This is a genomic window from Candidatus Endoriftia persephonae, assembly GCF_023733635.1.
Classification (GTDB): Bacteria; Pseudomonadota; Gammaproteobacteria; order Chromatiales; family Chromatiaceae; genus Endoriftia; species Endoriftia persephonae.
Genome location: NZ_CP090569.1, coordinates 686,076 through 743,746, shown reverse-complemented (window position 1 = coordinate 743,746; position 57,671 = coordinate 686,076). Strand labels below are relative to the sequence as shown.

51 protein-coding genes and 1 pseudogene (2 of these 52 cut by a window edge) are annotated in these 57,671 nt (G+C 60.2%); 29 read left to right on the top strand and 23 right to left on the bottom strand.

What is annotated here, in order from left to right:
* Positions 1–738: the 3' portion of a class I SAM-dependent methyltransferase gene (locus L0Y14_RS03445; protein WP_005961325.1), read on the top strand. 24 nt of this gene lie to the left of the window's left edge; the window shows 738 of its 762 coding nt (coding positions 25–762); its start codon lies off the left edge, out of view; its stop codon occupies positions 736–738.
* 7 nt (positions 739–745) lie between these two features.
* Here the strand turns inward: L0Y14_RS03445 and L0Y14_RS03440 are convergent, their stop codons facing one another.
* The 6 genes from L0Y14_RS03440 to L0Y14_RS03415 form a co-directional block, all read right to left on the bottom strand.
* Positions 746–1,276 carry a hypothetical protein gene (locus L0Y14_RS03440; RefSeq protein WP_005961324.1) on the bottom strand — a complete coding sequence of 177 codons (531 nt, stop codon included), beginning with the start codon at positions 1,274–1,276 and terminating at the stop codon, positions 746–748.
* Positions 1,273–3,129 (bottom strand): hypothetical protein, encoded by a 1,857-nt coding sequence (locus tag L0Y14_RS03435; RefSeq protein WP_006474282.1) that lies wholly within the window; start codon positions 3,127–3,129, stop codon positions 1,273–1,275. The genes L0Y14_RS03440 and L0Y14_RS03435 overlap by 4 nt, the downstream gene beginning before the upstream one ends.
* 18 nt (positions 3,130–3,147) lie before the next feature.
* A complete protein-coding gene (locus tag L0Y14_RS03430) occupies positions 3,148–4,812 on the bottom strand; it encodes a thiamine pyrophosphate-binding protein (protein WP_005961322.1) in 1,665 nt (554 codons plus the stop codon).
* A gap of 290 nt (positions 4,813–5,102) precedes the next feature.
* Entirely contained in the window at positions 5,103–6,113 is a 1,011-nt protein-coding gene (gene ilvC / locus L0Y14_RS03425) for a ketol-acid reductoisomerase (protein ID WP_040819110.1), read from the bottom strand.
* A gap of 123 nt (positions 6,114–6,236) precedes the next feature.
* Entirely contained in the window at positions 6,237–6,728 is a 492-nt protein-coding gene (gene ilvN, locus L0Y14_RS03420) for an acetolactate synthase small subunit (protein ID WP_005961320.1), read from the bottom strand.
* On the bottom strand, positions 6,728–8,449 hold the full coding sequence (locus L0Y14_RS03415; RefSeq protein ID WP_005961319.1) for an acetolactate synthase 3 large subunit: 1,722 nt from the start codon (positions 8,447–8,449) through the stop codon (positions 6,728–6,730). The genes ilvN and L0Y14_RS03415 overlap by 1 nt, the downstream gene beginning before the upstream one ends.
* 190 nt (positions 8,450–8,639) lie before the next feature.
* On the opposite strand from L0Y14_RS03415, the gene L0Y14_RS03410 reads away from it, so the two are divergent.
* Entirely contained in the window at positions 8,640–9,101 is a 462-nt protein-coding gene (locus L0Y14_RS03410; protein WP_006474284.1) for a DUF4124 domain-containing protein, read from the top strand.
* 18 nt (positions 9,102–9,119) lie between these two features.
* Positions 9,120–9,470: a phenylpyruvate tautomerase MIF-related protein gene (locus L0Y14_RS03405; RefSeq protein ID WP_006474285.1), complete on the top strand. Its 351-nt coding sequence runs from the start codon at positions 9,120–9,122 to the stop codon at positions 9,468–9,470.
* 4 nt (positions 9,471–9,474) lie between these two features.
* On the opposite strand, the gene L0Y14_RS03400 is transcribed toward L0Y14_RS03405, so the two are convergent.
* Positions 9,475–9,879 carry a globin gene (locus L0Y14_RS03400; RefSeq protein WP_006474286.1) on the bottom strand — a complete coding sequence of 135 codons (405 nt, stop codon included), beginning with the start codon at positions 9,877–9,879 and terminating at the stop codon, positions 9,475–9,477.
* Between the two features lie 206 nt (positions 9,880–10,085).
* Between L0Y14_RS03400 and L0Y14_RS03395 the strand changes: the two genes are divergently transcribed.
* Both L0Y14_RS03395 and L0Y14_RS03390 read left to right on the top strand, forming a co-directional pair.
* Positions 10,086–10,799 carry a c-type cytochrome gene (locus tag L0Y14_RS03395; RefSeq protein ID WP_006474287.1) on the top strand — a complete coding sequence of 238 codons (714 nt, stop codon included), beginning with the start codon at positions 10,086–10,088 and terminating at the stop codon, positions 10,797–10,799.
* 101 nt (positions 10,800–10,900) lie between these two features.
* A complete protein-coding gene (locus L0Y14_RS03390; RefSeq protein ID WP_006474288.1) occupies positions 10,901–12,619 on the top strand; it encodes a proline--tRNA ligase in 1,719 nt (572 codons plus the stop codon).
* Between the two features lie 160 nt (positions 12,620–12,779).
* Here the strand turns inward: L0Y14_RS03390 and L0Y14_RS03385 are convergent, their stop codons facing one another.
* On the bottom strand, positions 12,780–13,541 hold the full coding sequence (locus tag L0Y14_RS03385; protein WP_240991607.1) for a transcriptional regulator: 762 nt from the start codon (positions 13,539–13,541) through the stop codon (positions 12,780–12,782).
* Positions 13,542–13,567: 26 nt separating this feature from the next.
* Positions 13,568–16,201: a thrombospondin type 3 repeat-containing protein gene (locus L0Y14_RS03380; RefSeq protein ID WP_083825130.1), complete on the bottom strand. Its 2,634-nt coding sequence runs from the start codon at positions 16,199–16,201 to the stop codon at positions 13,568–13,570.
* Positions 16,202–17,022: 821 nt separating this feature from the next.
* Between L0Y14_RS03380 and fabA the strand changes: the two genes are divergently transcribed.
* The 5 genes from fabA to L0Y14_RS03355 are packed head-to-tail and all read left to right on the top strand — an operon-like array spanning position 17,023 to position 21,796.
* Positions 17,023–17,538, top strand: coding sequence for a 3-hydroxyacyl-[acyl-carrier-protein] dehydratase FabA (fabA, locus tag L0Y14_RS03375; RefSeq protein WP_005961657.1), 516 nt, complete (start codon positions 17,023–17,025; stop codon positions 17,536–17,538).
* 7 nt (positions 17,539–17,545) lie between these two features.
* On the top strand, positions 17,546–18,034 hold the full coding sequence (locus L0Y14_RS03370; RefSeq protein ID WP_050799349.1) for a DsrE family protein: 489 nt from the start codon (positions 17,546–17,548) through the stop codon (positions 18,032–18,034).
* Between the two features lie 3 nt (positions 18,035–18,037).
* Positions 18,038–19,282, top strand: a complete 1,245-nt coding sequence (locus L0Y14_RS03365; RefSeq protein ID WP_005961653.1) for a NupC/NupG family nucleoside CNT transporter — start codon at positions 18,038–18,040, stop codon at positions 19,280–19,282.
* Between the two features lie 29 nt (positions 19,283–19,311).
* A complete protein-coding gene (locus tag L0Y14_RS03360; protein ID WP_005961651.1) occupies positions 19,312–19,776 on the top strand; it encodes a hypothetical protein in 465 nt (154 codons plus the stop codon).
* A 52-nt stretch (positions 19,777–19,828) separates the two neighbouring features.
* Complete coding sequence (locus L0Y14_RS03355; protein WP_006474293.1) at positions 19,829–21,796, top strand: bifunctional aldolase/short-chain dehydrogenase; 1,968 nt, start codon at positions 19,829–19,831, stop codon at positions 21,794–21,796.
* Positions 21,797–21,935: 139 nt separating this feature from the next.
* Here the strand turns inward: L0Y14_RS03355 and L0Y14_RS03350 are convergent, their stop codons facing one another.
* On the bottom strand, positions 21,936–24,593 hold the full coding sequence (locus L0Y14_RS03350; RefSeq protein ID WP_006474294.1) for a response regulator: 2,658 nt from the start codon (positions 24,591–24,593) through the stop codon (positions 21,936–21,938).
* Between the two features lie 559 nt (positions 24,594–25,152).
* Here L0Y14_RS03350 and cpdA point away from each other — a divergent pair.
* The gene (gene cpdA / locus L0Y14_RS03345; protein WP_006474295.1) at positions 25,153–25,992 is read left to right on the top strand and encodes a 3',5'-cyclic-AMP phosphodiesterase; all 840 of its coding nucleotides are present in this window, start codon (positions 25,153–25,155) and stop codon (positions 25,990–25,992) included.
* On the opposite strand, the gene sfsA is transcribed toward cpdA, so the two are convergent.
* Positions 25,989–26,699 carry a DNA/RNA nuclease SfsA gene (sfsA, locus tag L0Y14_RS03340; RefSeq protein WP_006474296.1) on the bottom strand — a complete coding sequence of 237 codons (711 nt, stop codon included), beginning with the start codon at positions 26,697–26,699 and terminating at the stop codon, positions 25,989–25,991. The genes cpdA and sfsA overlap by 4 nt on opposite strands.
* Positions 26,700–27,125: 426 nt before the next feature.
* On the opposite strand from sfsA, the gene L0Y14_RS03335 reads away from it, so the two are divergent.
* Positions 27,126–27,686 carry a hypothetical protein gene (locus tag L0Y14_RS03335; protein ID WP_138921781.1) on the top strand — a complete coding sequence of 187 codons (561 nt, stop codon included), beginning with the start codon at positions 27,126–27,128 and terminating at the stop codon, positions 27,684–27,686.
* Between the two features lie 32 nt (positions 27,687–27,718).
* On the opposite strand, the gene L0Y14_RS03330 is transcribed toward L0Y14_RS03335, so the two are convergent.
* From L0Y14_RS03330 to L0Y14_RS03310, 5 genes are read right to left on the bottom strand one after another with little or no spacing between them, the layout of a single operon-like run.
* Complete coding sequence (locus L0Y14_RS03330; protein ID WP_006474297.1) at positions 27,719–28,015, bottom strand: acylphosphatase; 297 nt, start codon at positions 28,013–28,015, stop codon at positions 27,719–27,721.
* A complete protein-coding gene (locus tag L0Y14_RS03325) occupies positions 28,005–28,781 on the bottom strand; it encodes an efflux RND transporter periplasmic adaptor subunit (protein WP_005961639.1) in 777 nt (258 codons plus the stop codon). Before L0Y14_RS03325 ends, L0Y14_RS03330 begins: the two co-directional genes overlap by 11 nt.
* Positions 28,778–30,094: a TolC family protein gene (locus L0Y14_RS03320; protein WP_005961637.1), complete on the bottom strand. Its 1,317-nt coding sequence runs from the start codon at positions 30,092–30,094 to the stop codon at positions 28,778–28,780. The genes L0Y14_RS03325 and L0Y14_RS03320 overlap by 4 nt, the downstream gene beginning before the upstream one ends.
* Positions 30,091–30,630, bottom strand: a complete 540-nt coding sequence (locus L0Y14_RS03315; protein ID WP_005961635.1) for a thioredoxin family protein — start codon at positions 30,628–30,630, stop codon at positions 30,091–30,093. The genes L0Y14_RS03320 and L0Y14_RS03315 overlap by 4 nt, the downstream gene beginning before the upstream one ends.
* A gap of 9 nt (positions 30,631–30,639) precedes the next feature.
* Positions 30,640–31,107, bottom strand: a complete 468-nt coding sequence (locus tag L0Y14_RS03310; protein WP_006474299.1) for a TlpA disulfide reductase family protein — start codon at positions 31,105–31,107, stop codon at positions 30,640–30,642.
* 225 nt (positions 31,108–31,332) lie between these two features.
* On the opposite strand from L0Y14_RS03310, the gene L0Y14_RS03305 reads away from it, so the two are divergent.
* Positions 31,333–32,907 carry a flavoprotein gene (locus L0Y14_RS03305; RefSeq protein WP_240991608.1) on the top strand — a complete coding sequence of 525 codons (1,575 nt, stop codon included), beginning with the start codon at positions 31,333–31,335 and terminating at the stop codon, positions 32,905–32,907.
* A gap of 13 nt (positions 32,908–32,920) precedes the next feature.
* Here the strand turns inward: L0Y14_RS03305 and L0Y14_RS03300 are convergent, their stop codons facing one another.
* Positions 32,921–34,153, bottom strand: coding sequence for a virulence factor BrkB family protein (locus L0Y14_RS03300; protein WP_006474301.1), 1,233 nt, complete (start codon positions 34,151–34,153; stop codon positions 32,921–32,923).
* Between the two features lie 146 nt (positions 34,154–34,299).
* Between L0Y14_RS03300 and arsC the strand changes: the two genes are divergently transcribed.
* Genes arsC through hda form a run of 3 tightly spaced genes read left to right on the top strand, consistent with a single transcriptional unit; the run spans position 34,300 to position 35,939 of the window.
* The gene (gene arsC / locus L0Y14_RS03295; RefSeq protein WP_006474302.1) at positions 34,300–34,647 is read left to right on the top strand and encodes an arsenate reductase (glutaredoxin); all 348 of its coding nucleotides are present in this window, start codon (positions 34,300–34,302) and stop codon (positions 34,645–34,647) included.
* Position 34,648: 1 nt separating this feature from the next.
* On the top strand, positions 34,649–35,248 hold the full coding sequence (wrbA, locus tag L0Y14_RS03290) for an NAD(P)H:quinone oxidoreductase (RefSeq protein WP_005961625.1): 600 nt from the start codon (positions 34,649–34,651) through the stop codon (positions 35,246–35,248).
* Between the two features lie 7 nt (positions 35,249–35,255).
* On the top strand, positions 35,256–35,939 hold the full coding sequence (gene hda / locus L0Y14_RS03285) for a DnaA regulatory inactivator Hda (protein ID WP_005961623.1): 684 nt from the start codon (positions 35,256–35,258) through the stop codon (positions 35,937–35,939).
* Positions 35,940–35,965: 26 nt separating this feature from the next.
* Here hda and L0Y14_RS03280 read toward each other — a convergent pair whose 3' ends face one another.
* Both L0Y14_RS03280 and L0Y14_RS03275 read right to left on the bottom strand, forming a co-directional pair.
* Positions 35,966–36,520, bottom strand: coding sequence for a CDP-alcohol phosphatidyltransferase family protein (locus tag L0Y14_RS03280; RefSeq protein WP_005961621.1), 555 nt, complete (start codon positions 36,518–36,520; stop codon positions 35,966–35,968).
* Positions 36,521–36,758: 238 nt separating this feature from the next.
* Entirely contained in the window at positions 36,759–37,889 is a 1,131-nt protein-coding gene (locus L0Y14_RS03275) for a DUF2066 domain-containing protein (protein WP_240991609.1), read from the bottom strand.
* Positions 37,890–38,040: 151 nt separating this feature from the next.
* On the opposite strand from L0Y14_RS03275, the gene purM reads away from it, so the two are divergent.
* The 3 genes from purM to L0Y14_RS03260 are packed head-to-tail and all read left to right on the top strand — an operon-like array spanning position 38,041 to position 40,505.
* A complete protein-coding gene (gene purM / locus L0Y14_RS03270; RefSeq protein WP_006474304.1) occupies positions 38,041–39,102 on the top strand; it encodes a phosphoribosylformylglycinamidine cyclo-ligase in 1,062 nt (353 codons plus the stop codon).
* Entirely contained in the window at positions 39,099–39,770 is a 672-nt protein-coding gene (purN, locus tag L0Y14_RS03265; protein ID WP_006474305.1) for a phosphoribosylglycinamide formyltransferase, read from the top strand. The genes purM and purN overlap by 4 nt, the downstream gene beginning before the upstream one ends.
* Positions 39,771–39,773: 3 nt before the next feature.
* A complete protein-coding gene (locus L0Y14_RS03260) occupies positions 39,774–40,505 on the top strand; it encodes a DUF3108 domain-containing protein (RefSeq protein WP_005961613.1) in 732 nt (243 codons plus the stop codon).
* Positions 40,506–40,511: 6 nt separating this feature from the next.
* Here the strand turns inward: L0Y14_RS03260 and dcd are convergent, their stop codons facing one another.
* Positions 40,512–41,078, bottom strand: a complete 567-nt coding sequence (gene dcd, locus L0Y14_RS03255) for a dCTP deaminase (protein ID WP_005961609.1) — start codon at positions 41,076–41,078, stop codon at positions 40,512–40,514.
* A 256-nt stretch (positions 41,079–41,334) separates the two neighbouring features.
* Here dcd and L0Y14_RS03250 point away from each other — a divergent pair, with 256 nt between their 5' ends.
* From L0Y14_RS03250 to L0Y14_RS03245, 3 genes and pseudogenes are all read left to right on the top strand, one after another.
* Entirely contained in the window at positions 41,335–43,608 is a 2,274-nt protein-coding gene (locus tag L0Y14_RS03250; RefSeq protein WP_240991610.1) for a bifunctional diguanylate cyclase/phosphodiesterase, read from the top strand.
* Positions 43,609–43,707: 99 nt separating this feature from the next.
* Positions 43,708–44,004: pseudogene (locus tag L0Y14_RS16580) on the top strand (response regulator); the annotation flags it as partial.
* 90 nt (positions 44,005–44,094) lie between these two features.
* A complete protein-coding gene (locus tag L0Y14_RS03245) occupies positions 44,095–44,862 on the top strand; it encodes an HD-GYP domain-containing protein (protein WP_420855216.1) in 768 nt (255 codons plus the stop codon).
* A 412-nt stretch (positions 44,863–45,274) separates the two neighbouring features.
* Here L0Y14_RS03245 and apbC read toward each other — a convergent pair whose 3' ends face one another.
* Positions 45,275–46,366 (bottom strand): iron-sulfur cluster carrier protein ApbC, encoded by a 1,092-nt coding sequence (gene apbC / locus L0Y14_RS03240; RefSeq protein WP_006474308.1) that lies wholly within the window; start codon positions 46,364–46,366, stop codon positions 45,275–45,277.
* Between the two features lie 260 nt (positions 46,367–46,626).
* On the opposite strand from apbC, the gene L0Y14_RS03235 reads away from it, so the two are divergent.
* Positions 46,627–48,348: an EAL domain-containing response regulator gene (locus L0Y14_RS03235; RefSeq protein WP_006474309.1), complete on the top strand. Its 1,722-nt coding sequence runs from the start codon at positions 46,627–46,629 to the stop codon at positions 48,346–48,348.
* 6 nt (positions 48,349–48,354) lie between these two features.
* On the opposite strand, the gene L0Y14_RS03230 is transcribed toward L0Y14_RS03235, so the two are convergent.
* Positions 48,355–49,554 carry a response regulator gene (locus L0Y14_RS03230; RefSeq protein ID WP_006474310.1) on the bottom strand — a complete coding sequence of 400 codons (1,200 nt, stop codon included), beginning with the start codon at positions 49,552–49,554 and terminating at the stop codon, positions 48,355–48,357.
* Positions 49,555–49,572: 18 nt separating this feature from the next.
* Positions 49,573–51,717 carry an ATP-binding protein gene (locus L0Y14_RS03225; RefSeq protein ID WP_005965693.1) on the bottom strand — a complete coding sequence of 715 codons (2,145 nt, stop codon included), beginning with the start codon at positions 51,715–51,717 and terminating at the stop codon, positions 49,573–49,575.
* A gap of 331 nt (positions 51,718–52,048) precedes the next feature.
* Here L0Y14_RS03225 and L0Y14_RS03220 point away from each other — a divergent pair, with 331 nt between their 5' ends.
* The 6 genes from L0Y14_RS03220 to L0Y14_RS03195 form a co-directional block, all read left to right on the top strand.
* Positions 52,049–53,029, top strand: coding sequence for a GGDEF domain-containing protein (locus L0Y14_RS03220; RefSeq protein WP_006474313.1), 981 nt, complete (start codon positions 52,049–52,051; stop codon positions 53,027–53,029).
* A gap of 96 nt (positions 53,030–53,125) precedes the next feature.
* Positions 53,126–54,253, top strand: a complete 1,128-nt coding sequence (locus L0Y14_RS03215) for a hypothetical protein (protein WP_006474314.1) — start codon at positions 53,126–53,128, stop codon at positions 54,251–54,253.
* Entirely contained in the window at positions 54,253–54,837 is a 585-nt protein-coding gene (locus L0Y14_RS03210; protein ID WP_006474315.1) for a peptidyl-prolyl cis-trans isomerase, read from the top strand. The genes L0Y14_RS03215 and L0Y14_RS03210 overlap by 1 nt, the downstream gene beginning before the upstream one ends.
* Positions 54,838–54,867: 30 nt before the next feature.
* On the top strand, positions 54,868–56,634 hold the full coding sequence (locus L0Y14_RS03205; protein ID WP_006474316.1) for an OmpA family protein: 1,767 nt from the start codon (positions 54,868–54,870) through the stop codon (positions 56,632–56,634).
* A gap of 10 nt (positions 56,635–56,644) precedes the next feature.
* On the top strand, positions 56,645–57,112 hold the full coding sequence (locus tag L0Y14_RS03200) for a hypothetical protein (protein ID WP_006474317.1): 468 nt from the start codon (positions 56,645–56,647) through the stop codon (positions 57,110–57,112).
* Between the two features lie 35 nt (positions 57,113–57,147).
* Positions 57,148–57,671, top strand: the 5' portion of a protein-coding gene (locus L0Y14_RS03195; protein WP_005965676.1) for a hypothetical protein. Its footprint extends 253 nt past the window's final position; the window shows 524 of its 777 coding nt (coding positions 1–524); its start codon is at positions 57,148–57,150; its stop codon lies beyond the right edge, outside the window.

The following is a 57,671-nucleotide window of genomic DNA, read 5'->3' as shown; positions in this document are numbered from 1 at the left end:
TTGAACCTGCTGCTGCTTGCTCTTATTGGTTGGAGACTGCATCTATTCGGACGTGATCTGCGCACGCAGACAGATGCTGTAAAGCTAACGGAGTTGCGCTCTGAGCTTGCCGGGCAGTTCGACCAGCTGGTGATCCAGCAGTCGCTTCTCGATCGACTCGATCTGCACCAGGGCCTGCCCTATTCACCAGGCTGGTCGGCCAGCCCAGATTTTCTGGAACTGATTGTCGAACACTGCCTGGAGCAGCGGCCGAGGCTGGTGTTTGAGTGCAGCAGCGGGGTTACCACACTGATGTTGGCTCGATGCTGTTCGATGAATGGCGCTGGGCGCCTCTACAGCCTGGAGAACGGTGCAACCTACGCGGCCAGGACACGCTCGCATCTGCAACGATATGGATTGGCTGAACAGGGAACGGTGATCGATGCACCGCTGCAGGAGGTCGAACTGGAGGGGAAGCGCTTTGCCTGGTATGCGCCCGACAAGATCCCGGTTGGAGAAGTGGATATGCTGGTAATCGACGGTCCACCGGGGTTCATCCAGCAACATTCTCGTTTTCCGGCCCTGCCCCTGTTGTATGACCGTTTGGCGGATGGTTGTGTGGTGTTCCTCGATGATGCGGCACGGCCTGACGAGCGGGAAATCGTGTCAATGTGGCAGACGCTCTACCCCGACCTGGAGTGTGACTATCTCGATACCGAGCGCGGTTGCGCACGATTGGTGGTGCATAAGGGGCGTTGATCAACACTTAAGAGGCGTTGTACTGCACCTGCCACTCCTCTAGGGCAGCGCTTAGCTCACCGCTAGCACCGATACGGTCCCAGAACTCCGTGAAATCAGCCTTGGCATTCTCGAGGCGAAATACCATCTGCTGTGGCTTGTCGCGCAAAAACAGCGCGATGTTGGCCTCGATGGTGTCGAGGTAGTCCTCGGCCAGCGCTTGGCTGGTCTGATCCGACTGAGCGCCAAGCAGGATGCCTTCACGGTAGGCCTGCATGATGCCGAACTCACTACGTTTGGCGAAGCTGGCTGCGGTGGCGGCAGGATCGCGCTGCAGGTGCACGTAGAAGGCGCCGGTGCCGTAGGCGCGCTCGAGCCGCCCGAGGAACCAGGCCAGGCGGTTGTCGGCCTCGATGTGCTGCTCGGGGTAGGCAAGGCGCTGTGGGCCGAGCAGTTGAATCCGCGATTCGTGCGCGGCGCTGAAATTGTCGATATACCGACAGGCCTGAATGAAGGTGGTCGAGCCACAGCGCCCGCTGTTGAGAACAAAGACGTTCACCTGGCCGTCCGCTCCGCTTGCATGGCGCCAGTCGGGCTGAGACTCTCCAGCACGCGCTGCCAGCTATCCTGGTCAGCGGCCAGATCACACAACGCGCTCAGCATCTGGGCGTGGCGACGCTCACGCTTGGCCGGCTCGGCGATGCTGGAATAGCCGCAGGCGCCGCCCCCAAAATTGTGCTGCATATTGGCGATGAAGCGTGCGAAATCGGCACGCGCATCGACCAGCTCGGGGTGCGCCTGCCACCACTGCGCTGGGTCGGCGAACAGACTCTCCAGCCGTTCCAGTTTGTTCAGAATCTGCACCTGCTTGGCGCTGTAGAGCTCAAACATGCGCCCTTCTGTAGTGATCAGGCTCTGTTCGATCGTGGCGTTCGAGAGCGACCTAGCCGGGTAGCCCTGGGCAGTGAGCTGTTCAACGGTGAACAGCATCACGTCGCCAAAGAACTGGCGTTCAAACTCGCCGCACAGATCGATGCGGTCATTGCCGTGCTCGATGCCGGGGCGGAACTCCGACTGGCCCAGTCCTGCGACGGTACGCTTGTGCAGCATCGGCAGGTTGACCGAGACAAAGCCGGGGCCGATCTCGGCCTTGATTAAGCGTCCCATCACCGGGCCGGCCATGCGCAGCTTGAGGCTGGCAAACGGAATACCGAAGCGCAAAGCGGAGGGGCGAAAGATGTAGTTACCGGTGTAGATGGTGCGCGCCGACTGGATCCCGGCGTGCAGCTCCGCAGGCTCGTAATAGCTATGTCGGGTTGGGTGCTCACCGTCGAAGAAGCGGTTCAGGCGCACCGCGAAGTCGGCGAAGCAGGCCGCATGGTCATGCGCTCCGTCCAGGGTACAGTGGTAGTCGTACCTCGCCACCTCAGACTTGAAGCCGAACAGATCGGCCATGTCATGGTAGGAGGCATCACTAACCTTATCGCCATTGGGTTGGTGGAACTGGCAGGCCTGCGAGACATCCAGCTGTGCCATTCGCAACAGAAAACCCAACACGTCTTCGAGAAAGTTACCGGCCATCACCGCCGGCGATACTGGCGGATCACCAACCACCTTGCCAGTCAGCACCTGTGCGTCCGTTGTGGTGAAGATGCGGTCGAGCTGATGCAGGTAGTTGAGCGCGTAGAGGTTGCGCTCGCCTTGCGCAGTATCGATCCGCACCCGGAACTCCTGGTCGCTGTCGATACAGTAGAAGAGCTGCCTGGGCTGCGCTGGCAAGTGGCTGGCGAGGTGGAGATAGGCGAGGTTGCGGGTGATCGAGGCACCCTTGTGATGCAACGGTTCGCCGCTGCCGAGCATACGCTGCAAGGCGCTGCGACTACTCACCGGCAGGCGAGCGAATAGCTCACGCTGGGCGTCGGCACCAAAGTACTCAGTGGTCAGGCCCCGGGCAGTGAAGTCGGCCGCGATCTCGCGATGGCTACGCTGGTTGGCGTGCTGCTCGCTGTCGTCGGCGAGCAGCACGCTAACGTGGGTAAAACGGCCATCCCGGTAGCTACCGTAACGGTAGAGCTGGCACAGCTTAAGCAGGCTGGCCAGGCAACTGCGCAGGTGTTCGGGGCGGTCGGCAACCGGGATCACCACTACAAAGTGGTGACGGCGGTCGTCCGAGTCGGCATCGCGCTGTTGCTCGAACTCGCGGAACAGCGCCTGGTAGAGCGCCAGCAACTCGGGCTGCACGCCCCCGCTCCAGAGCTTTCTTTCCAGCCACTCCAAGGCATCGCGATAGACCCTGTCCGCAGCGGAGCCGTGCGGCTTGGCCAGCCAGGCGCTACGCAAGGCCTCCGTGGAGGGCTCTATAGCAAAGCGCTCGAACAGTTGGCTGAGCAGGGATGAATCGGCTACAGACATGCGCGGAGCAGCCTTGCCTCAGCGCCGCGAGCGATAGTTGGGAAAGGCATTCTTGTCGATCAGGATCTCGATCAGGTTGATCCCGTTGTGCAGGTCAGCCTGCGCAAACAAGCTCTCCAGATCCGCCTCGCGCGCGACCTTGTAGTATGCGATGCCGAAGGCCTTGGCCAGGTAAGCGTAGTCGGGATTGACGAAGTCACAGCTGATCAGGCGCCCGTCGTACTGTTGGACTTGGTTCTTACGGATCAACCCCATGCTGGAATTGTTGAACACCACAACATTCAGCTGCTTGCGGTAGTTGACCGCGGTCATCAGCTCCATCGCGCACATTTGGAAACCACCGTCACCAAGCACCGCGAAGGTCGGCAGTTCGAGGGCGAAGTGTGCGCCGATCGCCGCCGGCACCGCGTGCCCCAGCGAGGAGATACCCGAGTTGGGGTGGTAGTGGTTGCCCGCAGCGACATGGAAGAGGTTTTGCGCATAGATAATGTTGTCGTCGAAGACCACCGCATCCCGCGGAAAATGGCGCTCCAGCTGCGCGAAGAACGCCTCGACCAGCTCGAAGCCCGTTTGCAGGATGCGCTTCGCGCCGCCACTGGCCTTGAGTTCAGCGATCTCCGCCTGCGGCCCGCTGGCGGAGGAATGCTCGATGCCGTGACGCTCGAGATAGCCGAGGATGCCGTCGAGGGTCTCGCGGATATCGCCGCAGAAGGCGATGTCGGCATCGAACACCTTTTCCAATTGTTCCTGGTCGTTGTCGATCTGCAGCACCCGTCTGCTCTGCAGCAGGCTGGGCTCCCAGACGTAGCTGGTGCGTTCGTTGAAGCCGGCTCCCAGCACCAGGATCAAATCGGCGCGCTCGACAATATACTCGTGGGCTTCACCACTGGAGGTAACGCCGAGGCTGCCCAGCGACAGCGGCGCGCGTTCGTCGATTACCCCCTTGGCCTTCAGGCTGGTGGCGACCGGGATGTTCAGCGTCTCGCTGAGACGCGCCAGGACCTGCTGCGCCCCGGAGCGGATACAGCCAAAGCCGGCCAGGATCACCGGGCGCTGCGCCTGCACGATCATCTCCGCCAGAGCGTCGATCGCATTGCTGTTGCCGCGGATGGCATGGGTATGGCGTTCGGTCTTGATACCGTCGAGGATCGACGCGTCGACCAGTTCCTGCTGCACATTGAAGGGCAGGCTCAGCAACACCGGGCCGGAGTTCGGGGCCAGCAGGATCTTGGTGATCTGGGTCAGCACCTGAGGCAGATAGTCGGTGCGCTCGATGATCTTATTGTAGCGGGTGATGCCCTTGAACAGCATCACCTGGTCAATGCTGCCACCCTCGCCAGAACTTTCCTGGAGACCACCCTTGCCGTAGATATGGGTCGAGGTCTCACCGGTGATGACCAGCATCGGCTGCTTGTCGGCATAGGCGCTGGCGACCCCGGTAATCAGGTTGGTGGCACCTGGCCCGGCAGTGGAGATACAGGCACCGATCCGCCCCGAGGCTCGCGTGTAGCCAGCCGCCATGAAGGCCGCGCCCTGCTCATGCTTGGTCAGTATGGTCTCGATATCGGCAGCGTAGAGGGCATCGTACACCGGCAGGATATGTGCCCCGGGTATACCAAAGATGTGCTTGATGCCCAGACGCTCCAGGTACCTGACGATGAGTTCACTGACTTTTATCTTCATGCCGATGAATGGTTCCGGTATGCGCAGGAAACCCGATTGCTATGCCCCTCCCGGGCCGCAAGGTAGCTAAGTTTAACCGCAACCGCGTCCACTCCAAACCCGGATTTGCGGCGGGGTGGTGCAGAAGGTGCGAGGAGGTTATCGAACGATCGAAGTCCGTGTTGAGGATTGCCTCCCTGCCACCCATGACGCCCTCCGTGGCGTCGCGTGAGGCATGGGTTCAGGGTCGTAGGCACCGGACAGGACAGGGCTGTTCAGCCAGCTGCTTTTGGGCGTTGCGAAGGCGTGGATCAGTTCTTCGACTTGTCCACGATCTTCTTGATCCACGGCATCATAGCCCGCAGCTTCTCACCGGTCTGCTCGATCGGGTGGGCGGCATTGAGACGGCGGTAGGCGGTCATCGAAGGATAGTTGGTCTGGCCTTCAAGGATGAACTGCTTGGCGTACTCACCGGTCTGGATGTTGTGCAGCGCCTCGCGCATCGCCTTCTTGCTCTCCTCGTTGATCACCTTGGGGCCGGTCACATATTCGCCGTACTCCGCATTGTTGGAGATCGAGTAGTTCATGTTGGCGATGCCGCCCTCGTACATCAGATCGACGATCAGCTTCAGCTCGTGGAGGCACTCGAAGTAGGCCATCTCCGGGGCGTAACCCGCCTCGGTAAGGGTCTCGAAGCCGGCCTTGACCAGCTCCACCGCACCGCCACAGAGCACAGCCTGCTCGCCGAACAGGTCGGTCTCGGTCTCGTCCTTGAAGGTGGTCTCGATGATGCCGGTGCGGCCACCGCCGATGGCGGAGGCGTAGGAGAGGGCGGTCGCCTTGGCGCTGCCGGTGGCGTCCTGGAAGACGGCGATCAGATCGGGGATGCCGCCGCCCTTTTCGTACTCGCTACGCACGGTGTGGCCGGGGGCCTTGGGGGCGATCATGACCACGTCAAGATCCTCGCGCGGCACGACCTGATTGTAGTGGATGGCAAAGCCGTGGGCGAAGGCAAGGGCCGCGCCCTGCTTGAGGTTAGGGGCGATCTCGTCGCGGTAGAGGGCAGACTGGAACTCATCCGGGGTGAGGATCATTACCAGATCGGCCGCCGCCACCGCTTCGGCCACCGGCTTGACGGTCAGGCCGGAGTTCTCCGCCTTGATCACCGAGGGGGAACCCTCGCGTAGGCCGACGATGACATTGATGCCGGAGTCTTTCAGATTATTGGCATGGGCGTGGCCCTGGGAGCCGTAACCGATGATCGCGACCGTCTTGCCCTTGATGATGGAGAGATCGCAATCTTTATCGTAATAAACGTTGATAGCCATGTTGTTTTCCTTCGGAAAAATTTTGAATTCTTAATCTTGAATCAGGGGTGAGTGCGCTTCGAGCACCACTCAACTCATCATTCAAAATTCATAATTAATCATTGGCCCAGCAGAGCCTCAGAGACCCAGCCCCTTGTCTCCGCGTGCGATACCGGAGGGGCCGGTACGCACCACCTCGACCACCAGATCTTCATCCACCGCATTGATAAAGGCATCGAGCTTATCCGCCTGGCCAGTCATCTCGACGATGTAGCTGCTCTCGGTGACGTCGATAATCTTGCCGCGAAAGATATCCACCAGACGCTTGATCTCCTCACGCTGGCCCCGTTCGGCGCGCAGCTTGATCATCATCATCTCGCGCTCCAGATGCTCGCCTTCGGAGAGATCCAGCAGCTTGACCACCTCCACCAGCTTGTTCAGCTGTTTGGTGATCTGCTCGATGATCTCATCGCTGCCACGGGTCACCAGAGTCATGCGCGACAGGCTCGGGTCATGGGTCGGCGCCACCGTGAGCGACTCGATGTTGTAGCCACGGGCGCTGAACAGGCCGGCCACCCGGGAGAGGGCGCCGGATTCGTTTTCTATCAGTATCGAGATAATGTGTCGCATCAGACCAGCTCGCTCTCCGGTGACAGGTACATCTCGTGGTGGCCCTTGCCCGCCGCGATCATCGGATAGACGTTCTCCGCCGGGTCGATCACCACGTCCATGAAGACCAACCGATCCTTCATCGCGAAGGCCTCCTTCATTGCGCCCTCCAGGTCACCGGGCTTTTCGATGCGCATGCCGACATGGCCGTAGGACTCCGCCAGCTTGATGAAGTCGGGCAGCGCCTCTACATAGGAGTGGGAGTAGCGGCTGTCGTAGAAGAACTCCTGCCACTGACGCACCATGCCCATATAACCGTTGTTGAGCAGCATGATCTTGAGCGGCAAGGCGTGCTGCGTGCAGGTAGCCAACTCCTGGATACACATCTGGATGCTCGCCTCGCCGGTCACCAGCGCCACCTCTCTGCCAGGGTGGGCCAGCTGTACACCCATCGCCGCCGGCAGGCCGAAGCCCATGGTGCCGAGGCCGCCGGAGTTGATCCAGCGCCGTGGCTTGTCGAAGCTGTAGAACTGGGCGGCAAACATCTGATGCTGGCCCACGTCGGAACAGACGAAGGCATCGCCCCCGGTGATCCTGTGCAGGGTCTCGACGGCGAACTGGGGTTTGATCGGCCCGTCGTCCTTCTGCTCGAACTTGAGGCAGTGCATGCTCCGCCAGCGCTCGATCTGCTCCCACCAACGGGTCAGCGCCTCGCTGTCGGGACGCTTATTGTGCCCTTTGAGCACCTTCAGCATATCCTTCAGCACCTGCTGCACCGGCCCGACGATGGGGACATCGACCCGCACGTTCTTCGAGATCGATGCCGGGTCAATATCGATATGGATGATCGTCGCGTTCGGGCAGAACTGCTGCACATGGCCGGTCACCCGGTCATCGAAGCGGGCCCCCACGGCGATCAGCACATCGGTCTCGTGCATCGCCATATTGGCCTCGTAGGTACCGTGCATGCCGAGCATGCCGAGGAAGTGGCGGTCACTGCCCGGATAGGCGCCGAGGCCCATTAGGGTGTTGGTGATCGGATAGTCGAGTTCATCGACTAGCTCGGTCAGTTCCTTGGAGGCATTCCCCAGCACGACGCCGCCACCCGTGTAGAAGACCGGCCGCTCCGCAGCGAGTATGATGTTGACCGCCTTTTTGATCTGCCCCAGGTGACCCTTGGCCACCGGATTGTAGGAGCGCATCTTGATCTTCTTTGGATAGTTGTAGGGGATCTTGATGCCCGGATCGGTAATATCCTTAGGGATATCGACCACCACCGGGCCGGGTCGGCCAGTGGTGGCAATATAAAATGCCTTCTTTATGGTCTCGGCCAGATCATCGAGGCGCTTCACCAGAAAATTATGTTTGACGCAGGGACGGGTGATGCCGACTGTGTCGACCTCCTGGAAGGCGTCGCTGCCGATCACCGGGGTCGGCACCTGGCCGGTCAGCACCACCATCGGGATCGAATCCATATAGGCGGTGGCAATGCCGGTAACCGCATTGGTCGCCCCCGGACCAGAGGTGACCAGCGCCACCCCGGGCTTGCCAGTCGAGCGGGCATAGCCATCCGCCGCATGGGTGGCGCCCTGCTCATGGCGCACCAGGATGTGTTTCACCGCATCCTGTTGGAAGATGGCATCATAGATATGCAGTACGGCTCCTCCCGGATAACCGAAGACATGCTCGACGCCCTCGTCTTTCAGCGCTTGAACGACGATCTCGGCACCACTCAGTTCCACGTCAGTGACCTCCAGACATACCCCGGCACGCCGGGCAGAACGATATCAAAACGGCACAAACTACTAATACTGCACGAATAGGTCAAGAAGAGCACACGCGACCACCGTCACTACGCTTCCGATCCCTGCTTGAGAATCAGCAGCAGTGACGCATAATAGAGCAAATCATCAGACAGACCCCGCATCGATCATGCAGACACCAACCCCTACCGCAGCCGCCCTACTGCTGCTCATCAGCCCTCTCCTACAGGCGGAGACCAGCTACCGCTGGGTCGATGAAAACGGCGTCACCGTCTACTCGCAGAGCCCGCCCCCCCAAGGCGAGGCCACAATCATCAACCACAGATATCAAGGGGAAACGAGCGCCGGCAAGCCAACCGGGAGAGCGCGCCTCAACGCCCTGCGCCAGCAGCTGGAGGACCGACAAGAGGATCGCCTGCTGCAGAAACAAACCCAGCAGCAGGCGGATCAGCAGAAGACGCTGAAACAACAGAGGTGTCAGAGTGCACGCCACAATCTGGCGACCCTCCAATCACTGGGTGGTCGCAGACTGCGCACCGCCGATGGCCAATACCTGCGCCTCACCGAGGAGGAGCGCCAGGCACGCATCGCAACCGCACAGCAGCAGATCAATGAAAACTGTGGTCGATAGGGTCAAGGGAGGAGAGAGATGCCACTGCTGAAGATCCAGACCAACCAACCGATCGAGCCAGACCAACGTAAGTCGCTGCTACGCAAGGCCTCTGCCGAAGTCGCTGCACTGCTCGGCAAGCCGGAGCGTTTTGTCATGGTCTCCCTGGAGCAGAATCCCGAGATGCTGTTCGCCGGCAGCGACGCCCCCCTCGCCTACCTAGAACTGAAGAGCATCGGCCTGCCCGGCGAGCGCACCCAGGAGCTCTCCGATGCCCTCTGTCACCTGATCGCCGATCGACTGGGGATCAGCGCCGAACGGATCTATATCGAGTTTGCCGACGCCCAGCGCCATCTATGGGGGTGGAACGGCGCCACCTTCGAACGCTGAGCGATCACCCCTGCAGCATGCGCGTGGTTACATCGTCGATGACCTGACGCCACGCTTGGCGGGTCGCCTCATCGAGGTCCGGATCGGTCTCAGCCACCGTTTCCAGCAGCGCATCACGCCAGCCATTGAAATAGGCCCCCTTGATCTCCAGCCGCTGATGGATCTTGCCCAGCATCTCCAGATACATCATCAGACCGGGCTTACCCTCAGCGGTATCCGCCACCATTTCCAGGGTGATTGCCAGCTTCTTCTTCAGCTGTACCATGTCACGATTCTGAAACACCCGTGCGATATTCGGTGAGCTTTCGATAAAACGTTGGTAGAACAGATCGTAGAAAGCCGGATCACCGGTTGCCCGCTGCAGACTCGCCTGAAACAGCGCCAGATCACACTCGGCTTGGTTGCTCATCTCTCTCATCTCACTGCGATGGATCTCGACGGCAGAAGCTGTGCCGCCCACTCCATCCGAGTATAGGCATGCGCGCACCACGCCGGAACGAAGCCGGTCACGTCTGGGCCTGCCGCCCGGCGCCTCGCCCTATTTTGCTTTCAACCAAGGCATGGCGCAGAATCCTGTACGGGAGGATAACCATATTTTTTTCAGGGACGCTGAATATGCGCAGCTTTCTACTCTTGACCGCCCTCGCCCTGTGCGCCAACACATCCAGCCTGTTTGCCGCCGACACCAAGCCCCACCAAACCAGCGCCACAGCGATGCCAGCTTGGCAGCACGCGATGAAAACCCAGGATCTCAAAGTAAGACGTGAACTGGCAGAGCGCATCACCCAGCTCAACACCGACGCCAAGCGACGGGACAAGCTGATGCGAGAGGCACGGCACCGCGCAGTGCTCTGCAAACACTGTCACGGCGAGGATGGCAACGCAGTACGCGAAGGGGTGCCCAGTCTCGCCGGCCAGAACCCGATCTATCTGGTCGACCAGTTCCAGCGCTTCGGCGACGGCCGCCGCTACGACTTTTTCATGGGCGGGCTGGCCAAAAGCTTCTCCCAGGAGGACAAGATCAAACTCGCGCTCTACTATTCTCAGCAACAGATGATTCCAACAGGCGGCGGACGCAGCGAACTGATGGAGCAAGGAAAACAGCTCTACCACCGCTTCTGTGTCGAGTGTCACGGTGCGGATGGCCGCGGTGAGAGCGGCTACGCTCACCTGGCCGGGCAGCGACCGGAATACATCATCAAAATCCTAAAAGAGTTCCAGAACCTGAGTGGACGGCGCAGCAACCCCTGGATGACCGCCCGCGCCAAGCAGCTGCGCACCCCGCAAGAGATCGAAGCGGTCGCTAGCTATCTTGCCAACCTGGAGTGACCTGCCAGCCACGCCCCGCGCATGCAAACAGGTGACCCTCCGCGCCGCTCAGGCTAGAATCCCGCCTTTTCACCATAGGCCCACCACAGGATCATCATCCCATGCGCACCTCCGAGTTCCCGCTACAGACCGTCAAGGAAACCCCCGCTGACGCCGAGACCGCCAGCCATAAGCTGATGCTGCGCGCCGGCATGATCCGCAAACTCGCCGCCGGTCTCTATACCTGGCTGCCGCTAGGGCTGCGGGTGCTGCGTAAGGTTGAGGCCATCGTGCGCGAGGAGATGGACCGCGCCGGTGCACTGGAGCTGCTGATGCCGGCGGTGCAGCCCGCCGAGCTGTGGCAGGAGTCGGGCCGTTGGGAGCAGTACGGCCCGGAGCTGCTGCGCCTCAAGGACCGCCACCAGCGTGAGTTCTGCTTCGGCCCAACCCACGAGGAAATCATCACCGACCTGGCGCGCAACGAGCTACGCTCTTACAAGCAGCTGCCGGTCAACTACTACCAGATCCAGAGCAAGTTCCGCGACGAGATCCGCCCCCGCTTCGGCATAATGCGCGCCCGCGAGTTCCTGATGAAGGATGCCTACTCCTTCCACGCCGATCAGGCCTCGCTGCAGCAAACCTACGAACGCATGTACCTGACCTACTCGCGCATCTTCAGCCGCTGCGGCCTCGACTTCCGCCCGGTGGCGGCAGACACTGGCTCGATCGGCGGCAACGCCTCCCACGAGTTCCATGTGCTGGCCGACTCCGGCGAGGACGCCATCGCCTTCTCCACCGAGTCGGACTACGCCGCCAACGTGGAGCTGGCCGAGGCCATCGCCCCCGCCGGCAATCGCCCCGCCCCCTCGAAACAGATGGAGCTGGTCGACACCCCCAACGCCAGGACCATCCAGGAGCTGGTGGAACAGTTCGAGCAGCCGATTGAGCAGACCGTTAAAACCCTGATCGTGGTTGCCGACGAGGAGGACGAGGCGGAGCTGGTGGCGCTACTGGTGCGCGGCGACCACGAGCTGAACGAACTCAAGGCGGAGAAGCTGCCACAGGTGGCCAGCCCTCTGGAGATGGCCAGCGAGGAGCAGATCCGCGCCGCGATCGGCGCTGGCACCGGCTCCCTCGGCCCGGTCAAGCTGCCGATCCCCTGCATCGTCGACCGCACGGTGGCGCAGATGGCCGACTTCAGCGCCGGCGCCAACATCGACGGCAAACACTACTTCGGCATCAACTGGGGCCGCGACCTACCGGAGCCGGAGCAGATCGCCGATCTGCGCAATGTGCGCGAGGGTGATCCGAGCCCCGACGGCAAGGGCAGACTCACCATCGCCCGCGGCATCGAGGTCGGCCACATCTTCCAGCTCGGCCAGAAGTACAGCCAGGCGCTCAACGCCACTGTACTCGATGAGAACGGCAAGGCGGTGGTGATGACCATGGGCTGCTACGGCATCGGCGTATCACGGGTGGTGGCCGCTACCATCGAGCAACACCACGACGAGCACGGCATCAGCTGGCCCGCCTCCATTGCCCCCTTCCAGGTGGCGATCTGCCCGATGAAACTGCACAAGTCAGCGCGGGTGCGCGAGGCGGTGGAGCAACTCTACACCGAGCTGCAGGCCCTCGGCATTGAGGTGCTGCTGGACGACCGCGACGTGCGCCCTGGCTTCATGTTTGCCGACATGGAACTGATCGGCATCCCACACCGGGTGGTGATCGGCGAGCGTTCGCTGGATCAGGGCAAGGTGGAGTATCGCGGCCGCAACGATAGCGAGAACAGCTTCATCCCGCTGGATGGGATCGTCGCCCACATCCGGCAGCAGTTGGCCTGATCTCACTTCGATAGAGCGGGCCGCGCCCGACATATCTTTTCTTTCGAGCGGTCAAAGACGGCGGCGAAGGGCCGGCCCTATGAATCATTTCATTACGGGTTAATAAAACGACAGACCCCGGCCTGGCGCCGGGGTCTGTCACTCAATTTTGAAATCGCAGTCAGTTCGACTTCTTCACCACCACCACCAGTGAGCCTGCGGTGCGGTCGCCACCGCCATTCAGACTCTCCGTCTCAGCCATACCGCCGGTCCCCATGATCAACCCAGGCGCCATGTGGATGTCCAGCTGTGAGCCGTCGTCGGCGAAGGTCAGGGTCACCTTGCCGTCCGGGCTGACTGTATAGGTGCCAGAAGCGCTCTCCAGAGTGCTGTCCACGGTCTGTGTGGTAGTGAACATGATGCCGCTGTTGAGCGGATCGGTGCCCGCCCTCACCCCCTGTGAGACATGTTTGTCACTGGTATCGACCACGGTGAAGCCACCCGCTCCGTCGAAGGTGATATCGCCCTTGCCAATCGAGGCGCCCTGTTCCGAGTAGTTATCCAGATTGCCGATCATCTCGACATCCATATAGATAAATTTATAGACACCGGTCAGGCTCGCTTGGGTCAGGGCAGCGCCACTGCCACCCACTATCTGGGCGAGCTGGGACTCCAGTGCGCTGAGGCGGTTGTTGGCCTCCGTGAGCGCCGCTGTCATGTCACTATCAAGCTTATTCGCCAGCGCCTCCAGCTCGTCGGCGCGGCGGTTGTTGTCATCCACCGCTGTCTTCACCGCGCTGAAGTTGGCATTCACCTCGCTCGCCACGGCGGGAGAACCGGCGCTAAAGGTGTTCGGAATCGTCACCTCAGAGGCGATTGCCGAGGTTGCCAGCATCCCACTCATGGCCAGAGAAAGTGCTGCCAGTCTGATTTTTCTTGCCATTGTTTTGTCCTCAAGTTTCATCATTCTCATTGCCATGTGCTTCCGTCGTTCCAGTTGAAACCGCCCCAGGTTGCCGGGCCGCCATCGCAGATGTTGCCCTCACCATCGCCGTCGCCATCCTCTTGATCCGAGTTGGCGTGCAACGGACAGTTGTCATGCGCGTCATCGACGCCATCACCGTCATCGTCGCTGTCGGCGTTATCGCCGATCCCGTCACCATCGGTGTCCCTGGTCTCTCCCGCATCGAGGGGAAAGGCGTCGTGGGCGTCATCGGTGCCGTCACCATCATCATCCGTGTCGGCATTGTTGCCAATGCCGTCGCCGTCGGTATCCAGGCTCTCGGTACCATCCAGAGGGAAGGCGTCAGCTCCGTCATCTGCCCCATCACCATCGCTATCGCTCAATAACGGATTGGTCCCGGCGCTGCTCTCGGCGCTATCACTCAGGCCGTCGCCATCATCATCGCTGTCGGCGTTGTCACCGATGCCGTCACCATCGGTATCGAGGTGTTCACCGGCATCGAGCGGGAAGGCGTCGTTGGCATCTGCGAAGCCGTCGCCGTCGTCATCGCTATCGGCGTTGTTGCCGATGCTGTCGCCATCGGTATCGAGGCTCTCGCCGGGATCAAGGGGAAAGGCGTCGTGGACGTCATCGGTGCCGTCATCATCATCATCCGTGTCGGCATTGTTGCCGATGCCATCGCCATCCGTATCCACCGACTCAGCGGGGTCGAGGGCGAAGGCGTCATGGCCGTCATCAACCCCATCCCCATCGGTATCGGCCACCAGCGGCTTGGTGCCGTTGCTGCGCTCATCGGCGTCACTCACTGAGTCCCCGTCGTCATCGCTGTCGGCGTTGTTGCCGATGCCGTCACCGTCACTGTCGGTGTCTTCACTGGCATCCATGGGGAAGGCGTCTGAGCCGTCGAAGCGGCCATCGCCGTCGCTGTCCCGCTTCAGCGGGTCGGTGCCATTGGCGATCTCCTGGCTATCGCTGATGCCGTCGTTGTCGTCATCGCTATCGCGAGAGTCACCGATGCCGTCGCCGTCGGTGTCACGGTGCTCTGAGGCATCCAGCGGGAAGGGATCGGCGCTGTCCGCGGTGCCGTCACCGTCATCGTCCGTGTCGGCATTGTTACCGATGCCGTCGCCATCGGTATCGGTATGCTCGGCAGCATCGGTCGGGAAGGCGTCACTGCTATCCTGTACGCCATCATTGTCGTCATCCGCATCGGTGTCGTTGCCGATGCCATCACCGTCAGTGTCGACAAACGGGCTGCCCGGGTTGGCGGCATCCTGGTCGTCGGGATCTTGTCCTGCCGGCCAGCCATCGCCGTCCGCGTCGCTGGCACTAGAGGCGTCGGGATTGAGCGGGAAGTCATCGTCCACATCCAACACACCGTCCCCATCATCATCGTCATCGGCGTTATTACCGATGCCGTCACCGTCACGGTCGAGAGACTCATTCGGGTCAAGCGGGAAGGCGTCGCTGGCGTCGGAAACGCCATCGTTATCATCATCACCGTCGGCATTGTTGCCAACACCATCGCCATCGGTGTCGGTCTGTTCTGCCGGGTCGGTGGGGAAGGCATCGTCTGCATTCAGGGTGCCGTCGTTATCCAGATCGGGATCGGTCTGCGCCGGCTCCGGGGTGACGGCGATGGCGCCATTGCTCAGATCATCGGTATTGGTAGTGGAGCCAGTGGTGTTCTTCTCATCGGTCAGCACCTGCTCTACATCACCCACGGTACGGTTCTGCGGGTCACCTGGGATCGGCAGCGAGGCGGGATCCTGGTCCAGCACGTCGAGGGCTGAATTTTCAATGACACTGCTGGGTTTACCGTCGACGCTGCCGTCGATGGCGCCATCCGCCAGGTCATTGGCCAGCTCACTCAACACCGCATTGGAGTTGCCGGTGGAATGCTGCTCCATCTCGTAGACCACTGCGGTCAACGCCTCCACCGCGGTGCGATAGGTGGCGGTGGCACGCTGCTCTTCGGCACTATCCGTGGTGTCGTTGATCAGCGGCGGAGTGTCGAAAATGTCGATGCTGCTATCGACACCAAAACCGAGTGTAGAGGTCACCTGGGAGGCGGCCACCGGCAGCGCAGCGAGAAACTCCGCCTGCGTCACTGCACCGTCGCCATTACCGCTATAGGGCGCAGCGCTGTCGGCATTTTTGATCGCCAGATCGGTGGCCATGGTGGTCAACGGGGTGGCGTAGATCTGCTCACCGCTGTCGAGCAACGCCTGGGTGATCACGGTACGCATGGTGGAAATCACCGGCGCGGCACCGGTAGTGATATCGGTGGTGTTAGCGTCGCTGGTGAACTCCATGACATAGGGCGGATTGAGCGGGACCGGCAAGCTCAGCCCCTGGATCGCCGCAGCCGCATCGGTGCTGCCGGTAGCCAGCAGCGCCCCCTTGAAGCCGGCGGCGCTGTAATCGACCTGGTAGACCTTAACCACTGCATCAGCCAGCGGCCCTTTAACGCCACCACCACCAATACTCCGTGCACTGTCGCTGCCTGTGCCGGAGCTGCTGCCCACATCGTCGATACCACCAAGCTCGCAGCCGGCCAAGGTGGCCGCAACTGCAACGGCCAGCACGGAGACACGGAATTTGGGGCGATTCTGATTGCCGGGAGAGTGCGATCTCATGCGGATTCCTTGTTGTTTGTTGCTAATAAAGAGACACCCTGCTCACCTGCCATAGAAGCAGGAGTGCCAGATATTTGATCAAATCCGCAGACCGGCTCAACAGGAATGACTAAAAAGGTGAAGAGCGCACGCTTTGTAGCTATACAGGCGCACTAAATTGCAAACAGGGGAAATAAATGCGTGCAGGAGATTGATTTTTTAGAGGGGCTCCAGGCAGAGAGCAATAGGGAAAGGCTGTCGATCGACATTGGCTAAGGCCGGATGACTGGCCTTTCCTGCAAGGTCAGACAATCATTCAACGGACACCTTTACGGGACTGGATTGCCAAAAAAACGGAAGGCGGCCCCCGTCATCCGCTGGGGTGCCACCTTCCAACCTATTGCCAACCATGCTGGGCATTAGGTCCTGATGCCCTTTTTAACACCTTGTCTGACTTACAACCTGAAAAGAAGTTCGTGCAAACAAACACCGATCTCAAGAACTGCGAACCCGCTCACTTATGTAAACCACAACGCTTTCGAGCTGCCGCTCCTGAGATCGGTTACCGCCCCGAAGAAACCCTTGAGACGTACCTCAAGATGTTTCGCCTGTATTCTTCGGGTCGGCATCCATCGCGGTAAGTTTAGAACCCCGGGAAAGGGGTTCACCACCACTCCACCGCAGACTTTTTCAAACGAACGCCAGCCAAAACTCTCACCAGCGAAAGGCAACCGATTGGTGGCAGGGAATTTGACATCTGCGCCTCAAAACCACGAAACTACGCCGTTTTCAGCGGCAGCCATCCCTGCCGGCGTCACCAGCCACTCTTAAAGAGGTAAAAAATGACCAAACAATCCTCCTTCAGCCGCGAAGAGCTGTTGGCATGCGGACGCGGTGAGATGTTCGGCCCGGGCAACGCACAACTGCCCACGCCGAACATGTTGATGATGGACCGCATCATCAAGATCTCCGACGAGGGCGGCGCGTATGGCAAGGGGGAGATCCACGCCGAACTGGATATCAACCCTGACCTCTGGTTCTTCGACTGCCACTTCCCCGGCGACCCGGTCATGCCTGGCTGTCTGGGCCTCGACGCAATGTGGCAGCTGGTGGGCTTCTTCCTGGCGTGGGTCGGCAACCCCGGCCACGGTCGCGCGCTGGGAGTGGGCGAGGTCAAGTTCACCGGCCAGGTGCTGCCAAAAGCCAGCAAGGTGACCTATCACATCGATATGAAGCGAGTCATCAGCCGCAAACTGGTACTCGGTGTCGGTGATGGCGTGATGAAGGTAGATGGCCGTGAGATCTACGTCGCCAAGGATCTGCGGGTCGGCCTATTCATCTCCACCGACAACTTCTAAACCGACTATGCAGCGGCACCCTGGAGATTGGCTAACCAGCCTTCTCATCTCCCTGATGCTGCTGGTCGGCGCCACTACTCAGGCGGCCTCAGGTATCGAGCAGATCCTCGCCCTCGACGAGGCACCGGAGGGAGTTGTCTTCGAGATCGCTGAGGACGATGACGACGACCTGGGCTGGGCGATCCCCAAAACCGTGAAACAGATCGAGCGACTGCGCCAACGCTTCCCCGGGCTGCCCGTCGCCGTAGTCACCCACGGAGTCGAGATGTTCGCCCTGAAAACTGAACATCGTGAGGCGTTCAGACCGGTGCATGACGCGGTACAGTCCCTCACCCAGCAGCAGGATGTCGATCTGCATGTCTGCGGCACCCACGCCAGCTGGTACAACGCCGATGAGTCGGACTTCCCCGACTATGTGGATGTCGCCCCGGTAGGTCCGGTGCAGATCCGCCAGTATCAGGAGCTGGGTTACATCCTGATCCGCATAGAGCGCTAGAGAGTGGAGAGCACGCAGAGCCTGCTTGGCCTGATCCTGCTCACCGCGCTGGCCTGGCTGTTCAGCGAGGATCGCCGCCAGGCCGATCTCCGACTGATCGCCACCGGTCTTGGCCTGCAGCTGCTACTGGCCCTGCTGCTGCTCAAGCTGCCGCTCTTCAAGACGCTGTTCCTCAGTCTCAACCACGCCATCCTAGCGTTACAGACCGCCACCGAGGCTGGCACCTCATTCGTGTTTGGCTACCTGGGCGGCGCCGATCTGCCGTTCAGCGAGAGCACCCCGGGGTCCAGTTTCATTCTCGCCTTCAAGGCACTGCCGCTGATTCTGGTGATGAGTGCGCTGTCCGCCCTGCTCTTCTACTGGCGGCTGCTGCCGCTGCTAGTGCGCGGTTTCTCCTGGCTGTTGCAGCGGAGCCTCAACATCGGCGGTGCGCTGGGGCTGGGCGCCGCCGCCAATATCTTTGTTGGCATGGTCGAGGCTCCGCTACTGGTGCGCCCCTACCTCAATCAGATGACCCGTAGCGAGCTCTTCTCCCTGATGACCCTCGGCATGGCCACCATCGCCGGCACCGTGATGGTGCTCTATGCCGCGATCCTCGGTCCGGTGTTGCCCGACGCGATGGGCCACATCCTCACCGCCTCGATCATCTCCGCCCCCGCCGCGATCATGGTGGCACGGCTGATGGTGCCGGAGACCGGCGAAAGCACCGCCGGTCAACTGGTACTGCCACAGCAGGCGGAGAGCAGCATGGACGCCGTTACCAAAGGCACCATCGACGGCCTGCACCTGCTGGCCCACATCATCGCCCTGCTGGTGGTGCTGGTGGCCCTGGTCAGCCTGCTCAACCAAACCCTCAGCCTGCTGCCTGAGATAGCTGGCTCACCGCTCACCCTGGAGCGGCTACTCGGCTGGCTGATGGCGCCGATTGTCTGGAGCATGGGCATCCCCTGGCCCGAGGCCCCGGCCGCTGGCGCGCTGATGGGCACCAAGACGGTGCTGAACGAGTTTCTCGCCTACCTGCAGATGAGCCAGCTGCCGGAGGGGACCCTTTCCGAGCGCAGCCGGCTGATCATGACCTATGCCCTGTGTGGCTTCGCCAATTTCGGCAGCCTCGGCATCATGCTTGGCGGCATGGGCGCGATGGCCCCCGAACGGCGCAACGAGATCGTCGCCTTGGGGATGCGCTCGCTACTCTCTGGCACCCTGGCCACCTGCCTCACCGGTACCGTGGTGGGATTAATCCTCTAATCTAAAAACCACCCTATAAGGAATAAAATATGTGTAAGAAGTGTTGGAGTCTGGTCACAATCCTATTGCTGCTAATCGCCGCCGGCGCCTACAAATTTCTCATCCAGGGCAGCACCGTACCGGCAAGCGATGGCCGGGTTGCAATCCAGCTGAGCACCGGCGAGCGGGATCTGGTGCTCTCCGAGATGCGCGCCTTTCTCGCCAGTGTCCAGCAGATCACCACCGGAACCGCCAATGAAGAGATGGCAAGGGTCGCCGCCAGCGCCCGCCAGGTGGGCCTCGCCGCCCAGCAGGGGGTGCCCGGCACACTGATGGGAAAGCTGCCCCTGGAGTTCAAAAAACTCGGCTTCGACACCCATACTCGGTTTGACCAACTGGCGCTGGATGCGGAGCAGCTAGGGGATCCAGGCCACAGCCTCACCCAGCTCGCTGAGCTGATGCAGAACTGCGTCGCCTGTCACGCCGCCTACCGCTTCGAGGTGGAACAGCGATAGGCAAAACGCCCGGCTGACAGCCACACAGCAGAACAACTGAGAGAGTAGTGCCATGAAAAACCGTTGGAACGACACCGAAGCCGCCCGATTCACCGACGACCTGCAACTACGGGTCTACAGCTCACGCCTGCTCGGCCAGGATCCCTCACTGGTACTGCACGGCGGCGGTAACACCTCGGTGAAGATCCGCCAACCTGACCTGTTCGGCGAGGCGGAGGAGATCCTCTACGTCAAGGGCAGCGGCTGGGATCTGGCGACCATCGAGGCAGCGGGCTACACTCCGGTACGGATGGCACACCTGCTGAGGTTGGCTGAACTGGAATCCCTCTCCGATCTAGAGATGGTAAATCAGCTGAAGACCCACCAGACTCTCGCCAGCGCTCCTACCGCCTCGGTGGAGGCGATCCTACACGCCACCCTGCCCTACAAGTTCGTCGACCACACCCACGCCGACGCCATCATCACCATCACCAATACCAAGGATGGTGAGGCGCGCATCCGCGAGATCTATGGCGACGAACTGGTGATCATCCCTTATGTGATGCCGGGCTTCGATCTGGCACGGCTGGTGGCCAAGGCGTTTCCCAAACAGGTCAACCCCAACACCATCGGCATGGTGCTGATGAACCACGGCCTCTTCTCCTTCGGCGAGAGCGCCAAAGAATCCTATGAACGGATGATCACCCTGGTACAGCGAGCGGAAGCATACCTACAGGCCCAGGGGGCCTGGCAGCTGCCGGAAGCACTGTCCCCTCCCCCGCCAGACACCAGCACCCTGTCAGCTTTGCGCCAATCATTATCAGAGGCCGCGGGCCAGCCAATGCTCCTGCAGAGCCATCGTTCACCTGAAGCCATGTCCTTCTGCGGCCGCGACAATCTCGCCACCATCTCCCAACAGGGACCCGCCACCCCAGACCATGTGATCCGCACTAAGCGGCTACCGATGCTGGGCAGCGATGTAGCGGCTTACGCCAAGGCCTACCGCGACTATTTCGAACAACAATCACCCCAGGCGCGCAATCCGGTGCAGATACTTGATCCGGCACCGCGGGTGGTGCTCGATCCGCAGCTCGGCATGTTGAGCGTCGGCAAGAGTGCCAAGGAAGCTGGCATTGTCGCCGACATCTACCACCACACCATGCAGATCATCCAGCGTGCCGAGCAACTTGGCGGCTGGCGCGCCCTGCCGGCCAGCGATATCTTCGATGTGGAGTATTGGGAGCTGGAGCAGGCGAAGCTGCGCACCGGCGGCACTCCGCCGCCCTTCCAAGGGGAGATTGCACTGGTCACCGGTGCCGCCTCCGGCATCGGCAAGGCCTGTGTCGAGTCGCTACTGGCACGCGGTGCGGCAGTGGTGGGGCTCGATCTCAATCCCGAGATCACAGGGCTCTACGATCGGGCCGAGTTCCTCGGCATCCGCTGTGATGTAACCGACAGCAACGCGCTCAAAGACGCGCTTGAGCAGACCCTGCTCGCCTTCGGCGGCCTCGATATGCTGATCCTCAACGCCGGCATCTTCCCCGGCGGCTGTCCGGTGGCAGAGCTGACGGATGAACAGTGGCGCAAGGTGATGCAGGTCAACCTGGACGCCAATCTGAGCCTGCTGCGGGAGTGCCATTCGCTGCTGCTGCAGGCACCGCGGCATGGCCGGGTGGTGGTGATCGGTTCAAAGAACGTGCCGGCCCCCGGGGCAGGTGCAGCGGCCTACTCCGCCTCCAAGGCGGCGCTCAACCAACTGGCACGGATCGTCGCGCTGGAGTGGGCGGCCGACGGCATCCGCATCAACAGCCTGCACCCGGACGCGGTATTCGACACCGGCATCTGGAGCGATCAGGTACTGCAGGCGCGGGCCGATCACTACGGCATGAGCGTGGCGGAGTACAAGACGCGTAATCTGCTGAAGACCGAGGTAACCAGCCGGGATGTGGCGGAGCTGGCGGCAGAGCTTTGTGGAGAGCTGTTTGCCAAGACTACCGCCGCGCAGATCCCGGTGGATGGCGGCAACGACCGGGTGGTGTGAGGGGGAGAGAGGCGAGACCGATGGATAGCCGACATATCCAAGCGAGGGTGTTGGTGGCAGAGATGCCGCCTTCAAGCATACATGGAGGTATTCACTGTGTTCCTTGCTTGGGCATGTCGGCTATCCAGTGACCCTTTTATTAGCTGTCCCGCAACTGCTGCAGTTCGTTGCCCAGCTCTTCGCTGACCAGCTGGTACTCGAGCTCAATCTGCTGGGCTAGCGGCAGCAGATCATGCCCCCCATCGCTGCGGGCTTTCTGCTCTGCCTCCCGGCAGGCTGAGGCGAGCCGGGAGGCGCCCAGGGTAGCGCTGCTGGAGATCAGCTGGTGGCTGGTCTCGGCAAACAACTGCTGGTCCTGCTCACCCGCAGCATCCAGTATCTGACTAATCTGCTGCGGACTGCTCTCCAGATAGAAGCGGATCATCTCCTCCAGAAGGTCACTGCTGTCGACACCACCCATCGTGTGGATCTTATTCAGCATCCGGCGGTCAAGGATCAGCTCCTCTTTCATCGCCGCAGGCGACTCTGCAGCTTCCGCCTTTAGCTTCCCTCCAACGGGAGTCACCCAGTGTTGCATCACGATAGCCAGCTGCTGCAGGGAGAAAGGCTTGCTGAGATATCCGTCCATGCCCGCCGTATTACACTTCTGTTTGACCCCCGCCTGCACATCAGCGGTCAGCGCGATGATCGTCACCGGGCGGTTCACTGCCAACTGCCGCTCACGCCGGCGTATCTCCTGCGCTGCGCCAAAGCCATCCAGCTCTGGCATGTGGCAGTCCATCAGGATCAGATCGTATTTAACCGCACTGGCGGCATCCACCGCTTCCTGCCCATTCACGGCAAGCTCCACCTGGCAACCCAGATGCTCTTTCAGCATGATCAGGGCGAGGTCCCGATTAATCGGATTATCCTCCGCCAGCAGCACCCGGACCCCTTCAAACCTCTGCGGTTTATACTGCGGCTCCTCCTCTTGATGCCTCCAGCTCTTTTCTGGTGCGATCTCAACCTCCGGATCGAGCATCCGCTGCATGGTATTAAACAAGGTCTGGGTACGCACCGGCTTGTTGAGCAGTTCACAATCCCCCCGGCTCACCGCCTCCCGTACCTGGCTGCTCGGCTCAATACCCACCAGCAGCAGACGGTTGGGCAGCTGATCGCCAAACTCATGCTGGATCTGATGAATAAGATTGAGCCCTACGCTGCCATCCAGCCCCTTGTTGATCAGAATAAAGTCGAACCCTTCGCCACACTCAACGCTGCGCTGCAACAGTGGCATCATCTGTTCGGCCCGGACCAGAGTTTCACGCTGCATGCCGGCCAGCTGGAGCTTGTCGGTGAACGCAGCGCAGGCAGTTTCATTGTCGCACACTAGCAGGATGCGCTTGTCGCGAAGCAGTTCGAGGGGCTGCGGGGCGCTGCTCATCTCACCGCTGCTGAGCGGCAGGCGGAGATCGAACCAGAATCGCGAACCCTGTCCCGGTGCGCTCTCCACATCGATCCGGCTGCCCATCATACGCATCAGCTGATCGGAGATGGAGAGCCCCAGCCCAGTCCCGCCGAAGCGCCGCTGGGTCGAGCCATCAGCCTGGGAGAATGCACCGAAGATCTGAGTCTGCTCCTCCTGGCTCATGCCGATGCCGGTATCGAAGACCTCCACCCGCACAGCAACATCTGATGCACTCCCCTTGCCCATTGTGGCGCGCAGCAGCACTTCACCATGCTCGGTGAATTTGATCGCGTTGGCCAGCAGGTTGATCAACACCTGACGCAGCCGATTGTCGTCGCCATGCACCATCACCGCCAGCGCCGGATCGGCCAGCACCACCAATTCCAGCCCTTTGCATTGGGCCTGTCCAGCGAGCAGTTCACCGGTCTCCTCAAACAGCTCCAGCAGATTGAAGTCGCGCTGGGTCAACTCCAGCTTGCCCGCCTCGATCTTGGAAAAGTTGAGGATGTCGTTGATGATGCCGAGCAGGGAGTCGGCAGATCGCTTGATCGTCTGGGTGTAGTATCGCTGCCGCTCCCCCTGATCGGTGCTCAACAGCAGATCGGTCATACCGATGATGCCGTTCATCGGAGTCCGTATTTCATGGCTCATCGAGGCAAGGAAGGCCGACTTTGCCTGACTGGCAGCCTCCGCCACCGCTTTCGCCTGCTTCAGGCCATCGATCAGGCGATCGTTCTGGTACTGCAAACGGAGATTCTGAAGTGAGGTGCGATTCTCCCGCAATGCCACACCATTGATGAAGATGGCATACAGCAACAGCATCACAAAGATCAAGCCGTCGATGCTCTCGCCCAGAGTGCCAAGTTTCCAGACCACCGCGATGATCAACGGGTTGAGATAGAGCAGCGCGGTAAACAGGTGTATCGACAACACGTGCACCCCGGCGGAGACAACACCAGTTCCCAGCAGGATGCTGTAGAGCAACGCCGGATGTTCTGTCAGGGGAGGAAAGGGCAGCAGAAACAGCCCGCCCCAAGTAAAGCCGGTGAGAATCGAGGCAAATGAGTAGGCCCGAACCCAATTGCCGGGGCGTGCTGAGGGTTGATCGCCAAGCCGATGTAGCAGGATCACAGCCAGGCGGGCGGCAATGGTGGCAAGCAAGGTGCCATACCAGAGCCAAATGGCCTGGCCGGGCATTACCACCCAAAGCACCCCGACCAACACCAGACCGGCGAGCGCGATCGTGAGATTGGCGTAGGGCCCGAAGGCGAACAACACCCGCTCCTGCTCCCTGACGATTCGCGCCTTCAGGCTCTGAGACACCGCATCCTGCCGTTGATCTGCTTCCATTTCCATCCTCCAACCCAACCAATCCCTAAAAATACCCGATCGATTTCAACACAGCAGACCCGCCACACAACATCGACCTGCTCTGATCTTCACAACACCCTCTAGTGGGAATCCAGAGGCTCAATTATGTTATCGCTCCACAGCAAAGCCAATCGATAAAGCGGACAACTGAGTCCACACAACTGCAACTTAGGACTTTGATTCTTTTTTTAGCTCGTGGTTAGACTAGTAGTTGGAAAGGTTAGATGGGGCTATAAATTAGGTTGCAACAGGACGCGCGACCCGACTACCCGACAGTTGCACAGAAGCGCTGTCGGGCTCTGGCACAGGACAGATGGGACCTGCAAAGTGAAATGAAAAAATGGCAAACTGCCACTATGATCACAGACTTTGTAGCGATCCACTTGAAAAACAGAATTTACTACATGGAATCTTCATTTCGCGTTTAACTACGTTGTTTCGCAAAGTTTTTTTAGACTACTATAATTCATATTTTGCTGAACAAGCGTCTAAAACAAAACCAGCAGACGCTCTTGCGGGGGACAAAAAACTGATAGCTATGGGTACCGAGCCCACGAATGATAGCAAGCTGTTCGACGACCTGCCCGATGGCGCAATCACGCTACTCCAGCTGAGTGACAGCCATATTTATGCAGATCAGGATCGATGCTTGGTTGGTATCAACACGCAAGACAGCCTCGACCAGGTCATCGCACTTGCACGGCAGCAGCTCAGCACGCCCGATCTGCTGCTGGCCACCGGAGACTTGGTTCACGATGCCTCGGCAGCCGGCTATCAGCGCATCGCAGAGCGCCTGTCGGCCTTTGGCTGCCCGGTCTACTGTCTACCGGGCAATCATGACGTTCCGAAGGTGATGCAGGAACACCTGAACAGGCCTCCTCTCTACTGCCTGCCCAGCCTCCAGCGTGGGAACTGGTCGATCATCTTTCTCGACTCCACCATCCCGGGCAAACCAGGCGGACACCTGGACGATGCCCAACTTGAACTGCTGAGTGAGACCCTCAACCGCCATCCCAAACACCACACCTTGATCACCATGCACCACCATCCGGTGCCAGTAGGCAGTGCCTGGATGGATACCATGGCGCTGGTCAACCCGGAGCCGCTTTTCCATCTGCTGGAGCAACATTCACAGGTCCGCGCCGTACTGTTTGGCCACATCCATCAGGAGTTTGATACGAAACATCGCGGTATACGGCTCATTGGCACCCCCTCCACCTGCATCCAGTTCATCGCTGGTCAAGACAAGTTTGGCATTGACAGCAAGCCTCCAGGCTATCGGGCCATGGTGCTGCTGGAGAGCGGCGAAATCCGCACCGAGGTCCGACTACTCCAGGCCTTGCCGCTTGGCCTCGACCTCAGTTCCGGCGGCTACTAAAGGACGATCGGCACGGCCTCTGCCACAGACATGCTCTGCACTCCATGTGCGATACGTACCGCAACCAACTCTACCCCAGCCTCAGCAACCACTCTGCGCAGGGTTTCTGCATAGTTCGGATCGATCTGCTCGGCGGGTGAAAAAACGGTCCCTTCCGGCCGGTTGATGGCATACACCATGACGCCACGGTATCCCCGCCGACAGGCCTCTGCCAGCATCCGCAGGTGTTTTCGGCCACGCTCGGTCACTGCATCCGGAAACAGAAGCGACGCCCCCTCCAACAGGGTGACATTCTTCACCTCAACCCAGGCATCCGCCCGCGGACCCTGCGCGAGGAATAAATCGAAACGGGAGCGGGGCTCTCCTGGAACCTCGAAAACACGCTCCCGCTCCACTCTTGCGTAACCGGCAAGGGAGTCGATCAGACCGGCCCTGACCGCCTCCTCAATCACCGGATTGGTCCGCCCGGTATGCACACCGATCCAGCCACCCCCCATCTCGACCCGCTCCAGGGTCCACTCCAGTTTGCGCCGCGGGTTGTCACTATGGCTCAACTGCACTGCAGCACCTGGCCGCCAACACCCCAGCATGCTACCGGTATTGGGGCAGTGTGCGATTACCTGCCGACCATCCTCCAACTCCACGTCGGCCAGAAACCGTTTGTAACGCTTCTCAATGCGCCCAGATACCAGTGGCGGCAACTCCATCACGACTCCATTTCAGATCTATTTTTTAAACCGACAGGAGGACCCTGCCGATACATTCTGCGGCTTGCCTAAACGGCCTAAACAGCCCTGCAGTGACTTTGCACCACCCACAACTGGCGCTTATAGTAAGCCTAGCCTGAGAACAACCCGCTCAATGGTTTTACAAGGAGTAGAAGATGAAACAAACGCTGTTGTTGTCCGCCTGCTGCGGCCTGATCGGCCTCAACTCTGCGATAGCAGACGATTAATTACACTCCACCAGGCGGATACTACAGTGCTCCCGGCGCCAGCAACGCCCCCTACAACAGTTATCAGCAACCGATCGGTGGGCAACCCCAGTCTCTCTACGGCAACCCAGGTTACGTCGCACCGCGCTCCGATTATGGCTCTGCAAACCAGGATGATAGAGGGATCCATATCAATCCGATGAATATGATGAACCGCATGTTCGGTTCATCAAATCAGCGCGATGATTACGGCCGTAACGATCGCTACTACGCACCACCCGCACAATACGATCGTGGGAATAATTACGGCACCACCCCGACTTATCAAGCACCGTTTTTAGGCTACGGATATGGCGATACCCCTGGATACAGCAACCCGCAAGACTATGGGAGTGCATCGAGCTACGGTTACACCTCGCCTTCCCAGTACACCCAGCCAACCTATCCATCTCCCCAAGACTACAGCCAGCAGGGTCAGGCACTATCTCAACAACCCGGCAGTAACCAATACGACACCAGCGCCAACATCAACACACCACCAGCGCCCGTTCACCAGACTCAAACGAGTCCCACTTGGCGCCCACTCACTCAGGCACAACCTGCCTCTACCAGCGCATCGATTGGCCGCTACTCTCAAGACCCGCAGATACCTGGACAATTCGGCATGGAATCGATTCCAATGGTCAACGGTCAACCTGCCAAATTCCGGCCCCTCGAAACGCCGCCGAGAGCCGACGATGGGACAGTCTCCGCACAGTAGTGGCGGAGCCGGCGTCTTAGATCGAGAGGCCGCTAGCCGATAGAAAAACCTCGGTACTCCTCGCCGAACAGGGTCTCACACACCACCGCAGTGACCTGGGCACTGGGTGGCCCCTGATGCAGCCATTCCCGCAACGCCTCAACCGCCGCGGCATCGCCACAGGCCACCACCTCGACACGCCCATCCAGCAGATTTTTGGCATAGCCGGTCAGCCCCAGCCGCTCCGCCTCGCGGCGGCTCGTAGCTCGGAAAAACACCCCCTGCACCCGGCCGGAGACATAACAGCGGCAGCAGACGACCCTACCCTTTTCATTGACGCTAGTTTTCATCGAAGATCACTCTGACTGGCATACCGGCACGCAGCCCTCCCTTTTCAGGCAACCCGAACACCACCTCCACTGGATATTTCGGCTCACCACCCGCTCCTTTCACCGGTTCCAGGCCGATCCGAACGATGCGACCAGGATACTCACCCTGAGCAGCCACCACCCGGGCCCTCGTTCCCACCTGCAGGCCATGCAGCTGCTCCAGATCGAGCTGCAGTACTGCCTGCATCTCTCCGCTGGCAGCCAGCACCAGCAACGGCACAGTGTCCAAGCGATTGACTACCAGTTGCCCAGGCTGCACCAGCAACTCGACAATCAGGGCATCAAAGGGCGCTTTCAGCCGACTGTAATCCTGCTCCAGTTCAGCCTGCGCCAACTCCGCCTCTGCCTGAGCGAAGGCGGCTTCAGCCTTGGCAAAGGCGATCTCATCCAGCTGTTTTTCGTGATCGGAGAGCAGGGTGCGCTCATAGAGCTCCAGCGAGCGTTCCAGCTCCCGGCGTGCCTCTTGCCGCGTCTCTCTGACAGATTTCAGCCGGACCCGGGCCGCCTGAAGGCGGGCCGCGATCGCCCGCTGCTCAAACTCCAGCAGTAGAGTGCCACGGGCCACCTGCTCTCCCTGAACCACGGGGATGCGAGCGATCCGGCCACTCACCAGGCTGCTCAGTTCGAGTCGTTTATGCCACGCCACCCTTCCCTCAAAGGTTGAAGCGAGCACCATACTGCTTGCCAGCAACAACAGGCAGCCAGTCAGCAGAACCCTTTTCATCATCTCTCCCCCTCAGCCGCTTCGGCCGGCACCTGATCTGTCAGCAGCTCTCCCGTCAGCGCATCAAGCTTTGCCCAGGTCAGGGCAATATTGAAATCGTTCTGCGCCTGTTTCAGGCGGATGTCCGACTCCCGCACCATCGAATCCCCCAAGTCGCTGGAGACCTCCATTTCATAGCGGGCGCGCGCCCGATCAAGGTAGAGTTCCCGATAGTCGCTGGTGACCTCCAGCTCGATCCGTTCCGCCTGAAGCTGTTGCAGCTCCATCCACAGCTCCAGCACCGACTGTCGCAACTCCAGCTGCTTCAGCGCAAGTTCAGCACGCCGTTCGCGCAGCTCGGCCCGCCGCTGCGCCGTTTCCGCATCTACCCGCGACGCGCTAAACAGCGGTAACTCAAACACCAACGCAGCACTCATGTCGTTTCGCCCCCCCAACTGCCGTTGGTAAGCCCCTGCCTCCAGCTCACCGCGGATCACCGGATTGTCAGCAGCCTGCGCGGCGTGCAACTGCTGCTCTGCTGCACTCACCGCAGCGCGCACTGCCTTCAGGCTTGGGTTGTCCTGCAAGACCTTTTCGATCCACGGCTCCAGTTCGCCTGCCTCCCGCCCCAAGGCCAATGTTGGAAACTCCAGCTCTGCTGGCAGATCATCGGGACGGTTCAGACTGATCGCTAGCTGTGAGCGGGTGATACGCTGACGGTTCTGGCTGGTGATCACGCGCCGGCGGCTCAACTCGAACAGCCTCTGCAGTCGCAGCACCTCGAGATCGGAGGTCTCGCCCAGCTGCTGGCGATTCTGCGCCCGGTCAAAACGGATAAAGGCGATCGACATTGCCTCATTCTCCCTGGCGTACTTCAGGTCAGCCAGCAGCACCCCAAAAAAAGCCTCCATCACCTGCAGACGCCGCTGCTGGCGCAATTCCAGCAGCTCCCAGACGCGCCCCTCACGGGCCGCATCAGCCGCTGCGATGCTCTGTTCGGTTCGTCCAAAGTCATAGAGCCGTTTGCTCAGGCGCAGCTTCAACCAGCTGTCATAGTGCTCTTGATTGGTGGAATTTGGTGAAGGCTCGATGACCCGCAGGGCCGCCTCTACCCCGCCAGTCAGGTCGTCATCGGCTTCGGCACCAGCATACGCGGCCTCGGCTATCGCCAGAGCCGCCTGCAGCTGTTCAAGTTGAGGATGTTCGCCATCGGCCAGCAGCAGCGCCTGCCGCAGTGTCAGAGGTGTGGGTAGCGGCTCAGCTGCCTGAGAGAACGGAGCGCACAGGAAGACAAACAGTGCGGCGATCAGCCGGCCTCTATTCCACCGCCCGCTCACCGTCCTCTGAGTTCCTTGCGCTTCTGCCGTTTGTAGCGTGGGAAGTTGGTCTCTTTATAGGCTCCGCTGACCACAAACTCCCCCAGCCAGAGAAACTCCTGCGAGTCCTTGCTGGCGCCGGTGAAGCGCGTTATCAGCTTGCCATTGAGGTCGAAAAAGCCAAACACCGGGGTCGCACGAACGCGGAACTGCTTGAAGGCAAACTCCTTCTCCGTGACCCGTTTCCCATTGAAATCAGTGATCTCCACATCGCCTTCGATATCGACACTGAAGATCAGAAAGTGCTGCTTGAAGTAGTCCTGTACCGCCGCCTGGTTCAGTACCCGCTGTTTCATACGGTGGCAGAAGGGGCACTCGTCCATCTCGAACATGATCAGAATGCCCTTCTTACCCTCTTCCCGGGCCGTCTCCAACTCTTCGCTGAAATCACCCAGTGACTGATCGAAAAAGTGCTCGCCCGGATCACGGGTAGCGGCGGCGCTGTCTGCCGCAATCAACAGCCAGAACAGCAACCAGAGCAGACGAGGATTCAGCATCGCTCAGCCTCAATTGTTTTTGTCGATAAAGTTCTCGATGTCGGAAGCGGAGATCTGCCCGACCTGACGCGCCACCACCTCGCCCTGAGGGGAGATCAGATAGGAGGTAGGCAACCCCGGCACCTTACCCAGAGCCGTATGCGGTGTGGGCTTCTGCATCAGGATCGGATAACTCAGAAATTGGTCATCAACAAAACGTCGCAGACGCTTCTTGTCGATCCGTTCCATATCGACACCGAGCACCACCGCGTCTTTGTCCTTGTGATTGTTGTGAAAAACCTCAAGTTCGGGCAACTCCTCCCGGCAGGGAGGACACCAGGTCGCCCAGTAGTTGACCAGCACCCATTTGCCGCGGTAGTCGGAGAGGCGATGCTGCTTGCCATCCAGCCCAGGCAGCTCGAAATCGACACCATCTGCCAGAACGAGATTCGTAAACAGCACGGTAATCAGCAAAGTTGTGAAGAGCTTTGCACTCATTTTCCCAAATTCCCCCAAAACATGCGGACTCGGTCCTGATATTCCTGGCACCCAATGTGTGACACTCATTCTCGGCATTAATTCGCTGGATTTCAATTTCATCCAACGGACACGAAACTCAAGTTCGGCACTGGAGCGCCGAACACTAGAGAGAATCAAGGTGCAAACCAGGATAGTTACCTTTTATTCGCTATGTTCAGTCTTTTCAATAATCGTGCTGACCTGATGGATCAGACACTGTTCTCTGTCCCGGCCCCTGACTCGACACAGAGTCCGCTGGTTGAGACTCACCCTGGGCAGCTGCGACAGTGGGTTGCATCCCTCCCCTATGCCAGCCCGGAACGGGTTGCAGAATTTGTCATCGCCAATCTGAGCCTGCTCAACCGTCATCCCGACAGAGTCAAGGATCGTGCAGAGCTGATGGAGATCTACCGCATGCCCAGCACCCGGTTGTGCCGTATTCCAATCGGCAAAAGGGGTGCACCAGACATACTGCAGATCCGCCGTCTGCTGACGGAGATGGCCTACGGCTACAAACACATCATCAACGAATGCCTCAACAATCGCTCCTGGTTGAAACAGCGCAAACGTCTGCTGCACAGCATCTTCTACGCCCTGAAATTCCTTGCGCTGGAACAGTTTGTCGCCTTCGAAGGCTATGACTGTCGCTCCCGCAAGTCGTTAAGCGAGGTGCTCAAACTCTATGCCCTGGCAGAGCAGCAGAATCTGCATAACGAAATCATCGACGACCATGACCAGGCAGGTGACGAGACCTCGACCATCAGCCATCAGACCAAACGCATCATCCTCGTCTCACTGCTTGACCCCTGTCATCTGGAGCCGGGTGAGGCGCGTATCTGTTTCGACTTCCTCAACCAGTATGCCGGCAAGGCGAAGTTCGGCTCCGTAACCGCCACAGGTGACGCTGCGGGACGATTTGTCATCGACATGTCGGGTATGGAACCATCCCGCCCCTTCGACCCGGATACCAGCCCCAACCTCGATCCGAGACGCTATCGCCGCTTCAGCCTCACTTCGGTCAGCAAGCGCATCCACAGGGCGCAGCAAAAGATCGCCATGAATGGTGAGGAACCACCTCCAGGGCTGCAGCACCTGCCTCCGGAGGAGGCGATCCTGATCCTGCGGCGCATACTCAAGTCGTGGCACATTCAGCAACAGCGCGGGGCAGACCGGCAAAACCGACCGCGCCGGGTGGCGATCGCACTTGGCGTCACCAGCATCCACCACTATCTGCAGACCCTGGCGATCCAGAACGAATCCTCCGGCGACTCCAGCTTCTCGGTAATTCTCAATGGCAACCTAGGGGCGGACTACGCACCGCAACACAAGAGCTTCGAATGCATGCAGGTGGACCAGAGCGCCAGCGGCGTAGCACTACAGCTGCAGCTCTCGCAGAGTTCATCCCCCCAGGTGGGGCAACTACTGCTGATCACTGCCAGCGAGGATGAGAACAGTTCTGACTGGCGCATCGGCGTGGTGCGCCGCGCCATGCGCAAGGGCAACAGCTCGCTGGAACTGGGTGTGCAATTCATCCGCGGCCATGTCAGCCCGATCACTCTGCGCACTCCGAACAAAGGCAAAGAAGAGCAGCCAGGACGACGCGCACTTTTCATTGACCGAGGACATAAGCATCGGGGGTCGGTGATCGTCTCACGCAACTCTCTCGAGCTGGACCAGGGGTACCGGGTGGATGAGCAGACCCCCGATCCAGTGATCGTGCCGATGCAATTGGCCGAGGCGACCCCAGGTTTTGCCCGCTATCGCCTGAAGGATACTTGACGCCCCATGGGGCTCACGCATAGAGATCGTCCAGCGGCTGCTGCAGCTTACTGATGAGATCTTGATCCAGTGAGGCAAGCAACTCCGCCAAACGGGGGGATTCGGTCTCCACATCACCGGCTGTCGGCAACACAAAGTGATCGGCGTGATAGAGTTCGAGCAGCGAGGTCTCTCTCAGGTCCCGCGCCAGCGCCCACCCCCTATCCTCGCTGCGCAACACCAAGTGCGCTGCCTGCAGCGCCTTCAGCGCCGCCTCGATCCGCTCCTCTCCCGCCTCCGGCTCACGCTCAGTCAGCTCCGCGGTACTCAGTTGCCCCCCTTCCTGCTGGACCTCACGCAGATAACCGATCAAACGAAATGCAAGCAGAAAACTGGCTCCCCTCGAGTAGAACTTCTCACGCCAATTGTGCCGATAGATCCCCAAGCAGTAGGTAAACTCCGCCCCCAACAGGGTCACCAGCCAGGAGAGCCAGATCCAGATCAGAAAGATCGGGATCGCCGCCATCGCCCCGTAAATCGCCTCATAGGTGGGAAACTGGGTGACATAGAGAGCGAAGCCACGCTTCGCCGTCTCGAACAGCAGCGCTGCCAGCACGCCGCCGGCAAAAGCGTGGCGCAACGGTACGTTGCGGTTTGGCACCAGCGCATAGAGCAGGGTGAAGGCCAGTGCCGAGATCAGCACCGGCATCACCCCCAGCAGCCGGGTGCGCAGCTGCACCACCGTCGCATCCTCGATGAAGATCGGCAGGGAGACCAGATAGGAGGTAACACCCACGCTCACCACAATCAGGATCGGCCCTAGCGAGAGGATCGCCCAGTAGACCAGGAAGGTCGCAATCGGCTTGCGCTTCTTGCGCACGTGCCAGATGGTATTGAATGCCTTGTCAATGTTCGCCATCAACATCAGCGCGACGACAAACAGAAAACCAAAACCAACCCCGGAGAGCCGTCCCGCCTTCTGACTGAAGTTTCTCAGATGCTCCTGGACGATCTCCCCCGCCGCCGGCACAAAATTCTGGAAGACAAAGTTCTCGATCTCCGACGCCGCCTTCTCCGAACCAGGAAAGGCGGAGAAGAGCGCCAGCATCACCGTCATTAGCGGCACCAGAGAGAGCAACGTGGTATAGGTCAGGGCCGCCGTGTTCTGAATCCCGCCATCCTTCGCAAAATGGTGAAACAGCAGCGAGCTGAACTGACACAGCAGATCCAGATAACGTCTCGCCTCTGCAGAGATATCCCGGGTCATGGCCTTCCTTCCTCAATCGCGGCGGCGCCAGTATGCCACATCGCTTCTGGAGGCAAACAGCCAAGCTGTTAGAATCCGCGGTAAAAACTCACGGCCCCCTGCGGCAGAATTGCTAGAATGCCGTGCCCAATCGGAAGGAGAACCGCATGAGCCTCGAGATCTATTACAATCCCCGCTGCAGCAAATGTCGCCTGACCCTGCAACTGCTGGAAGAGAAGGGCGAAACCGCTGAGGTGATCGAGTATCTGAAGACTCCGCCTAGCCGCGAGCAGCTGGAGCAGATCCTCGACATGCTCGGCCTGCAACCGCGTGAGCTGATGCGCAAAAAGGAGGCGGAGTACAAGGAGCTCAAGCTGGCCGACGAGGGCCTCAGCCGGGAACAGCTGATCGACGCCATGCTCACCCACCCCAAGCTGATCGAACGCCCCATCGTCATCAAAGATGGCAAGGCCGCCATCGGCCGTCCTCCCGAGCTGATACTGGAGATCCTCTGAGATGAGTGAGATCCTGATTCTCTACTACAGCCGTCACGGCGCCACCGCCAGCATGGCGCAACAGATCGCCCGCGGCGTCGAGGAGATCGCCGGCGCCAGCGCCCGGCTGCGCAGCGTGCCCGAAGTCTCCACCGAATGCGAAGCGGTGGCCGACACCATCCCCGACAGCGGCGCCCCCTATGTCAGCGCGGCCGACCTGGAGGGCTGCGACGGACTCGCGCTAGGCAGCCCCACCCGCTTCGGCAACATGGCGGCGCCGATGAAGTACTTTCTCGACTCCACCAGCCGGCTCTGGATGAGTGGCAGCCTAATCGGCAAACCCGCCGGTGTCTTCACCTCCACCTCCTCCATGCACGGCGGCCAAGAGAGCACCCTGCTGTCGATGATGCTGCCGTTGATGCACCACGGCATGCTGCTGCTCGGCCTGCCCTACAGCGAGACCGAACTGCTGCACACCCGCACCGGCGGCACCCCCTACGGCCCCAGCCACCTCGCCGGCAGCGACAGCAAATTGCCCCTCAGCGACGAAGAGAAAAGCCTCTGCCGGGCCCTCGGCAGACGTCTCGCAGAGACCGCAAACTGCCTGAAAGGCAGTCGCTGACCCACCCATGAGCGCGCTGCAACTGCCCCTCGGCATCGGTTTCCACAACACCGTCGATTTTGATGGCTATGTCGCGGGAAACAACGCCGAAGCGGTCAGCAGCCTGCGCTCTGCAAACGACCCGTTCATCTATCTCTGGGGCGAAGCGGCCGTCGGCAAGAGCCACCTGCTGCAGGCGGCCTGCCGGGCGCAACAAGAGCAGGGCGACAGCAGCGCCTACATTCCACTGCAGGAGATCAGCAGCTTTGCCCCCGAGATGCTTGACGGCATGGAGCTGCTCGAACTGGTCTGCATCGACGATCTGGATAGACTGGCGGGGGATACAGGGTGGGAGATGGCCCTGTTCAACCTCTTCAACCGGCTGCGGGAGAACAGCGGACGACTGCTGGTCAGCGCCAGCGTCTCACCCGCCTATCTGCCGATCGAACTGCCCGACCTCGCCTCACGCCTCACCTGGGGACCCTGCTATCATCTGACCCCGCCCGACGACGCAAGTCGCCTGCAACTATTGATCCTCGGCGCCGCCAAACGTGGCCTCGACCTGAAGCCGGAAATCGCACAGTTTCTGCTGCAGCGTATCCCCCGTGACACTCGTTCGATCCTGCAGCGACTGGAGCAGCTCGACCAAGCCTCGCTGGCGGCACAGCGCCGCCTGACCATCCCGTTTGTACGGGAGATCCTCAAGCTCTGAACGGCTCCCTAGTGTTTAGCCGACTGTTAGACGTGCCACCCTTTGCGTTGTGCCTTGCGGGTCCAGACCCAGACATAGCCTATGCCGCTGGCCAGGGTGGTGGCGAGGGTGCTCCAGATCAGCACCGCCAGCAACAGTGGCGGCAGTGCCAATGGACCGGCGTTGGTCACCGTCGCCAGCACCAGCAGGATCTGCAGCAGGGTGTTCAGCTTGCTGATCAGACTCGGGTCAGCCTGCAGATCCTCGACGAGGAAATGGTAGTAGAGCCCGCCCCCCATGATTAGCAGATCGCGGAAGATCACCGCCATCACCAACCACACTGGCAATAGGTCGAGCGCCCCCAACACCAGAAACGAGCTCATCAGCAACGCCTTGTCGGCAAGCGGATCGAGCAGGCCGCCGAGCCGACTCTGCCAGCCAAACTGCTTGGCAAGAAAGCCGTCCAGCCCGTCGGAGATACCGGCCACCGCAAACAGCATCAGAGCGACGCCAAACTCCCGCACAAACAGCAGCCAGACCACCGGAACGGTCATCAGGATGCGCAGAAAACTGATCAGATTGGGGATATCCCGGGCTTTCACGAGGGAGCCTCTGAACGAATCATGGGCGGCAGCCTTGCGGCCAAAATCCCCCGCTGCTGCGTTACACCCAAGGGCATTTCCTGCGAGCAAAATCTTGGCAATGGACTCGCTATTACGCCGCACAGGGATGTGCAAGTATCGCGGAGATAGGATATCGTTGAGCGGCCCTGCGATTTCCGCCTTACAGCGAAAAATTTGGCCTCACAATTCTGCTCGCCCAGATTCATTCAGAGGCTCCCTAACGCAACCGATATTCCAGACTCTGCTGATCCAGGCTCAGCGCCGTAGCCGCACTCTCAGCCAACGGCGCCTCAACGACCACCGGCTCCAACACCCCGCCCAGGCGAATACCACGCCGCAACGCCTCACGTCCGCCCTGCACCCGGGCAAGGAAGCTGACCCGATCGGGCTCCGCCTGCAGCAGATCGAGCTGTTCGATCATCACCAAGGTTTTGAGATAGTCACGCACCAGTACATAGTCGGCGAGACGTTCAACACCAGCGATACGAATACGCAGGGTGCCCGCATCCAGGGCGCCGGCTTTCGGGGCAAACCGGGCCACCAGCAGATTGCCCGCCTGCTCCACACCCTGTTGCGCCAGCTGCTGCCGGTTGGCGCCATCCGCCTGCCAGCTGCTGGCACCCTCGGCATCGTAGAGGGTCCAGTCGGCACTCCAACTGTTGGCTGCCAGGCGACGCAACCGTCCAACCAGCACCACATCAGGGAGGTAGCGCTCTGAGGCGCTGCGGATGTTCTGTTCGAACAGCCCCCAGATATCGCTGCTCTGGATCGCCGTCTGGTCCTCCAGATCCATCAGAGGCACCAGCAACGGCAGACCCCGCTGCTGCGCCACCACCTGCATCGATTCGCGCAGCTCGGGCTCCATTTCCGGCTGATAGAGCGTACGTTGCCGGCCATTATCGAAAGAGAGCCAGACCAGGGTGGAGGGGCGTTCGCTACCCCAGGCGGGCAATCCATTGTCCCGTAGCAGCCGGTTCACCGCCCGCTCATCGAAACGCACCCACAGCAGCCGGTCCGGCTGCGCGGCGGCCCCCTCGGCGACAGGCTGCGCCGCGGCCTCACCAGTCGGCGGAGGCGGCAACATACGGTAACGATACTGCTGCACATAGCGCGGCGCGCGCTTCTGTACGCTGTTGAACCAATCGAAGACGAGCAGCTCCCGCTCACCGGTGGCTTTCACCAACATGCGGGCGAAGGCCTCGCGGATCCCCGCTGAGCGCACTGCGGCACTCTGCCCGGCTACCGGCACTTCGGCTTCATAGATACCCTCGACCCGTTCGGCGAACACCTGCCCCGGCAGCAGCGCCGACAGCAAAAGCAGAACCCAAACGCTATGCCAGCTCATCATCTCTCTATTCCCCAATCTCTTTTCTCCCCAGCCAGGGACTGAGCCGGATTCTAGCCTGCAGCGCAGTAGCTGTCTAAACCCGCGCCGCACAAGCCAATATCTGCTAGAATCCCCCGCCATTCAATCCCCCCTGCAGCAGCGGAGCCAGAGCGTGGAACACGAGTCCAACAAGCCGTCTGAAAGCGGCCTCAGCTACCGGGATGCGGGCGTCGATATCGATGCCGGCAACAGCCTGGTGGAACAGATCAAACCGATCGTCAAACAGACCTTCCGGCCCGGCGTATTGAGCGGCCTGGGCGGCTTTGGTGCGCTGTTCGAGCTGCCGCTGGATCGCTACAGGGAGCCGGTGCTGGTCTCCGGCACCGACGGCGTCGGAACCAAACTAAAGCTGGCGCTGGCGCTCAACAAGCACGACACCATCGGCATCGATCTAGTGGCAATGTGCGCCAACGACATCGTGGTGGCCGGTGCCGAGCCGCTGTTCTTTCTCGACTACTACGCTACCGGCAAGCTGGACGTGGATACCGCCACCGAGGTGGTGCGCGGCATCGCCCAAGGCTGCAAGCTAGCCGGCGCAGCGCTCTCCGGCGGCGAAACAGCAGAGATGCCGGGCATGTATGGCGAGGGCGACTACGATCTAGCCGGTTTCTGTGTCGGTGTAGTGGAGAAGAGCAAACTGATCACCGCCGAGCGGGTCCGCCCCGGCGACAGCCTGATCGCACTTGCCTCCTCCGGCCCCCACTCCAACGGCTACTCGCTGATCCGCAAGGTCATCGAGGTAAGCGGCGCCGACCTCTCCCAGCCAATGGGCGAGACCAGCCTCAGCGAGGCCCTGCTCACCCCCACCCGCATCTACGTCAAACCCCTGCTGGAGTTGTTCGATAATTGCGATGTGCATGCCCTGGCCCACATCACCGGCGGCGGCCTGCCGGAGAACCTGCCGCGGGTGCTGCCGGAGGGCAGCAAGGCAGTGATTGACGCTGGTAGTTGGCAGATCCCCCCCGTGTTTCGTTGGCTGCAGGAGCAGGGCAAGGTGGCGGAGAGCGAGATGTACCGCACCTTCAACTGCGGCGTCGGAATGGTTGTCTGCCTGCCTGCGGATCAGGCCGACGCGGCCATCGAACTGTTGCAGGCGGCGGGTGAGCAGGCGTGGCAGATCGGCCGCATCGAGGCCCACGATGGCGAACCAATGGTCGAGATCCGCGAGCCGTGAAGCAGGCAGACAAACCGACGCGTGTGGTGGCCCTGATCTCAGGGCGCGGCAGTAATCTGCAGGCGATCATCGACGCCGCCGGCACCAGCCTGCCGATCGAGCTGTGTGCGGTGATCAGCAACCGCGCCGATGCCCAGGGGCTTGAGCGGGCCACCGCAGCGGGCATCGCCACCGCCGTGCTGGAACACACTGACTACGCCGAACGTGAGCAGTACGATCAGGCGCTGATCGAGCTGATCGATCGCTACCGCCCCGATCTAGTGATGCTGGCCGGTTTCATGCGCATCCTGAGCCCGGCATTCGTGCGCCACTATGCCGGACGCCTGCTCAACATCCACCCCTCACTGCTGCCAGACTACCGCGGCCTGCACACCCACCAGCGGGTGCTGGATGCCGGCGAGCAGCTGCACGGCTGCAGCGTCCACTTTGTCACCGAGGAGTTGGACGGCGGCCCGCTGATCGTACAGGCTCAGCTGCCAGTGGCGGCAGATGATGACGAGGCGAGCTTGGCCGCGCGGGTGCTGCAAAAAGAGCATCAAATCTACCCGCTGGCGATCCGCCTGTTTGCCGAGGGGCGACTGCGGCTCAGCGACCGAGGCAAGGTCGAGCTTGATGGCACACCACTAACCCAACCGCTGACCTTCACCCCCGAGCAGGAGATCAGCTGAGCGATGCGCGACAGCGGCCGGCTTCACCTGCCCTGCCTGCTCGCCGTTCTGCTGTCGCTCATCTCACCAACAGCCTACAGTCAACCTGCCGGGCTACAGTCGTTCGAAGCTCACTACAGCATCAGTCGCCAGGGCATCACCCTGGGGCGACTGAAACTCTCGCTGCGCTTCGACTCCAGCGGCAACTACCGCTATCGCGCCGACTCCGAACACACCGGCCTGTTCAGCTGGCTACATCCGCAGCAGGTGGAGGAGCGCAGCGAGGGACACTTCGAGCAGGGTCAGGTGATCCCGCAGCGCTACCACTACCTACGTCGTCATAGTGACGAGAAGAAGCAGATCAAGCTGCAGTTCGACTGGCAGAAACGCCAGGTCACCACCTCTACCGGTGACAGCCGCTGGCGACAGCTGATCGAAACAGGCACCCAGGACAAATTCAGCCAGCAATTGGCGGTACGACTCGACCTGGCGCAGGGCAAATCGGAGATGCACTACCGGGTAGCAGACGGCGGCCGGCTCAAAGACTACTACTTCCAGTTGCGTGGCAGGGAGCGGATCAAAACGGTCGCCGGGACACTTGACTGCCTGCGGGTGGAGCGGCGTAAAGGGTCGGGTAAGATCGACTCCACCATTTGGTTTGCCCCCACAATCGATCACCTGCCGGTACGCATCTTGCGCAGTCAGGGTGGGGCCGAGTATCTGATGGAGTTAGAGACATTGGTCAGCGCCCCGTGAGAAGCTTCAGGGCCGGGGTAGAGTCACACCCTGCTGCCCCTGATACTTGCCGCCACGATCCTTGTAGGAAGTCTCACAGATCTCATCGGATTCAAAGAAGAGGATCTGCGCCACACCTTCGTTGGCATAGATCTTCGCCGGCAGCGGCGTGGTGTTGGAGAACTCCAGAGTCACATGCCCCTCCCAGTCGGGCTCGAGCGGGGTGACGTTGACGATGATGCCGCAGCGGGCATAGGTCGACTTGCCGAGGCAGATGGTGAGCACATTGCGCGGGATGCGCAGATACTCCACGGTACGTGCCAGGGCAAAGGAGTTTGGGGGGATGATGCAGACGTCGGATTTCACATCGACAAAGCTGTTGGCATCAAAGTTCTTCGGATCAACCACCGCCGAGTTGATGTTGGTGAAGATCTTGAACTCGCCGGCACAACGGATATCGTAGCCATAGCTGGAGGTGCCGTAGGAGATCACCCGCCCAGCAGATCCCTCACGCACCTGCTGGGGCTCGAAGGGTTCGATCATGCCATGCTCGGCCGCCATGCGGCGGATCCAACTGTCGGATTTGATACTCATCAGCTCAGACTACTCAGGCGCCTGCAATATAAAGAGCGCATCATACACAGCCCGACCCCGCAGCGCCAAACCTGGCTGGCAGTTACGCCCAACCACCCTCGATTATCCCCAGAAACCAGCAGCTCACGACAGGAACACATCTCCCAGACACACCATTCACATACGAATCAGAAGGTTGATCAACAACCTTCATTGTGCTGCTTTTATAGTAATTTCTGCTCCCGGCGCCCCTCCACCCAGACCGGACAATCACCCGATGAAGCAGCCGCCCGCAAAAAACCGAGTGCCTCCAACCGATCCAGCCACCGGTGTAAACGTCGATCAGCAGACAGAAACCGATCAGTTGGATAACCTGCTGGAGCTGCAGCGGAGGATACTGGAGTCGATTGCCAGCGGCTTGGAGAGTGTCACCATCCTGAATCAGCTCTGCCAGCTTATCGAGGCCATCGTGCCACACTCACTAGCCTCGGTGATGTTGCTCAACCCCGAGAGCGGTCTGCTCAGGGTCGCCTCCAGCCCCTCTTTCCCACCCCAGGCACTGCCCTATTTCGATGGCATCAAGCCGGGAGAGACCATGGGCTCCTGCGGTAATGCAGCCCTCTCGGGGAAACCGGTGTTCATCGACAACGTACCCGGAGACGTCCGCTGGGACGGCCTGCGGGAGGCGGCTGACATGTTCCAGATCGGTTCCTGCTGGTCGTTCCCGATCCTCTCTGTGCAGCTGGAGGTCCGCGGCACTTTCGCCATCACCTCACTGGAGGGCAGGACCCCTGACGCCTTTCAAACCCGCCTGCTGGAGACGGCCTCTTGGCTCGCCGGCATCACCCTGCGCAACGAGGAACGCAAGGAACGCCTGTTGCAGTGGAGCACCGCTGTGGAAAACTCCTCAGAGGGGATGATGATCACCGATGCCCGAGGCAATATCCTCGACGTGAACAGCGCCTTTTGTGTGATCACCGGTTATACGGCGCAGGAAACCCGGGGATGCAATCCACGCATCCTGCGCTCTGGCCGGCACGACGAATCGTTCTATCAGGCGATGTGGAACGAGTTAAAACAGACCGGTCACTGGCAGGGAGAGATCTGGAACCGGCGCAAGGACGGCGAGGTTTACCCGGAGTGGCTGAGTATCAGCCAGATCGCCGACGATGCGGGAGAGATCCAGAACTACGTGGCGGTATTCACCGACATCAGCAGCATCAAGGAGTCGGAGCGCCAGCTGTTCCATCTGGCCCACCACGACCCCCTGACCCGCCTGCCCAATCGATTGCTACTCAATGCCCGTCTGGAGCACCTGATCGATCAGGCCCGGCGCAACATACACTCTATCGCCTTGATGTTCCTCGACCTGGACCGCTTCAAAAACATCAACGACTCCCTCGGCCATGCCCTGGGCGATCAGCTGCTGATCGAAGTCGCCCAGCGTCTTAACGGCCGAATCCGACAGCAGGATACACTGGCTCGCCTCGGCGGGGACGAGTTCGTGGTGATCCTGGATCAGCCCGGAGGCACCTCAGAGATCGCCAATCTGGCCCAGGTCCTGATCGACGCGCTGGATCAGCCCTTCAGCCTCGGTGGAAAAGAGGCGTTCATCACCACCAGCATCGGCATCAGCCTCTACCCAGACGACGCCATCGAGCGGGAGGCCCTGCTGCGCAACGCCGACATCGCCATGTACCGGGCCAAGGAAGAGGGACGCCACCGCTACGCCTTCTATACCCCAAGCATGACCCGCCATGTACAAGAACGCCATACCCTGGAGAGCCAGCTGCGTCGCGCTCTGGAGCGGGAGGAGTTCGAACTCTTCTACCAGCCCCAAGTGGAGGCCAACAGCGGTTGCATTGTCGGCAGCGAGGCCCTGCTGCGCTGGCGCCATCCACAACGGGGACTAATCTCCCCGGAGCAGTTCATCCCGATTCTGGAGGAGACCGGATTGATCGAGGACGTGGGCCGCTGGGTTCTGGAACATGCCTGCATACAGACGGTCACTTGGCAGCAGACAGGCCTGCCTGGGATTCGCATGGCAGTCAATCTCTCCCGGGGGCAGATCTCCTCCACCTGCCTCGGACAGCAGCTGCCCCAGATCCTGCAACACACGCGTATGGACCCGACTCGGCTGGAGCTGGAGATCACCGAACACAACTTCATGCAACGGCCAGACACGGCAATTGACGTCCTGCATGGTCTGCGGGAATTGGGAGTGATGCTAGCGATCGATGGCTTTGGCACCGGCTACTCCTCCCTCGCCAAACTCAAACAGCTGCCGGTCAACTGCCTCAAGATCAATCGCTCCCTGGTGCGGGACATCAGCGTCGATTCCGAAGACGAAGCAATCTGCCGCGCCGTGGTCGCTTTGGGCCACAGCCTCAACATAAAGGTGATTGCCGAAGGGGTCGAGAATGAATCCCAGGCTGGGTTCCTGCGCACCATCGGCTGCGACGAACTGCAGGGCTTCCTGTTCAGCCGCCCCCTATCGGCCAAAGACTTCACACAATTATTGCAGGCGATGAAGGCAGAAAAGACCGACTAGCAGACTGTTCGTAAGCTTGGCTCAAGGAATCAATTCCAGAGGCCGATAAGGTGACAGACCCTGAGTAACGACCTCAGAGACCGTTCACCGAGGTAAAATATGGCCCCAAAACTTCCGGAGAAAGTGTTACTCGTCGATGATGATCGCAACCTGCTGGACTCATTCCGCCGCCAGTTTCGCAAAAGATTGAACTTGGTCACCGCTGTCAGCGGCGGTGATGCACTGCAGGCGATCCAGGACGACGGCCCCTTTGCAGTGGTGGTCTCGGACATGCAGATGCCCAATATGGATGGCGTAGAACTGCTCACCAGGGTCCGGGTAGCCGCCCCCAACACCGTTCGCATCATGCTCACTGGCAACGCCAACCTGGAGGTGGCCCTGGGCGCCATCAACCAGGGCCACATCTCCCGTTTTCTCAACAAACCGGTGGAGGTCCCCGAACTCTACGAGGCGATAATCGACGGCATCCAGCACTACCGGCTGGTGATGATGGAAAAAACGCTGCTGAATAAGACCCTGAAGGGGGCAGTGAACCTGCTCACCGACATCCTCAGCCTGGTCGATCCCGACTCCTTCAGTCAGGCCTCCCGCATCAAACGCCACGTCGACACCATGCTCAAGAGCCTGGGACTGCAAGACACCTGGCATTTTGAGCTGGCCGCGCTGCTCTCTCAGATCGGGCATATCACCATCCCCCGCGAGATCCTGGAAAAGGTCGCCAGCAACGTTCCGCTCACCACCAAGGAGGCAGCTCTCTACAAAACTCATCCGGAGATCGGCAGCCGCCTACTACAGCACATCCCCCGGCTGGAGACTGTGGCGGCCATCGTAGCCCATCAGGAGGCGGAGGATGAGATGGAGAAGATCGGCAAACACCTCTCTCAGGAGGATAAAATCACCCTTGGCAGCCATCTGCTGAAGGTCGCCATTGCCTATGACAAACGGATCACTGCTGGTATGGATGAGGATCAGTCCCTGACCGAGCTAAAAGACGAGCCCACCCGCTACGCACCGGCCCTGGTAGAGGCCCTGGCCGCCGGTGAGGGCAGCAACAAGCAGGTGGAGATCATGCATCTGCCCCTGGCCAAGCTGCACTCTGGCATGATTCTGGATCAGAATATCCGCACCCAAGCCGGCACCATGCTGGTCGCCCGAGGCCAGGAGCTAAGCCAGCCGATCCTGCTGCGCCTGATCGCGGCGGAACACAACGACGTCATCCATGGACCCTATCGGGTGGTGAACGTCAGGGAGTAGCCCAACAAGGTTCTCCAATGAACGCTTGTTCCTCGCGCCGCTGAACTTGCTCATTCCATAGGGACGACAGGACGAGTGCGTAGAGATCTCAGCTCCCGGCGACCTGTCACCTCAGAATCTTCCACCTATTTGTTTTTAGCTTCAGGTTCGCTTTGCCACAAGGGCAGACTTACGCAAAACGTCGCACCCTCCCCATCCTCTGTTTCGAGGGAAGGAAATAGGGGATATTGGTCTGTTCAAACGCAAGGAGCTCAGCACCAAGCCGTTCGCAGTGGCTTACGAGAAACAGTCTTCGGACGAACCGCGCTTGGAGTTCTGGGAAACCTACGGATGCTGGACCCAAGGTACGAGGCCATGTAAGAAGCCCCTCAACTAAAACCCCCGCATTGCGCGGGGGGCTTTTCGAACAACCTTAGTTATTTTGAATCACGATGTTGGGGAACTTGGCCGCATAGTCCTTGGCCTGCAGCGAGAGCTTGGCCGCCGTCTTGCGGGCGATCTCGCGGTAGATCTGGGAGATGCGCGCCTCGGGATCGGCCACCACAGTGGGCTGGCCGCTGTCGGTCTCGGCACGGATGCGGGTATCCAGCGGCAGCGCACCTAGCAGATCCACGTGGTACTGATCCGACATGCTCTGGCCGCCGCCTTCGCCGAAGATGTGCTCCTCATGGCCGCACTTTGAGCAGATGTGGGTGCTCATGTTCTCCACGATGCCAAGCACAGGCACCTCCACCTTCTCGAACATCTTCAGACCCTTGCGGGCGTCGAGTAGGGCGATATCCTGGGGGGTGGTAACGATCACCGCGCCGGAGACCGGTACCTTCTGCGCCAGGGTCAGCTGGGTGTCACCGGTGCCCGGGGGCAGATCGATCACCAGGTAGTCAAGGGCGTCCCAATTGGTATCGTTGAGCAGCTGCTCCAGCGCCTGGGTGACCATCGGGCCGCGCCAGATCATCGGCGTCTCCTCGTCGATTAGGAAACCGATCGACATCGCCTGCACGCCGTGACCGGTCATCGGCTCCAGGCTCTTGCCGTCCTTGGAATCCGGCTTACCCTCGATACCCAGCATGCGCGGCTGGGAGGGACCATAGATGTCGGCATCGAGCACACCCACCGTGGCGCCCTCTTCGACCAGCGCCAGCGCCAGGTTAACGGCGGTGGTGGACTTGCCGACACCGCCTTTGCCAGAGGCAACGGCGATGATGTTCTTGATGTTGTCGATCGGTTTCAGCGCCTTCTGCACCGAGTGGGCCACCACCTTCCAGGTCACCTCGACCTCGGCGGTGGCAACGCCCTCCAGCGCCTCAACCTGTGCCTTCACAGCGGTTTCGATATCACCGACACACCCCTTCGCCGGGAAGCCCAGCTCCACGGAGATCTTGACCTTGTCGCCATCCACAGCGATGCTCTTCACCGCCTTGGCGCTCACTAGGTCTTTGTTCAGGTGGGGCTCAAGATAACCCTTGATCGCCTCGTTGATCTGATCTTGCGTCACTTCTGACATCGCTGTTACTCCTACCACCGAGCGACCAGAGCGCCCGGACTATTCAAAGAAATTGGGATGGCGGCAGATTCTACACCATTATCGGAAAAAGTTACCAAGTAATTTGCTGGGTTTTATCCCATAAGCGACTGACCGGAGCGTCTGCCAAGACCCGCAGAAAACCTCAGAAGATGGCGGCAACCCCTGCGGGTCAAACTACCTCTGCCGGCCAATCTTTTAAAGATGCGCTCAGAAACACCGTTAATACAGATATGCAAGACATGACGCAAAGGATCCTGATCGTCGACGATGACCCCGGCCTGCTCGCGGGCATCCGCCGCTCATTGGGTCGACGCTACGATTTGGAGTGCGTGGAGAGCGCCAAACGCGCCCTTGAACTGATCCGCCAGGGGAAGCAGTTTGCGGTCATCCTGACCGATATGCGCATGCCGGAGATGGACGGCATCGAACTGCTGAAAAGGGTGCAACAATTAAGCTCGGAGACGGTACGTCTAATGCTGACCGGAAATATCGACCAGCAGACTGCGGTCGATGCGCTCAACCAGGGACGGGTGGTGCAGTTCCTCACCAAGCCCTGTCATTCCGACACGATTGCGGCGGCCTTCGATGAAGGGTTGAAGATCCACACCCAACAGCACAAACGCAAGACGCACCAACAGCAGCAGATTGCGGAGATTGAGAAGCTCAACAACAAACTTGCCTATCAGACCCATTTCGACCCGCTCACCGGGCTGGCGAATCGTCAGTCATTTCACCATTCACTCGATTCGGCGCTGCAGTCGGCTCGCCAGGAGCAACGCCAACACACCTTGGGATTCCTTGACCTGGACCACTTCCATCTAATCAACGACAACTGCGGCTTCGCCGCCGGCGACCAACTGCTGCGCCATATCGGGCAGATCCTCGCCGCCTACTTTCACAACGGCGATCAGGTGTCGCGTCTTTCTGGCAACAGCTTTGGATTTCTCCTTATCAACAGCCCATTCAGCGAGGCGGAAGCACGCGCCCATGAGCTGCACGACCTCTTCACCCGCCAGCCATTCCGTTGCGAGGGCAGACAGTTCAACATCGCACTCTGCATCGGCTTGATCCCGGTTAACCAGGCGAGCGAGTCTGCCTCCAGGCTACTGGCCATGGCAGAGACCGCCTGCCATGTCGCCAAAGATTCAGGACGCAACCGGATCCATGTCAGCAGCCCACAGGACAGCGAACTGACCAGTCGGCTCAACGATGCAGAGTGGGTCAGCCGGATCGAGCAGGCACTGCACGGGGAGCAGTTTCTGCTCTACCAGCAGACCATAGTGCCCAGCATGACGCGAACCGATCAGACATCCCATTTCGAGGTGTTGCTGAGGATGAAGGGAGAGGATAGCCAGATAATCCCGCCCGACAGTTTTCTCAACGTTGCCGAGAGCTTCAACCTCTCACCGCAGATCGACCGCTGGGTGATAGAACACTGCTTCCACTGGCTGGCAGCCCACCCAGATATCCTGCAACGGTTAGGCCACTGTGCGATCAACCTCTCCGGGCTCTCGATCGGCGACAATGGACTGTTCGACTTCATTCAGGCCTGCGCCCGGGAGAGCGCGATTCCAGCGGAGAAGATCTGCTTCGAAGTCACAGAAACCGCCGCCATCGCACAATTCCAACTAGCCAGCGAATGGATCGAGGCGCTGCGGGAGATCGGTTTTCGCTTCTCACTCGACGACTTCGGCACTGGCCTCTCCTCTTTCGCCTATCTGAAGAACCTTCCGCTGGATTTTCTCAAGATCGACGGCAGCTTCGTGCGCAACCTGCATCGAGATCTGGTCGACCGGGCGATGGTCCAATCAATCAACGAGATTGGCCACACCATGGGCAAACAGACCATCGCAGAACGGGTGGAGAATGAGGCGATCGCACAAATCCTGAGAGGGATTGGTGTGGACTATCTGCAGGGCTACCTCTTTGCCAAACCTGCGCCCATCGAGCAACTCGCCTGAAGCAGATCAGGGATCGGCCTCATCCAGCAGTGTTGCCCAGCTCTCCAGCCGCTCCTCCTTGCCCACCGCCGCAAGGTACTCCAGGTCGATAGCATTCGCTAACGACTTCACCTGACTGGCCTGATTGACCAGCCCGCTGGCCACATGCACCAGGCTCAACACACCGAACACTACCTCCCGCTGCTGCCCCGGGTGATTGTGGAAAGCCACCGCCTCCACCACCGATTCTGGCAGACCCCACAGACCGAACAGATAGGCACCCACGGCCCCATGACTGGTGCCAAATGCTGCCTGCTCAATAGCATCGGCCTGATCCGGTTCGGCGGCGACAGCATCAAGCATCTGCTGATACTCAGCCGGGAGATTCACTGCCAGGATCAGCTTGCCAATATCATGCAGCAGCCCGGCCAGCAGGCAATCCTGCGCCATCTGCTTAGCGACGCCTTCCGCCTCAGCCATCTGCCGCGCCAACCCTCCAACCCGTGAGCAGTGCCGCCAAAGCGCCTCGATGGAAAAACCCTTTACCGGGAAGCGAATATCATCGTATTGGCTGAAGATGCCGATCGAGAGCACCAGCGACTTGAGGATATCGAGCCCCAGCAGCGAAGCCGCGTCATGGGGGCTGGAGACATGCCGCCCCAGGCCAAAAAAGGCGGAGTTCACCAGCTGCAGGGTCTTGGCGGTCATCGCCGGGTCTTGTTCGATCAGATCTCCCACCTGACGCACAGAGACATTCGGATCAGCTAACAGCTGCATCATCTCCATATAGAGCGCCGGCATGCTCGGCAGCGACTGCATGCCAGAGATCAGCGACTTGATCTTTTCACTGCCCAGCAACTCACGCAGCGAGAAAGCCCGGGCCAATACCCGCTTCAAGACATCGACCTCACAGGGTTTGTTGAGATACTGATGCGCCGGCCCCACCGAACGCATGATGGTCTCCTGATCAGAGTGACCGGAAAGCACGATCCGCACCGTATCCGGATGTTTTTCCGCCAGCCGGTTGAGCAGCTCACCACCGTCCATGCCCGGCATCCGCATATCGGTGACCACCGCATCAAAATGGGTCTGATCGATCAGCTCCAGGGCATCCCTGGCACCGTCACAGAAAGCCATCTGCCACTCTGCTCGCTGCGTGCGCAGGCTACGTCTAAGCCCGGCCAAGACATTGGGTTCGTCATCCACAAACAGGATATGTTTTTTCATCCCCACCTCAATCAAGAGCTAACTGGCATCTGAACTCAGCGGCAGACGCACGATAAAAGTTGTGCCCTCGCCAGCACGCGTTTCAAAGTTCAACTCACCAGCATGGTTATCGACGATAATGCGGTGACTCAGCGAAAGCCCTTGGCCGGTGCCGTGGCCCACCTCCTTGGTGGTAAAAAAGGGCTCGAAGACATGCGCCTGGGCCGCTTCAGGGATACCGGTGCCAGAATCACTGATGCGCACCACCGCCCAGTCACCTTCCGCCCGCGAGGTGATCCGGATCACCCCCTTTTCGGTACTCGATTCACCCAGCTTCTCGGTGATCGCATGGGCCGCGTTGACGATGATATTCAGGATCACCTCGTTGAAGGGGCCGGGGAAACAGAGCACTTCGGGCATCCCGGGGTCGAGGTCCATCTCCAGTTCAGCATGATATTTCCACACGTTGCGGGTAACGATGGCGGTGCTTTCGATCGCCTTGTTGATATCGGTGAGACTCTTCTCCTCCGCCCCCGGATGGGAGAACTCCTTCATCGCCCGCACGATCTTGGCAACCCGATCGATGCCCTCCAGGGACTGCGAAATCGCGGCGGGGATCTCCTCATGAAGATAGTCGAGATCAACCTCTTCAATACGTTCTTCAAGCTGCGCCACGCTGACTGGCTCAACCTTGCCTTTGCCCGCTTCATCCAACAACTTACGGCTATCGCTGATGACTTCAGCCAGATCGTTAAAGGAGTCCTGCAGAAAACGCACATTATCCCCCACATACTGGATCGGGGTGTTGATCTCATGGGCGATACCCGCCGCCAGCTGACCGATCGACTGCAGCTTCTGTACCTGCTGCACCTCACTGTCGAGCTGCTTCTGCTCGGTCACATCATCGGCGATCAACAGATAACCGGCCTGCGCACCGGCGGCATCGATAAACGGGGTTGCTGAAACCGAAAGCAGGCGATTGCCCCCCCGGGGGGTTTGGTAACGCACGTCAAAGCGCCGGGTCTGCTTGTGGTCACTCTGGCAGATGAGGATATTGCGCGTCACCTCCGCCCAGTCCCAGGGGATACGGCTCTTGACGATCGGCAGCCCCACGGACTCCTGTGCAGAGAGACCAAAAGCCGCCTCTGCAGCCTGATTCCAGTGGGTGATCTGATCATGGTTATCGACCCCGATCAGGATCGAATTGATGGAGGCCAGCAGGCGACTATTCTGCTCATGAGCCTGGACCAGCTGCTGCTGGGTTCTGATCCGTTCGATGATACCTGCCAAGGTATCGGCCACGCCGTTGAGAAACTCCTCCTCCTCTTTGCTGCGGCGATGACCATGATCCAGATAGAGCACGATTACGCCCAGCAGGCGCTGCTTCGACATGATCGGCACATTGTAGTGACCGTGGGGCTGCATTCCATCAAAACCGATCGTATGGCGCTCATCAACACAGCTGGCAAACAGCAGCTTGCGCTGTTCAGCCGCCATCCCGCAGAGACAATGACCATACTCCACCTCCTGACAGAGCGACTGGATCTTTGGATTGAGTTGGTCCTGTGCCACAAGTCGCAGCTGGCGGGCCGACTCGTCAGCCAGAAAGATCCCGCCACGATGCTGGATCTCTGCAAACGGAGCCGAAAGGATAATCTGCAGCGCCTGCTCCAGCATCGGCTCCAACGGCAGCGCTTTCTGCGACAAGCGCAACAGGGCGTTCAGCACATGGTGGGTGCGGCTGCGCTGGTGCAGGGCTCGATAGGTATGGGAGCGAAGGATTGCATAGTTCACGATCCGGCTGAAGATCTGGCTGGTCATCACCCCCATGTAGAGGCAGTCATCCGCTCCGCCCCGCACCCATTCAAGCGCCAGAGAATCATCTGCATATTTACTCATGGCGATGATCGGCGCATAGGAGAAAGCACCACGCAACTCAGTTATGGCCTGCGGAGAGGGTAGATCGGCGACGCCAATATCGAGCATGATGATGTCGAAATGGACATCACGGATCCGTTTCAGTGCATCCGAGACCGACTCCACGCTCTCACAGACAACCGAGAGATCCGTTTGCATCTGTTGCAACAAGACGGTCACTTCAGCAACGCTATCAGGATCATCATCGACCACCAGCACACGTAGACGTGCGGCATCAACATCCCGTTTATCTGCACTCTCTGCCATGTTTCTCTCTACACTGTAGTCCCGCGGGTAGATACCAATTAGCCCGGCTCGTGAGCTGTCACCCGATCAAAGCATCACTCACCTATCAACTATCGACCTCTATCGACTTCCCTTTAAATCCGCCCAGCTTTGCAGGTACCCTGCCTGCCCATTCCACATTGTGTGGCCGATCACCCTTGCACGACCGCCGCTGGCCGCGCATCCCCATTTCTGATATTAGGGGTAGAACAAACCAGCCCACAGGGAAGTCAAAACGGCGCAAGCAAAGCCCACCTCAGGAGACCGGGCCAACGATGAAACGATCTCCAAAAAACCGGAGGAGCGATTGCAGATGGAGAACAACGCACCACCAGCCCGGCTGCCGCCCAGCCTTCGCAGCTTGTTACTGTTGCTACTGAGCCTGGTGGCACTGCCTGCTGCAGCAACCCTGCTCCCGCCCGGCAGCACCAGCGGACAACCCAACAACCACCGCGCCGACCAGTTCCCCAGCGCTGCAGACCCATCCCAGCAACTGGCCGACAGCAACTGGCCCCAGCTCACGCGCATCATCCTACAGGGGCTCGATTCGATTACACCGGAAGAGACCCACGCCCTCTACCGTCGCGCCATTGATCTGCAACATGCCCAGTGGTGGCCCGAACAGCAGTTTTTCCTGCGCGCCGTTGCGTTGCTTGGCATCCTGTTTACGTTGACAACCCTGCTCGCCAATCGCCGCCTGCAACACCGCCTGGCCACCCAGACCAATACGCTCAACCAGCAACTTTCAGAGCGAAACCAGCTCGAGCATAAACTCCGTCAGCTCAACACCACAGACATCCTCACCGGCATCCTGAACCGTCACTGCACCCTGGAGATCCTGCGCAAGGAGCTTGGCCGCCACCACCGATATCGCTCCCCGCTCTGCGTTGCCCTGTTTGATATCGATCACCTCAACCGGGTCAACGGCAGTTTTGGACACACCGCCGGCGATAGCGTCCTGAAACAGCTGGCGGGCATATTCACCAGAGAGTTGCGGGAGCTGGACACCTTTGGCCAGATCGGTGGCGAAGAGTTTCTCGCCATCCTGCCGCAGACAAAAATACCTCAGGCAGAACGAGCGGCAGAGCGCATCCGTCGCGCCGTGGAACAGATGCAGATGCGGATCGACACCGGCCAGCGGCTGCGATTGACCGTCAGCGTCGGAATCGCCAGCGCCGATCCAGCTATCCGTCAGATTGAAGAACTGCTACAGCAGAGCGCACTCGCCATGGCTGCCGCCAAGCAACGCGGACGCAACCAAGTCGCCATCTTCGAGCCCGTCCTGGCAAACTGAGGTCAAAAAAACCCACTCGAAAATCGGGCTTGAAGTTCCCAATCTTTGGCCTAGAGTTCCCAATTAGGCGATTTTCAATCCCAACTGGGGCCAAAGATGGCTGAGATGACTCAAGGGACGCTTCACCCCGGTGAAGCCCGTCACTACCGCATCCTGATCAAGTCGGTCGGTTCGGCACCACCAGCCACCGCCGCCGCACTCGCCAAGGGCCTCGGTCTACCCACCGCCGCCGTCATCTCGCGCCTCTACCGTGCTCCCGCCATACTGGTCGACCAGATCGATAAGCCGACTGCCCAGCAGATGCTCGCACTGCTCAGCGAGATCGGCTACGACGCCGAGCTGCAGCCCACCAGCAGCGCCGCACCAGACCTCGCCCCGCTCTACGATGTCGCGATCTACATCACAGAGGCCCGGCAACTTCCCCATGCGGTAACCACCCTGGCCAACTTCGGTGGCCTCTCTGAGGCAGATACCAGCAACATGATCATGTCACCACCTGGGGTGGTGCTCGGTTCCGTCAGTGAAGCCACGGTACGCGCCTTTGCCGAACAGATGGGGGATGGCGTTGCAATCGTCTCATCCCAACCTAAGACAGCCCACTACCACCTGTTCCTGGCCGATGGCCCATCACTGGTGCGCACACGCATCATCGAAGCGATCACAGAGGCGGGCATCCCGACCATAGACGACAGCGGGCTGATCGCCACCGATCTCGACCACACCACCGCCCAGACGCTCTGGCAGCGTTATCAGGCCAGCGGCCTGCTGCGCATCGTCAACCGTGACTTCCTGCGTTTCGACCTGGTACTGCAGGAGTCGCAGGGCAGTGATGATCCCACTCCGCAACAGCTCGCAGCCCTCGAGCAGCTGGCCGGTGTCCCGGTAGAATTGGCCGAAGCGGTGTTTCGCTCACCGCCGATCACCCTGCTGGAGGCGATCCCCCATGCCGAGATCGTCGAATGCATGGCCGCATTCGACGCGGTGGGACTGTCGCTGCACGCTGAACTGATCACCTTCCAGAACCTCGGGCTGCAGGTACTCTCCCTCTCCGACCAGGCTGTACTACAACGAACTCTGGAAGGGTTTGGCCTCCACCAGCCGGGCAGCAACCTGCCCCGGCCACCGTTTCAGATCCCCGGCGTGATGCCGGAGCTACAGGCTCGCATCCTGCGCGCAGCACTGGAAGACGCTGGCGCGCGGATCGCCTTCGCTGAGGCTGCCTGATGAACACCCCCAGCGCCCATCAACTGCACCTGTCGATAGCCGAGGCTGGCAAGCTGCTGGCACTAAAGGGCAACCACACCGAGGCCCTACAGCACTATCGCGAGGCGCTGCGCCTGGCGGTATCCGCCAAGGCACCGGAGGTCTTCTTCCGCCACTACACCCAGTGTGTATTGGAGAGCCTGGAGCTGACCGATGCCTATGACGAGATCATCCGCTTCTGCCAGGATGCAGATGCCCACTATGCCAAACTTGGCCTGCACAGCAGTCTGCACCGCCGCGACCACGGCGCGGTGCTGGAGCGGCTCGGCCTGGTCTATCTAAAAAGCGGCAATCCGCAGGCCGGGCGCGAGGCGCTACAAAAGGCCTGCGAGCACGCCGGTGCCGGCGTGCTGCCACTCAGCGAAGAGTTGCTCGGCTGGCTCAGGCGCGGTTTCAGCATCGACAAGGCGCGCCTCCTGCGCAGCCAGCAGCGCCACCACTATTTCGTGGTGCGTCCTGATCAGGTCGATGGCAGACGTGCAACCCCTCTCTCATCCACCCCACAGAGTACAGTCCCTGACCCCGCAAAGGCCCTGACCGGGTAACCCATCGCCCGTTTTGCAAAGGAGAAGACCATGGCTGACTACGATGGATTGACACCCGGGCAGGTATTGGCCGATGCCAGTGTCGCCGAGTTTATCAAGAGCCTCGGGCTCGGTATCGCCGAGGCACAGAAGGCACTAGACGAAAACTCGGTCGATCAGATCGCCGAGTTCATCGAGCCACGCGAAGGGCTGGGCGGTAAAACCCTACTCGACCTAGGACTCTCACCAGCCTTCTACCACTACCAACACGCAGACATCACCTGTTCGCTGCAATTGAGCCTGCGGGTCGAAAAAAACCTGAGCCTGGGTCTGAATCTGAGCGGATCGCTCAACGACACCACGACGAGTTCTGGCAGCAGCAGCGAAAGCGAGAGCAGCAGTGAAAGCGGCTCCAGCAGCCGCACCGAAACACGCCAGGCAAATGTAGAGATCACCTCGGCCTCCAGCGGCGTGCTCACCGTCGGTGGGCAGAACTTCCCACTGACCGGAACCTCACCCCGGGAGCGCATCCGCAACCTGCAGAATGCCCTCACCAGCAGCGACAGCGCCGGGATCGCCCGGGTGCTCTATCAGCTTGAGCCATCCCCCCTGACCATCACCACTGATGCTGCGGCAGATAAGGTGCAGGTCACCGCGAATACCGTAGCCTTCCTCTCCGGTGGTTTCGACAGCGGCATCCTGCGGATCGGCACCGATGCTGACACCGTCTACACCCTCGACGACTCGCCTGCAACCAGCGCCACTAGCACCGCTCAGGGTTCACTGGCCAGCTACGCGGCGCATGTAAAGATCCAGATCGAGGCGCAAGGATACGACACGGACTTGTACGCACCAGACGCAGTGCTCTTCCGCACCTTCTTCGAGACCGGACAGCATGACGTACCCGACGCCCAACTGCTCGGCCTGATGCGCATGGCGCTCGCCATGAAACAGATGAACTTCCAGATCACCATCGAAGGCTTTGCAGACCGCCAACGCTACGCCAACCGCGCCCGCTCGGACACGCTGAACCGCCAACTCGGTGATAATCGTGCTCGGGAGGTGCGGGATATTCTGCTGGCCAATGGTGCACCGCCAGCTCTGATCACCCTCACCCCCTCCCGCGGCGATACTGCCGCCGCCGAGGCGGGCGACACAGTCGGGCAGAACAACCAGGCGTTCCGCAAGGTCGAGATCAAGACCCCCGGCCGCACTCACCACTGGCTGTTCGTCTATGCTCGCAGTGGCGGCCCCAACCTCAACACCGTCGAGCCCAACAAGGTTGGCGACAATAGTGCTGATAACGGCTTCATCTACCTTTACAAGCCGAGCCCGCTCGCCCTCACCGGCAACAAAGTGACCATCGATGGCACCGACTTCCCGCTGCGCGACAGTGCCGTCAGCGGGCATGCCACCGGCAGCCCGGAAGCCTACGCCAAGAATCTGGCCGACGACATCAACGCCAGCGCCAGCGCCGGCCTGAAGGGCTCGGCGGCCGGCAACGTGGTGACGGTCAGTAAGGATGGAGACAAGTTCCGCCTGACCCTGGTGACCGCCACGACGCGGCAGATCAGCCTGACGGGAAGCAGCGGGGTGACGGTGACCGAGCAGTTCTCCCGCTCCCGCAGCTCCAACCTGACCCGGCAGCACAGTGGCAATCGCACCGTTGCAGTGGGAGCCTCGCTCGACGTGCGTTACTCACGGCAGTTCGAGATGAACGTCACCGGCAACTCCTCTATCTCCGCCCGGCTGGTCTCGATCCCGGCGCCGCCGCAGTTTCTAGAGACGATCCAGGACTTCCTGAAACAGCAGGATTAAGGGGGCGATCATGGCAGAGACTCCTCCGGTCACCCGCGCGCTGGTCAGCGCACCACTGCCCCAGATCATCGAAAAACTGGGGCTGGCCATCGCCCAGGCACAGTACGCCCTCGACACCAACTCGGTGGAAGTCGCCAAGCTCATGTCCAAGACCGAGGTGGAGATCGGCGACAATAGCTACAATTTGCTCAGTCTTGGCTTTCAGCCCAGCTTCTACGCCTTCACCGAGGCGACAGTGGAGGCGAAGCTGAGTTTCACCATGACCGAAACCACCGAGACTTCAGTGAAGGTCGGTGTGACAGCCGGAGTAAGCTACGGGGTCTTCATGGCTGCCGCCTCCATCGACGTCGCCTATGCGCGCAAGTTCTCCGTTTCCACCGAGGGCGCCAGCTCGATCGCCGCTCGGCTGGTCTCACTGCCGCCCCCCGACATCTTCAACCAGCTTCTCAAACGCCAGTATGAGCAACCAATCACCTGAGATCCGCATGGCTCCATAGAGAAAGGAGAATTGACATGGCATCGATAGGACAGGAACTGCTAAACGTCCCGATGGGCGACATGATCCGTCAGATGGCCTTCGCCATCGCCGAGGGGCAGTACCAGCTCGACGAGAACTCCATCAACGTGGCGGAGATGATGGGCGGCCTAACCACCGTCTACGATGAGGAGGGCAATGTCTCCTTCGACGACAGCCGGGTCTTCTTTGGCTACGAATACATGACCATGAAAGAGGCCCGCGCCTTTGCCGCCGTCGATGATGCCCTGACCGGCACCATGGGTGCCGACGTGATCAAGCTGAACGAGATCCTCGACAAGATCGACAAGGATGTGGAGGGCAACCCGGTCACCGATGATAGCGAGATCCGCGTCCCCACCCGCCTGTCGATGCTCGAGCTGGGCTTCGCACCGGTCTTCTACCAGTTCGTCGACACCATCATCGAGGTAAAGATCGCGATCAAGATCACCCGCACCCGCGAATACAGCCGGACCCGCAGCAACATGCAGACTGAACGCACCGGCTCCCACCGCCGCAAGCG

What these genes read in the sequence shown, in the direction of transcription:
- L0Y14_RS03380 (WP_083825130.1), bottom strand. Translation starts at nt 16,201, where the DNA reads ATGAGATCGCACTCTCCCGGCAATCAGAATCGCCCCAAATTCCGTGTC.
- L0Y14_RS03355 (WP_006474293.1), top strand. Translation starts at nt 19,829, where the DNA reads ATGAAAAACCGTTGGAACGACACCGAAGCCGCCCGATTCACCGACGAC.
- L0Y14_RS03235 (WP_006474309.1), top strand. Translation starts at nt 46,627, where the DNA reads ATGACGCAAAGGATCCTGATCGTCGACGATGACCCCGGCCTGCTCGCG.
- L0Y14_RS03275 (WP_240991609.1), bottom strand. Translation starts at nt 37,889, where the DNA reads ATGATGAGCTGGCATAGCGTTTGGGTTCTGCTTTTGCTGTCGGCGCTG.
- L0Y14_RS03390 (WP_006474288.1), top strand. Translation starts at nt 10,901, where the DNA reads ATGCGCACCTCCGAGTTCCCGCTACAGACCGTCAAGGAAACCCCCGCT.
- wrbA (WP_005961625.1), top strand. Translation starts at nt 34,649, where the DNA reads ATGAGTGAGATCCTGATTCTCTACTACAGCCGTCACGGCGCCACCGCC.
- L0Y14_RS03395 (WP_006474287.1), top strand. Translation starts at nt 10,086, where the DNA reads ATGCGCAGCTTTCTACTCTTGACCGCCCTCGCCCTGTGCGCCAACACA.
- L0Y14_RS03300 (WP_006474301.1), bottom strand. Translation starts at nt 34,153, where the DNA reads ATGACCCGGGATATCTCTGCAGAGGCGAGACGTTATCTGGATCTGCTG.
- L0Y14_RS03400 (WP_006474286.1), bottom strand. Translation starts at nt 9,879, where the DNA reads ATGAGCAACCAAGCCGAGTGTGATCTGGCGCTGTTTCAGGCGAGTCTG.
- L0Y14_RS03215 (WP_006474314.1), top strand. Translation starts at nt 53,126, where the DNA reads ATGGCTGAGATGACTCAAGGGACGCTTCACCCCGGTGAAGCCCGTCAC.
- L0Y14_RS03335 (WP_138921781.1), top strand. Translation starts at nt 27,126, where the DNA reads ATGAATATGATGAACCGCATGTTCGGTTCATCAAATCAGCGCGATGAT.
- sfsA (WP_006474296.1), bottom strand. Translation starts at nt 26,699, where the DNA reads ATGGAGTTGCCGCCACTGGTATCTGGGCGCATTGAGAAGCGTTACAAA.
- L0Y14_RS03220 (WP_006474313.1), top strand. Translation starts at nt 52,049, where the DNA reads ATGGAGAACAACGCACCACCAGCCCGGCTGCCGCCCAGCCTTCGCAGC.
- L0Y14_RS03305 (WP_240991608.1), top strand. Translation starts at nt 31,333, where the DNA reads ATGGATCAGACACTGTTCTCTGTCCCGGCCCCTGACTCGACACAGAGT.
- L0Y14_RS03325 (WP_005961639.1), bottom strand. Translation starts at nt 28,781, where the DNA reads ATGATGAAAAGGGTTCTGCTGACTGGCTGCCTGTTGTTGCTGGCAAGC.
- L0Y14_RS03225 (WP_005965693.1), bottom strand. Translation starts at nt 51,717, where the DNA reads ATGGCAGAGAGTGCAGATAAACGGGATGTTGATGCCGCACGTCTACGT.
- L0Y14_RS03210 (WP_006474315.1), top strand. Translation starts at nt 54,253, where the DNA reads ATGAACACCCCCAGCGCCCATCAACTGCACCTGTCGATAGCCGAGGCT.
- L0Y14_RS03430 (WP_005961322.1), bottom strand. Translation starts at nt 4,812, where the DNA reads ATGAAGATAAAAGTCAGTGAACTCATCGTCAGGTACCTGGAGCGTCTG.
- L0Y14_RS03245 (WP_420855216.1), top strand. Translation starts at nt 44,095, where the DNA reads ATGATGGAAAAAACGCTGCTGAATAAGACCCTGAAGGGGGCAGTGAAC.
- arsC (WP_006474302.1), top strand. Translation starts at nt 34,300, where the DNA reads ATGAGCCTCGAGATCTATTACAATCCCCGCTGCAGCAAATGTCGCCTG.
- L0Y14_RS03405 (WP_006474285.1), top strand. Translation starts at nt 9,120, where the DNA reads ATGCCACTGCTGAAGATCCAGACCAACCAACCGATCGAGCCAGACCAA.
- L0Y14_RS03435 (WP_006474282.1), bottom strand. Translation starts at nt 3,129, where the DNA reads ATGTCTGTAGCCGATTCATCCCTGCTCAGCCAACTGTTCGAGCGCTTT.
- L0Y14_RS03350 (WP_006474294.1), bottom strand. Translation starts at nt 24,593, where the DNA reads ATGGAAGCAGATCAACGGCAGGATGCGGTGTCTCAGAGCCTGAAGGCG.
- L0Y14_RS03230 (WP_006474310.1), bottom strand. Translation starts at nt 49,554, where the DNA reads ATGAAAAAACATATCCTGTTTGTGGATGACGAACCCAATGTCTTGGCC.
- L0Y14_RS03360 (WP_005961651.1), top strand. Translation starts at nt 19,312, where the DNA reads ATGTGTAAGAAGTGTTGGAGTCTGGTCACAATCCTATTGCTGCTAATC.
- L0Y14_RS03310 (WP_006474299.1), bottom strand. Translation starts at nt 31,107, where the DNA reads ATGAGTGCAAAGCTCTTCACAACTTTGCTGATTACCGTGCTGTTTACG.
- cpdA (WP_006474295.1), top strand. Translation starts at nt 25,153, where the DNA reads ATGGGTACCGAGCCCACGAATGATAGCAAGCTGTTCGACGACCTGCCC.
- dcd (WP_005961609.1), bottom strand. Translation starts at nt 41,078, where the DNA reads ATGAGTATCAAATCCGACAGTTGGATCCGCCGCATGGCGGCCGAGCAT.
- L0Y14_RS03410 (WP_006474284.1), top strand. Translation starts at nt 8,640, where the DNA reads ATGCAGACACCAACCCCTACCGCAGCCGCCCTACTGCTGCTCATCAGC.
- L0Y14_RS03205 (WP_006474316.1), top strand. Translation starts at nt 54,868, where the DNA reads ATGGCTGACTACGATGGATTGACACCCGGGCAGGTATTGGCCGATGCC.
- fabA (WP_005961657.1), top strand. Translation starts at nt 17,023, where the DNA reads ATGACCAAACAATCCTCCTTCAGCCGCGAAGAGCTGTTGGCATGCGGA.
- L0Y14_RS03370 (WP_050799349.1), top strand. Translation starts at nt 17,546, where the DNA reads ATGCAGCGGCACCCTGGAGATTGGCTAACCAGCCTTCTCATCTCCCTG.
- L0Y14_RS03330 (WP_006474297.1), bottom strand. Translation starts at nt 28,015, where the DNA reads ATGAAAACTAGCGTCAATGAAAAGGGTAGGGTCGTCTGCTGCCGCTGT.
- apbC (WP_006474308.1), bottom strand. Translation starts at nt 46,366, where the DNA reads ATGTCAGAAGTGACGCAAGATCAGATCAACGAGGCGATCAAGGGTTAT.
- ilvN (WP_005961320.1), bottom strand. Translation starts at nt 6,728, where the DNA reads ATGCGACACATTATCTCGATACTGATAGAAAACGAATCCGGCGCCCTC.
- L0Y14_RS03315 (WP_005961635.1), bottom strand. Translation starts at nt 30,630, where the DNA reads ATGCTGAATCCTCGTCTGCTCTGGTTGCTGTTCTGGCTGTTGATTGCG.
- L0Y14_RS03250 (WP_240991610.1), top strand. Translation starts at nt 41,335, where the DNA reads ATGAAGCAGCCGCCCGCAAAAAACCGAGTGCCTCCAACCGATCCAGCC.
- L0Y14_RS03200 (WP_006474317.1), top strand. Translation starts at nt 56,645, where the DNA reads ATGGCAGAGACTCCTCCGGTCACCCGCGCGCTGGTCAGCGCACCACTG.
- L0Y14_RS03385 (WP_240991607.1), bottom strand. Translation starts at nt 13,541, where the DNA reads ATGGCAAGAAAAATCAGACTGGCAGCACTTTCTCTGGCCATGAGTGGG.
- hda (WP_005961623.1), top strand. Translation starts at nt 35,256, where the DNA reads ATGAGCGCGCTGCAACTGCCCCTCGGCATCGGTTTCCACAACACCGTC.
- L0Y14_RS03260 (WP_005961613.1), top strand. Translation starts at nt 39,774, where the DNA reads ATGCGCGACAGCGGCCGGCTTCACCTGCCCTGCCTGCTCGCCGTTCTG.